A 57,413-nucleotide genomic window follows, 5' to 3' on the forward strand; every position below is an offset into this window, starting at 1 on the left:
GGTGAATTCCAGTGACACTGATGGAGTCCGTGATCGAGCCTGTAAAACAAGGCGTTTCATGACTGAGATCCGATTAATTTATGCAACTACCGGGTAAAGCCCGAACCACTCTCTGAGCAGCATACTCTTCGGTGAATGAGCACTTTCCCCAACCTTGACCAATAAGGACAATGAACAAGCAGGTAACTAAAATTACTCCCTCTACTACGTATTTCATTTTGTTCCCGGTTTAGCCATAACGCTTTGCACAGCGGAAATTTGTGGAGTGGGTTTTTGTGTTATAGAGTAGCGGCAACACAAAAAAGCCATGGAACAAATTTTCCGACAGGTGCAATTTGTTAAGCATTGCCCGACTCAATAGCAAAAATAGCCTTTTGAATCTCAGCAACCATGCTTTTTGCTTGCTCAACATCTAGCTCAATTTCTGAATTGCTGGATATCTCATGCTCCGGAACTTCGGCTAGCTCGCTAGCAGATTCGAAGTTGCTGCTATCTGGTTGTACAGTCCAGACTTCAAGGTTGACGAACCCATCGTGGACTCCAGAGCCTACCTCTACAAAGCCTTGACGATACTTTATTCCAGAACATTTTATTTTCATGGACCCCTTCCTAGAATTGCTTACGCCCGCATAACGAGAAAATTTTAGCTGGCAGCTTTTTTGCTGCGCAGCGCGAAAAAGGTGACAGCTAAAATTTGTCCGTTGCATGCGTTTGGTAAGCATTTTTATCCAGCTTGTCGGAGTATTCCAGGTATAACCATCCAGTTAATATGGCAATACCACCTGCGTAGCCATAACCAGCATAACTATTAAGAAGAACATTTAATAACCAGTTTGCGTTTATATAGCTAAATGCTGAAAGCGCTGTGGCTATAGTAATTATTGCAGATAATGCCATTGCTCTATTGCCAAGTGAAGTAGCTTTAAAACAGACAAAGGCGGCTATTAACAGGGCGATAAAGTTCGTGCCAAGAAAAATACGAATATCAGTAATTAACCCTGAAAATGTTTTATTGAAATAAGATTTTAAGCCCTGCTTCCAGGAAAATATTTTTTCGAACAAGGCTGCTTTCAATGGATTATTTATTTCAAACTCGGGGGGGATTATGACAACATTTTCTGCGTCAATAGTTAAAGACTCAACGTATTTGTATGGATTGGTTTTGAACGTATCAATTTCCTCGCGTATCACGTCTATTTGATAATCTTTGAGGTACATGTTTGCAGCCCTAGAGTTGAGAACTTCTTCAGCGAGGTCAACTTTAGAAGAAGTACCTTTGACCACCTTTTCTGTTACTAATAATCGAGACTCTTCTTCAATTTTATCGACCACAAAAAAACTGACTACAAATGCAATAAAGAAAACCACCATAAATATGGCTTGCGTCGATAGAAGTACTTTTCTCATAGTTTGATGCTTCCTTTACTTAACGTTGCCATAACCGGCAGCCGGAGCGCAGCGTAGGCTGTCCGGCGCCGATAGGCGCGAAGTTCATGGCCTTGTTAATGGTTTTCCACCAGTGCATCACGCCACCCCTCCTCAAGGTACTCTGCATTTTGATTGAAGCTGCACCAACCTAAAACTGGACTTTCACCTTCCTCCAGGAAAAGCAGCCACTCCTGCTCTTCTTTAAGTTGCGGATCGCAGGAGGTTAGCCCTTGCTCCACATTCTCTAAAGAATCTGGTTTGGCGCCCTTAATCAATTCAGTTATATCCCACTTGAAAGTAGCATGCCCAAATTGGTTAGTGCCAGCCGCAGATAGCTTAGCAAGAACTACTATTTCAGATTCACCGTATCTCTCCGAAAGAGTGGGGAATTCACTGCACGAACACGCAAACACATTATTCGCAAATATCAATGAAAGGATGAGCGCTGCTTTCTTCATATCTTTGATGACCATTAACAGTTTATTCAAAAGCCTGGGGCTTTATATGTCCTTGGCTACTATTTGCCGACCCTTTCAAAATCAGGATCTTAAATTCTCTTAGAATTCAAGGGCTTACCCAGTGTCGATCAAATTGTGGCCGGAATTATAGAGCCTCGGTTCAAGTCGCCTGATTATACCGCTGGCAATTGAATACAAGTAACCTTTCGGAAAATCAATAAGTTACGTAATACCGTCCGTAAATAGGAGCCTATGGCTCTTTAATTCAGTGGTTGGCGGGGCCTGTACTGACGTTCGCCCCCATCTGTTTACTTTCTTCGCTTCGGCAGGGGCGACAACTATCTTGAAAAACGCCGAAGGGGTCAGATGAATATTTTGGCATTTTATACGTCCAAATAAATTTCATGCCATAAAGTTGATCTGGCCTAATATATTTCTCTCGTCCTCTCTCACTCGCCGTGATCCTCTCAGTTGTCCGGTGTGTCCGGCTCAGATCATTGTCGCTAGCGAGTTTTTATAGCCAGCCGATAGATCCGGTTTCTGGCTTATCATCAAAAAGTAAATCGTAAACCAGTGTTCCAGCTGTCATTAACGCCAGCAATATAATTATGTCTTTATCTCGAAAGTAATTATTTTTCTCTTTTCGATTTCTCTCTTCTATCAGCATCCTCTCGCGAGGGGTATTGCCAATATCATGAATATCCGTGGTGTGGTGTCCATCTCCACTTATTTTCCAGCTATCCCCTTGGGTTGCGCAGCCTGATATGGCGAGTGAAAGAAATGCTGACAAAATTACAGTTCTATTCATAATTTTTCTGATCTTGGATGACATCTATAGCTTTGTTTGCTGTACCTGGCTTCTAAAGAAGCTGCGCCCCTCTCAAGAACTGGCTTATTCATTGCCAGGTGTATTTCCTATTTCACTGATTCTTGTGCTTTTGCCAGGAGCCTTTCGCCCAGCTTTTCTAGTGCTTCAAGCCGTGCCTCCTCTTTGCCTGTGGTCCAATCTGTATACATATATGGGCGAACAGTTTTATGCTCACCATAACCTTCAGCTACCGTATAAAGATAGCCGTTATCTATGTCGAATAGTGATGCCTCATAAACTGAATATGAGTCTCTATGATGCGCAGGCACAAACCACATGCCCACAATTGTAAGATTTAAGATGCTTGCTGGATTAACATACTGGTCGGTTACGGTGCTGTCATTTAGGAAGAGAATAGCATCTGCCCTCAGGCGCGCACCCGCCAATCTAGACTCTTGTAAATAGCAACCACTATCAGAACGGTAGTTGCAGTTTGATCTTAAAGACTGGGGGACTATTTCCATAGATTTGACGAAACCGGTTTCTTTTAATTTTTCACCCCATTTTTCAATAATTTTTCTTTCTTCAACGCTTACCGATTTCCACCTGTGGGGAGGAATAACTGCGACTTTAATGGGTGGTTTTGCCTGTGGCCTAAGTTTTCTAATCTCTTCAACGGTATTTGCGTCAGAAAATTGATGTGTGGGTATTCCATCCACTCCGCTCTGTAGCGCCTCTGACATGTCGGTCGATGAGGCGCAGGATGCTAAAAAGATAACAAAATTAATTAATGCTATTTTTTTCATGTTGTACCTTGTTGTATTGATTTGCGACGCGCCCCCAACATTTGGGTTGTAGCTGTCACAATCATTTTCCTGGGTAATACGTCAGTTTGAGTGCCTGCACCAAGACGGTTTTGGGTTTGAAATTTTAGGCCTTCGGGCCCCCGGGCACGCCCCGATGCCTCAACAATCTACCTATTCAACAACCCCTTAACCGCCTGCGGCAAATCCGCCGGCAAAATCACATTCTTGGCATTGTCAGACCGAGCCAGCTCCGACAGCGCGCTAATATAGCGCTCGCCCAGCAGATACATCACCGGCATCTCCTTGTCGCCGATGGCGGAGGACACCCGTTCGATGGCCTCGCGGCTGGCATCCGCCAGCACTACCTGCGCTTTGGCGTCGCGCTTGGACGCTTCCAGGCGGCCGTCCGCTTCGAGGATCGCTGCCTGTTTCTCGCCCTCGGCGCGGGTTACGGTGGCGCGGCGCTGGCGTTCTGCGGCGGCCTGCTCCTCCATCGCTTTCTGCATGGTGGCGGAGGGGTTGATGTCCTGGATCTCTACGGTCTTCAGGTTGATGCCCCAGTCGGCGATATCGTCGGAGATGCCCTCTTTCAGTTTCGCCTTGATCAGGTCGCGGGACGACAGCGCTGCGTCGAGGGACATTTCGCCGACGATGGAGCGCAGCGCGGTCTGCACCAGGTTCTGGATCGCTATCGTGTAGTCCTCGACACCGTACACCGCTTTCTCCGGCGACACGATATTGATGTAGGCCACGGCGTTGGCAATGATGGTGGCGTTGTCCTGGGTGATCACTTCCTGGGAGGGGATATCCAGCACGATGTCCTTGGTGGTCACTTTGTAGGGCACTTGGTCCACGTAGGGAATGATCACGTTCATGCCCGGCGCCAGCGTCTTGTGGAATTTGCCCAGGCGCTGGACGATATGTTTGGAGCCCTGCGGGACTATGCGCACGCCCATGGCGATGGTGACGATGATGAGTACCACCAGCGCCAGGATTACCGATAAACCTTCCACTGCTATTTTTCCTCTCCAGAAGTAAATATAAAGAGTGCTGTAACTTGTCTCCTCTCCCCCGCTTGCGGGGGGCCCCTCTCCCTAACCCTCTCCCCGAGGGGAGAGGGGACTGTTTTGTGCCACGATAGAGCCCCAGTGAGGTCGGTAGTTACAAAGTGCTTGTAATAAATCAAACGCGGGCCACGATCAACGTATTGCCAGAGATATCGGTCACCCGCACCCGGTCTCCAATGGCCACCTCGTCGGTGCAGATAAACTGCCACTCGTCCTCGCCGAGAATCGGCGCGGGGAATTTGAGCCGGCCGCGGCTGCGGCCCGTGTTGGATTCGATTGCCAGTCCCACCTGTCCGGCCAGCGCTTCCGCGGCCATGCCGGAGGTGGTGCGGTCTTTCCACTGTGGGCGAATGAACTTTAACCAGCCGATCAGCAGCGCGATGGAAGCGCCGGCCCACAGCAACAGTTGCAGGGCGATCGGCATATCCACGACGATCAGCAGTGCGCCCATCAGCAGCGCGGCGAGGCCGAACCAGAAGAGAATGAACCCGGAAACGAAGATTTCCGCGGTGACCAGCAGCAGGCCGAGAACCAGCCAGTGCCAGTAGGCGATATGTGCGTTGAGCCAGTCCAGCATATTGGCCACGTCTCCCTTTTGAGCACTATTTGGCATTGATTATGCCAAAACTTAGGCATCTGGCGCGGAAAATTTCAGCTTCTGCCGCTGGCGGCCATCCGCCAGTATTTCGCGGGCGACGATGAAATAAGTGAGGACTCACTTATTTCATCGTGAGGTAAATAGCGAGCGGCGGTGCCGCGGCGGCCCGGCCAATGTACAATGTCGCCCCTGAATTCGGCTCGGCAGGTACAGCATGAAGGATCGCAAAACCACCCACTTCGGCTATCGGGAAGTCCCGGTGGAAGAGAAGGCCAGCCGCGTGGCGGAGGTTTTCCACTCGGTCGCGTCGCGCTACGACCTGATGAACGACCTGATGTCCGGCGGCGTCCACCGGCTGTGGAAGCGCTTCACCATCGAGCTTTCCGGCGCCCGCCCGGGTCAGACGATCCTGGATATTGCCGGCGGCACCGGCGACCTCACCGCGCGCTTCTCGCGTATCGTCGGCGCCGAGGGCCAGGTGGTGCTGGCGGATATCAACGAGTCCATGCTCAAGGTGGGCCGCGACCGGCTACTGGACCGCGGCATCGCCGGCAATGTGGTGCCGGTGCAGGCGGACGCCCAGTACCTGCCCTTCCCCGACAACACCTTCGATTGCATCACCATCGCCTTCGGTCTGCGCAACGTCACCGACAAGGACCTGGCGCTGCGCTCCATGCTGCGGGTGCTCAAGCCCGGCGGCCGCCTGCTGGTGCTGGAATTTTCCAAGCCGCAGTCCAAACTGCTGGAGAAGGTCTACGACCAGTACTCCTTCCGCCTGCTGCCCACCATGGGCCGCCTGATCGCCGGTGATGCGGAGAGCTACCGCTACCTGGCGGAGAGCATCCGCATGCACCCGGACCAGGAGGCCTTGCTGGGCATGATGCGCGAGGCCGGTTTTGTGGACTGCGAGTATCACAATATGACCGGCGGCATAGTCGCACTGCACAAAGGTCTCAAGCCCTGATGGACCCGACCCTGCGCGCGGGCTTCGAAGCCGCGCTGGAAACCGCCGTCAACACCGCGCTGAAATACGATCCCGGCACCCGTGTCCGGCTGGCAGAACTGAGCGGCGAGGTGCTGGCCCTGGAGCTGTCCGCGCCGCGCCTGAATCTCTTCCTGTGTATCGAGGATGAGTGGGTCGCCGTGCGCCACCAGTGGGAGGGGCAGGTCACCACCGAGCTCCGCGGTTCCGCAACCGCCTTCCTGCGGCTGCTGCGCGATACCGGTGTCACCCCCGCCAGCCTGGGAGTGACGGTTATCGGTTCCAGCACCTTTCTCGCCGAACTGCAGGAGATACTGCACGACCTGGACATCGACTGGGAGGAACCCCTGGCGCAACTGATCGGCGACGTGCCGGCGCACACCCTGGGCGAGGCCCTGCGCTCCGCCGGCCACTGGCTGCGCGGCCAGCTGCAAGTCGCGCCCGGGGCCGCCGCCGAGGCGGTGAGCGAGGAGTGGCGCCTCACCCCGCCCAAGGCGCAGTTCGACGCCTTCGCCGAGGACCTGTCGGAACTGGCGATGGCCACCGAGCGGTTGGAGGCCCGGGTACAGCTGCTGCGGGAAAAGTTCGCGCATCGGGGGGCGGAATAGCGGTGCCGGTTGCACGCAGTCTCACCATCGCGCGGGTCTTCCTGCGCTACCGCCTCGACGAGCTGTTGCCGGCGTCCCGCCGCCCGCTGTGGCTGCGGGTCCTGTGGGCGCCGCTGAAGATAATGCCGCGGTCGAAAATGGCCCGCGGCGAGCGCCTGCGCCGGGCGCTGGAGGAACTGGGGCCGATTTTCGTGAAGTTCGGCCAACTGCTCTCCACCCGCCCGGACCTGTTGCCGCAGGATATCGTCGAGGAGCTGGACCAGCTGCAGGACAATGTGCCGCCCTTCCCCGAGGACCAGTGCATCGCCCTGATCGAAAAGGCCCTGGGCGCCCCGGTGGATGAGCTGTTCGCCAGCTTCGAGCGCAAACCCCTGGCCTCCGCCTCGGTGGCCCAGGTGCACGCCGCTGTGCTGCCAAGTGGCGAGTCCGTGGTGGTGAAAGTGCTGCGCCCGGGTATCGACAAAATCATCCAGCAGGACCTGCGCCTGCTCGGCCTGCTCGCCCGCGGCATGGCGCGGTTCCTGCCCGAGGGCCGGCGCCTGCGCCCGGTGGAGGTGGTGGACGACTACCGATTCACCATCGAAGGGGAATTGGACCTGGTGCGCGAGGGGGCCAACGCCACCCAGCTCCGGCGCAACTTCGCCAAATCCCCCCTCCTCTATATCCCCGAAGTCTACTGGGACTACACCCGGGTGAATGTGCTGGTGCTGGAGCGCATCGACGGCATCCCGGTCACCGACGTGGCGCAGCTGCATGCACAGAACACCGATATGCGCCTGCTCGCCGAGCGCGGCGTGGAGATATTCTTCAAGCAGGTGTTCGAGCACAACTTCTTCCACGCGGACATGCATCCGGGCAATATCTTCGTGTCCCGCGAGCATCCGCAGAGGCCACAATATATCGCCGTGGACACCGCCATCGTCGGCAGCCTGACGCGGGAGGACCAGTACTACCTGGCGCGCAACCTGCTGGCCATGTTCCGCCGCGACTACCGCATGGTGGCCGAACTGCACGTGCAGAGCGGCTGGGTGCGGCGGGACACGCCGGTCAACGACTTCGAGGCGTCCATCCGCGCGGTGTGCGAGCCCATCTTCGAGAAGCCGCTGGGGGAGATCTCCTTCGCCCGGGTGCTGATCAGCCTGTTCCAGACCGCGCGCCGCTTCGATATGGAGGTGCAGCCGCAGCTGGTGCTGCTGCAGAAGACCCTGCTCAATATTGAGGGCCTGGGGCGGCAGCTTTATCCGCAACTGGATCTGTGGAAGACTGCCCATCCATTCCTGGAGCGCTGGATGCGGGATCGCCTTCACCCCAGGACTATCGTCGGCGAGATCCGGCGCTACGGCCCCGAGTGGCTGGAGAAGTTGCCGCAGCTGCCGCACCTGGCCTTCTCCGCTCTGGAACATGCCCGCGAGCTGGCGCCGCAGATACGCGGGGTGGGCGAGCAACTGGAACAGAGCCGCCGCCGCGGCCGCCGGCGCTACGCCCGGCGGGTGGCGGGGGTCATATTGGCGGCGGGCGCCCTGCTGCTGGCCGCCCCGGGCCTGCTCGCCCAACTGCCCACAGCCAGCTGGCTCCTGGGCGCCGCAGCCCTCGCGCTGCTGCTCTGGCCCTGAACTCCCCTCTCCCGCTTGCGGGAGAGGGGCCGGGGGAGAGGGAATGGGCCGCAGGCCCGCCCAACCTACAATATATGAAGGTCTACAGGACATTGAGTAACAAAGAGAGCCCCTTGAACGAAGCCGACTTCACCCAACAGGTCGCCTGGAACAGCGACGGCCTGGTCCCCGCCATAGCGCAGGACTTCAAGACCGGCCGCATACTGATGATGGCCTGGATGAACCGCGAGGCGCTGCGCCTTACCGCCAGTGAAGGGCGCGCCGTCTACTGGTCCCGCTCCCGCGGCAAACTGTGGCGCAAGGGCGAAACCTCCGGCCACGAACAGCAGGTGCATGAAATCCGCCTGGATTGCGATGCCGATGCCGTATTATTGCTGGTGGAACAGAAAGGCGGCATTGCCTGTCATACCGGGCGCGCCAGCTGCTTCTACCGGGTACTGCAGGGCGGCGAATGGCAGGTGAGCCAGCCGGTGATCAAGAGCCCGGAAAGCATCTATGAGTGACCTGTTGAAACAGCTGGACGCAGTGCTGGAAAGCCGCAAGCGCGAGAGCGATGCGGAGAACTCCTATGTGGCCAGCCTGCACCGCAAGGGCCTGAACAAGATCCTGGAAAAAGTCGGCGAGGAAGCCACCGAGGTCATCCTCGCCGCCAAGGATGCCGAGCGCGGCGGCGATAAAAAGGCGATGATCGCCGAAACCGCCGACCTCTGGTTCCATTCCCTGGTGATGCTCTCGCACCTGGGGGCGGACTCGCAGGATGTGCTAAACGAACTCGCGCGCCGCTTCGGCCTCTCGGGACTGGAAGAAAAAGCCTCGCGCACGAAAGATTAACCCTGTAGGAGCCTGCTTGCAGGCGAAACAAAACCTGGAGAAAATCATGGGATTCGGTGGAATAAGCATCTGGCAGCTGCTGATCATTCTGGTAATCGTACTGTTGCTGTTCGGCACCAAGCGCCTGCGCAACCTGGGCGGCGACCTGGGCGGCGCCCTCAAGGGCTTCCGCAAGGCAATGAAAGACGAGGACAAGGAAGAAGAGGAGGAAGAAAAAAAAGAGCCCGGGCGCCTGGAGGGCAAGGAATCGGAAAAGCCGCAGCACAAAGAGCAGGCGGAAAAAGACAAACAGTCCCAGGACAAATAACGCGAGCGCCCCTCCGTGTTTGATATCGGTTTCTTCGAACTGCTGCTGATAGCGGTTGTCGCCCTGCTGGTGATCGGCCCCGAGCGCCTGCCCGACGCCGTGCGCACCACCGCGCGCTGGTGGTCCGGCCTCAAGCGCACCCTGCACAACGCCCGCGAGGAGCTGGAGCGGGAAGTGGGTGCCGACGATATCCGCCGCGAACTGCACAACGAGCGCGTGATGCGCGAGCTGGAAGAGAGCCGCCGGGAAATGGAGCAGGCCCTCAGCGGAGAGGACGAGAAAGACGAGCGGAAACCCCGCTGGCGGCGGGACAAAGAGGAGGACTACCTGCCGGAACAGGACGAGGAAAACGAAGAAAACCTGGAAGACCCGGAATATCCCGAACACCTGCACGACCACGGCGACCCGGAGCTGAACCCGGATCACCCCGACCACCAGAAAAAAGAACAGTCCCCGAAGGATAAAGACGAGCGTTCATGAGCGAGCAGCCCCAGCCCTTTATCGACCACCTGATCGAACTGCGCGACCGACTGCTGCGGGTACTGTTGGTCGTGGTGGCCATTTTCGCGGCCATGGTGCCCTTCGCTGCGGAAATTTACGATTTCGTCGCCGAGCCGCTGCAGGCCCGCCTCGCCGATGGCACGGGCATGATCGCCACCGAGGTCACCTCCCCCTTCCTTACCCCGTTCAAGACCACCTTCGTGCTGGCTTTTTTCATCGCCGTTCCCTACGTGCTCTACCAGGCCTGGGCCTTTATCGCCCCGGGCTTGTACAAAAGCGAAAAGCGCGTGGCTGTCCCCATCCTGGTGAGCAGCATAGTGCTCTTCTACGCGGGGATGGCGTTTGCCTACTACGTGGTCTTCCCGATCATCTTCGACTTTTTTGTCGGTTCGGCGCACTCCGATATCACGGTGATGCCCGATATCCGCAGCTACCTGGACCTGGTACTGAAGCTTTTCTTCGCTTTCGGTTTCGCCTTCGAAATCCCCATCGCCACCGTACTGCTGATCTGGAGCGGCGCCGTGGACGCCCAGTCCCTGGCCCGCAAGCGCCCCTACGTGATCGTGGGTTGTTTCGTGTTCGGCATGCTGCTCACTCCCCCGGATGTGATCTCCCAATCCCTGCTGGCAGTGCCCATGTGGCTGCTGTTCGAGGTGGGCATTCTCTTCGGGCGCTGGATAACATCGGACAGCAAAAAAGAAAGCACCTGACAAAAATAGCGCTGACTGTAGGAGCGGGCCATGCCCGCGATCGTTATCAGCTACGTAGTGGAAACCGATCGTGGGCATGGCCCGCTCCTACCAGGGGGTTCCGCTTAACTTAGTGTCATTCGGCTTACAGCTAATTTCTAAAAATAAACAGGGTCGACGCCCAATGAACAACGGAATTATCCAATCCCTCAAAGCGGCGCTCGACGCCTCCCCGGAAAACACCGCGTTACGCCTGGCATTGATCAAGGCCCTCGCCAGTGCGGAGGATTACCGGGAAGCGGAACAGTTTATCGACGGCCTGGCTCCCGGCGATATCGAGGATGAGGACAGGATGCTGCTCGCCGATATCTGCTACAAAAGCGAACGGCACGAGCGGGGTATCTCCTTCCTGGATATGGACAACCCCCGGGCCTGCCTGCTGAAGGCGAAAATCCTCGCGGATCAGGGAGAGAGCGACGAGGCAATTCGCCTGTACCAATCCGCCGTGGAGGAAAACCCGGCGCTGGAGGACCAGGCGCTGAAGGCCCGGCTGGCGGCAAGGACCGTCGGGCAGGAAGGCAAGCCGAAACTCCGGGTGATCGCCAATGACGACACCGACAGGGAGGAGGTCACACGCATCCTGCACCCGGAAAGTGAAGTGGTGAAGTTCAAGGACGTCGGCGGCCTCGCCTATGTCAAAAAGCAGATCCACAAGAAAATCATTCTCCCCTACCAGAAACCGTCCCTGTTCAGCCGCTTCAAGAAAAAAGTCGGTGGCGGCATCCTGCTGTACGGCCCGCCCGGTTGCGGCAAAACCCTGCTGGCCAGGGCCACCGCTGGCGAGTGCAATGCCCAGTTCTTCAATGTGGCCATCTCGGACATACTCGATATGTATATCGGCGAATCCGAGAGCAAGCTGCACGCGGTTTTCGAACAGGCGCGGGCGCAGAGCCCCGCGGTGATTTTCTTCGACGAGGTGGAGGCACTGGCGGCGAAGCGGCAGCACACCCGTGAGGCCACCTCATCGAAACTGGTCAGCCAGTTTCTCGCCGAACTGGACGGCTTCTCCCAGAACAACAGCGGCGTGCTGGTGCTGGCGGCCACCAACGTGCCCTGGGCGCTGGACCCGGCTTTCCGTCGCCCGGGGCGTTTCGACCGCATCATTTTCGTTCCCCCGCCGGACCGCGAGGCGCGGCAGGATATCCTCGCCGGCCTGGTCAGCGAGCGCCCCGGTGGTGAATCGGTGGACGTGGCCGGCCTGGCAAAAATAACCAGCGGCTACTCCGGCGCCGACCTGGTCAATCTGGTCGAAACCGCGGTGGACGAGGCGATCGACGAATCCATCGAATCCGGGAAGGAGATGCCCATTCGCAGCGAGCACCTGTTCGAATCGGTGAAAACGGTCCGCCCCACCACCCTGGAGTGGCTGTCCACCGCACGGAACTATGCCAAGTACGCCAACGATTCCGGCCAGTACACCGAGGTGCTGGATTTCCTGAAAAAACACGGAAAATAACCATGGCATCCGCTTACCAGATTATCGACGAGCCGAAGCCCGGCCGCCTGTCCCGTTTCACTGTCGATCCCATGTGGCCACTGTTCGCGTTTATGTTCGGCGGGCCCTTTATCAGCTGGGCCTGGTCGCTGTTCAACAGTTTTGCACTGGGCAGCCCCAGCCGGAACCGGGAAATCATCGCTGTCTGCCTGGGCCTGCTCGGCTACTTTGCCGTGCTGACGGCAATGATGACCAGCGAAACGCTGCGGGACCTGGGGCCGGTTTATGTTCGCCTGGCGCTGGTGGTGGTAAGCCTGTTTGCCTGTTACTACATTTACCTGAAACAGAGTGCGGCCTGCGAGATCTATCAGTACTTTGACGGTGTGCTGATGAATGGTATTCCGGGAGTGATACTCGCCTATTTTGTCGGCTCGAAACTCGAGCAGATGGTAAGGACACAGGTTCTGACGGGGCTGCAGCAATGGATATCCTAGACGGACAGATACAGCGGCTGGTCGAGCGCGCCGGCCAGCAGTACCGCTACGGGGATTTTCGCGGTGGTATGGAATCCCTGCGCGAAGCCCTGAGCATAGATCCGCAGCAGTATTTTCCGCACAGCTTTCTCGCCGTTGGCCTGCTCAGCATGAAAAGACTGGTCGCGGCGGAACACGAAGCGCGCATCGGTGTGCAACTGGAGCCGGAGGCACATTTCGCCCACTTCGCCCTGGGCGAAGTGCTGCAGGCGCAGTTGAAGTTCAAGCAGGCATTGAAGCATCGGGAGCAGGCCCTGGCTCTCTCCCCCACCGACGCGGACTATCATCGCGCGGTCGCCGAAACCCTCGCGCTGATGGGCCGGGACAAGGCCGCGAAAACCTACCTGGACAAGGCCCTGCAACTGGACCCGGAGAGTGCCGATACCCTGGCCCAGTTGGGCGAGTGGCACCTGGGCAGGAATCAAAAACAGGAAGCCGCGCGATTTTTTGACGAGGCCCTGAACCTGGAACCCCAACACCGGGCGGCGCTGACCGGCAAGGGCAGGCTGCTGCTGTATCGCGGTAAAACCGACGAGGCCTACGACCACGCCATCTGGGTGTTGCAACAGGACGCCGACAACCACGCCGCGCTGCAATTACTGGCCTCGATCAAAACCCGCAGAAACCCGGTTTTCGGCCTGTGGTTCCGCATGAATGCCTGGCTCACTGCCGGTGGCAATCTACGCACGATTCTGTTGCTGATCGGCGCCTATGTGCTGTTCCAGCTGGCTTCCCAACTGCTGCAGGACCGCGGCCTTGCGGAAGCGGCGACCCTGCTGCGCTACACCTGGCTGGGGGTGGTGATCTACTCCTGGGTGGGCCCGGCCTGGTTCCGCTCGAAGCTGGAGGAGGAATTGAAGTCGGTGCGTTTGAAACCGGGCTTCTGATTCCGCTGCCGGGAGGGTTGCTCCCGGCATTCCACCAGGCACACGGACAGGCGCTCCTCCTCCATCTTGCGCAGCGTCAGGCGTATAAAGAAGCCCGCCATCAGGCATACGAAAGCGATAACCGCAAGGCTGAGCAGGCCGGAAAAACTGGTAAACAGATCGATCAACGCGTCCATCTCTGGCTCCCTTTTTGTCGCTGATTATGTACAAGTAGTGTAGGAGCCCGCCCGGCCGGAGCTTTGATCTGAATCAAGTCCGGCTCTTATTTCTCCTCTGGTAACTACTCCCTGTAGGAGCGGGCCATGCCCGCGATCGGGCTCTGTTCGCGGGCATATCGGATGGCCGCCCCGCCGCTCCTACAGGATGAGCAGTTACCTCCTCTGCACTATTTCCCTCGGGAACGACACAAAGTGACGAAGGGGGGAATCTCAAAAAATTCCGGCTATGCTGATAAAAACCAGAGCCGTGGCAGCGGTCGCAAAGGGTTCGGCTTCCTCCTGCCAGCGAGGCAGCAGAACCAGCAGCCCCAGGGGCGGCAGGAAAAATGCCAGTAGACCTGTAACCGTTCCCTGGCGGAAGCAAGCGCACAGCAGGCTCAGCCAGCTGATTGCGGCGAAAGTCAGCGCAAACATGGTGAGTATGGCGGCCATGGGCGCCATGCCGGAACCCTCAACAATAATCGATGGAACAGGTAATAGAGTGTATAGCAGCTGTTATCGGCGATTGCCCCGGGTACTAATCATTTGCTCATTACTGACGGCCGTTCTGTTAAGCGGCTGTGAAACGGCGCGATATTATACCCAGGCGGTCACCGGGCAGTGGCGCATCCTGGCCGCGCGCAAGCCGATCGAGAAGGTGGCCGCTGCGCCCGGCACCGGCGAAGAACTGCAGGAGCGGCTGCGCCTGGTGCAGGATATCCGCGCCTATGCGGGCGCCGAGTTGCAACTGCCGGTGGGAGAGGCCTACGGCTCCTATGTGAAGTTGGCGGAGGACTTCCCCGTGTGGAATGTGCTGGCGGCGCCGGAGTTTTCCCTCTCCCCCAAGCGCTGGTGCTATCCCTTTATCGGTTGCGCCAGTTACCGCGGCTATTTCCGCAAGGCCGATGCCGAGGCCAAGGCGAAGGCGCTGTTGGCGGAGGGTTATGATATCTATTTGGGCCCGGTGCCCGCCTACAGCACCCTGGGCTGGTTCGATGATCCGGTGCTCTCCAGTTTCGTCAACTGGCCACCGGACCGGCTCGCCGGGCTGCTGTTCCACGAGTTGGCGCACCGCCGGGTGTATATCTCCGGCGACACCACGTTCAACGAGAGCTTCGCCACCGCCGTGTCGGAACTGGCCCTGCCGGACTGGCGCCGCCGCCAGGGATTGAACGGCAGGACGGCGGACCGCCGCGCCCAGTCGATGGCGATCCGGCAGCTGATGATGGCCGCGCGCAAGCAGCTGGAGCCGATCTACAAATCCCCTCTTGCCGACGAGGAAAAACGTGCCCGCAAAGCGGAAGTGCTGGGGCGGCTGCGTTACTGCTACGACCGGATGTCGGCGGACTGGCCCAACGCCGAGCGCTACCGCGCCTATATCGAGAAGACCAACAACGCCACCCTGGCACTGGCGTCCGAGTACCAGTCCCTGGTCCCGGCGTTCGCGCAACTGTACCGGGAGTCCGGGGAGACCTGGCCGGCGTTCTACCAGGCAGTGGAACAGCTGGGGAAAGAGGACAAGAAAACCCGCGACCGGCGCCTGAAAGCGCTGGCGGCGCGCCATCAGGATTCCAGCGATCACGTCTCAAGTAAAAAGGTAACCGGCCCGTCATTCGACAGCGAGACCTGCATGTCCGCGGCGAATATCCCGGTCTCCACTGGCGAGAACTGAGCGCGGGCGCGCCCGACGAAATAATCGTACAGTTCCTCCGCCTGCGCCGGCGAGGCACCGCGGCTGAAGCTGGGGCGCAGGCCCCGGGCGGTGTCGGCCACCAGGGTAAACTGGCTGACGATCAGCAGGCCGCCGCCGGCCTGCTGCACATTCAGGTTCATGCGCCCCTGCTCGTCGCCGAACACCCGGTAGTGCAGCACCTTGTGCAGCAGCTTGTCCGCGCTCTCGCGGTCATCCCGCGCCTCCACGCCCAGCAGCAGCAACAGGCCGCGATCAATGGAGCCGACAGACTCACCGTTCACGTCCACCCGCGCGTGGCTCACGCGCTGAATCAATCCCCTCACCGCAAACGTCCCCCTGTTTCTGGAACCGGTATGAAAAATGCCATAGATTAGCCAACTGTTCGATGACGAGAAACCAGAAACACACGGTATGAAGAAACAGCTTCTGATCCTGGCCGCCAGCGCGCTGGCCACCGCCGCCACCCTGGCCGCGGACTATCCCGTTACCCCCAAGTTGGAAAAGCGGGACAACTATTTCGGTACCCAGGTGGCCGATCCCTATCGTTGGCTGGAAGAGGGGACCTCCAGTGCAGTGAAAGCGTGGGTGGCCGCGCAGAATGATATTTCGCTGCCGCGCCTGAAGAAACTTCCCGGCTGGAACAAGCTGAACGAGCGCCTGGGGGAACTCTGGCAATACGAGCGCTACAAAGTGCCGTTCAAAAAGGCCGGCAAATACTACTACGAGTACAACGACGGCAGTTGGGATCAAAACGTCTTCTACCGCAGCGACAGCCTGAAAAAAGACGGTACGGTAATGCTGGACCCGCGCAAGCTGAGCGAGGATGGCACCGTCGCCGCCAAGCGCTACCGGGTCAGCCCGAAGGGCCGCTACCTGGCCTACGGCACCTCCGACGGCGGCACCGACTGGACCGACTACCACGTGCGCGACCTGAAGACCGGCCGGGACCTGAAAGACACTCTCACCGGTATCAAGTTCAGCGGTATCAGCTGGGCCGAGGACGAGTCCGGCTTCTACTACAGCCGCTATCCGTTCAACGAAGACGGCAGCGCCGACGACAGCAAGCAGGTCTCGGTCTATTTCCACAAACTGGGCCAGCCCAAGAGCCGCGACCGGCTGATCTATAAAATCACCGACCACCCCACCCGCAACCCGGATGCGGAACTGAGCCACGACGGCAACTACCTGGTGTTCAGCATCTTCGACGGCTATGACTCCAACGGCATCTACTACAAGGACCTGCGCAAGAAAGACGGCGAGGTGGTCAGGCTGCTGGACGACTGGGACGGCCTCTACACCTATCTCGGCAACAGCGGCGAGAATTTCTATTTCCAGACCACCGCCGGCGCGCCCCTGGGCCGGGTGATTGCCATCGACCTGGACAAACCCCAGCGCAAACACTGGCGCGACCTGGTGCCAGAGCGGGAAAATGCCCTGCAGGAGGCGTCGCTGATCGGCGGGCGCTTTGTGCTGCACTACCTGCAGGACGCCAAGTCGAAAGTGGTGGTCACCGATACCGACGGCAAACAGCAGTACGAACTGAAATTGCCGGGCCTGGGTTCGGTATCCGGCTTCTACGGCGAGCCGGACGAGACGGAGACCTTCTACTCCTTCAGCAGCTTTATCACCCCGCCGAGCATCTACCGGTTGAATGTGCAGACCGGGAAGAGCGAGCTGTTCAAGGCCCCGGAATATCCGGCGGATTTCGCCGACCTCACCGTCAGCCAGCACTTCTACAAAAGCAAAGACGGCACCAGGATTCCGCTGTTCCTGGTGCACAAAAAAGGCCTGAAAAAAGACGGCAAAAATCCCACCCTGCTGTACGGCTACGGCGGCTTCAACGCGGCCATAGTGCCCGCCTTTTACACCCGCTTTGCCGGCTGGCTGGATATGGGCGGCACCCTGGCGGTGGCCAACCTGCGCGGCGGCAGCGAGTACGGCGAGGCCTGGCACCAGGCGGGCACCAAGGGCCAAAAGCAGAATGTGTTCGACGATTTCATTAGCGCCGCCGAGTGGCTGATCGCGGAGAAAATCACCTCGTCGGAAAAACTCGCGATCAGCGGCCGTTCCAACGGCGGCCTGCTGGTGGGCGCCACCATCACCCAGCGCCCGGACCTCTTCGCCGCCGCGCTGCCCGCGGTGGGCGTATTGGATATGCTGCGCTATCACACCGCCTCCGCCAACGCACGCCAGTGGTCCAGCGATTACGGCCTGAGTGAAAACAAGGAGGAGTTCGAGGCTCTCTACGCCTACTCGCCGGTGCACAACACCGAAAAGGGCAAGTGCTACCCGCCCACCCTGATCACCACCGCGGACCGGGACGACCGCGTCGTCCCCTGGCACAGCTACAAATTTGCCGCCGTGCTGCAGCGCGACCAGGGCTGCGACAATCCCATCTGGCTGGCCGTGGAAACCCGCGCGGGCCACGGCGCCGGCAAGCCGGTATGGATGCAGGTGGAAGACATCACCAACCAGTGGAGCTTCCTGGCCTACCACCTGGGCATGGAGCTGGAATAACCCCGGGACTCGGATTCCTGGGACCGCGGAGCTGTCTATTGAGCGCTGAAGGCTCCAGCTCCGCAAGCGGGCCGCAGGCCCGCCTCCTTGTAGGAGCGGCCGTTGGCCGCGATCGGACTTGAACAATACTCACCATCGATCGCGGCCAACGGCCGCTCCTACAAAAACCCGATTCCAATAAAAATAACGGAAAAAACCATGCGCGCATTCGTCACCGGCGGCACCGGCTTCCTCGGTGCCAACCTGATCGAACAGCTGCTCGCCGACGGCTGGCAGGTAATCGCCATGCACCGCCACGGTTCCGACACGAAGCGGCTGCAACAACAGGGCGTGGAACTGGTGGAGGCCTCGCTCGCGGATGTCGATTCCCTGCGCAACGCCATGCCGGAAAACCTCGATGCGGTATTCCACCTGGCCGCCAATACCAATTTATGGCGCGGCGGCAATGCGCAGCAGTGGCGGGACAACGTGGAGGGATCGGCCAATATCGCCCGCGTGGCGCGGGAGAAAAATGCCGGCCGCCTGATCGCCACCAGCTCCATCGCCGTCTACGGCTACCAGAGCGGGCGCATCGACGAGCGGAGCCCCAAGTTGGCGGACGATCCGCGCCACGGTTACCTGTACACCAAGAAACGCGCCGAAGAAGCGGTGCGCGCGGAAATCGAACGGGGGCTGGACGCGGTATTCCTGAACCCCTGCGCCATCGTCGGCAAGTACGACACCACCAGTTGGGCGCAGACCTTTTTCCTGATGGAAAAAGACCAGCTGCCCGGTGTGCCCCCGGGTAAGGGCTCTTTCTGTTATGCGGGCTCGGTCGCGCGGGCGCATATCGACGCCTTCTACAAAGGCCGCTGCGGGGAAAACTATATCCTCGCCGGCCGGGACGCCAGCTTTTTGGAATTCTTCGGCAGGATCGCCGCGCTGCTGGGCAAGCCGGCACCGAAGCGGGCCATGCCGGCGTTCGTAATTCATACCCTGGGGTGGCTCTCCGACCTCTGGTCGATCGCCAGCGGGCGCGAACCGCTGATCACCCCGGAAAAGGCCGCGATGGTAACCAGGCGCGTTGTAGCCAGCAGTGATAAGGCGGTACGCGAACTGGGCTACCAAACCGACACCGACCTGGATACCATGCTGCGGGAGTGTTACGACTGGCTGGTGGAACAAAAACTGTTAAAGGCGTCGGCATGAATCGCGGAAATATCGTTTTTATCCTGGTAACGGTGCTGCTGGTACTGCAACTGATCCAGCACTACTTCCTCTCCGGCCCGCAGTAGCCTTTGTAGGAGCGGCGACCGCCAGGGATGGCGGAATGCCGCCCAGCGGAAATGCAGATTTTGCAGGAGCAAAAATCTGTCCATGGCCGCGATCAGACTTGCTTCGTAGCGTATACCTATCGCGGCCATGGGCCGCTCCTACAGGGAGTAAATAAAATTTATGACGGAAAAACGCTGCAGCTGGTGCCTCTCCACCCCACTCTACCAGCAATACCATGACGAGGAATGGGGACGCCCGGTCACCGACGACGGAACCCTGTTCGAATTCCTGCTTCTCGAGGGCGCCCAGGCCGGACTCGCCTGGATCACCGTGCTCAACAAGCGGGAAAATTACCGCAAGGCTTTCGATAATTTCGACCCGGAGAAAATCGCCCGCTACACGCCGAAGAAAATCGAGCGGCTGCTGCAGAACCCCGGCATTATCCGCAACCGTCTGAAGGTGGAAGCGGCGGTGAAAAATGCCCGCGCCACCCTGGCCCTGCGCGATGCCGGCAGCAGCCTGTCGGAATTCCTGTGGCAGTTTACCGATGGCCGGGTAAAGGTGAACCGTCGCCGCAGCATCAAACAGGTACCCGCCACCACTTCAGAGTCCGACGCTATGAGCAAGGGGCTGAAAAAGGCCGGCTTCAGTTTCGTCGGCTCCACTATCATGTACGCACATATGCAGGCCACTGGCATGGTCAACGATCACCTGGTGAGCTGCCCGGCACATCAGCTATGTGTAGACGAGGCCGCGGCAAAAAATCTGTTATAAACCTGCGAAATAGACGGGGGAACCGGAATGGATTGGAACGCACTGCTGGAGGAATACTGGCCTCTGGTCAGTATCATAGCGTTGAAAATCATATGGGCTCTGCTCGCCCTGGTGGCCACCGTACTGGCCGCCGGACTGGCGCGCCGAGCGGTGCGGCGGCTTTCCCGCCACCTGGACGCCACCTTGATCCCGGTGCTCAGCAATATCGCCGTGTGGGCGGTGTACATCGTCGGCCTGCTGGTGGTGTTGGATATCTTCGGGGCCAACACCACCAGCCTGATCGCCCTGCTCGGCGCCGCTGGCCTGGCGGTGGGCCTGGCCCTCAAGGACACCCTGCAGAATATCGCCGCCGGTTTTATCATTCTGGGCCTGCGCCCCTTCCGCGTGGGGGACACTATCCAGTTCGGGGGCACCCTGGGCACGGTGCGCGAAGTGGGCCTGTTCACCACCGAGCTGGACACGGTGGACGGCCTGTATGTCTCGGCTCCCAACAACGTTATCTGGGGCCAGACTCTTACCAACTTCAGCCGCAACTCCACCCGCCGTATGGAAATCGTGACGGGCATCGCCTACGGCGACAGTATCGAAACCGGCATCAATGTGCTGCGCCGGCTGGTGGAGGCGGAGCCGCGCATCCTCTCCGATCCGGAACCCACCTACGCGGTGAAGGCGCTGGCGGACAGCGCGGTCAACCTGCAGCTGCGCGCCTGGGCCTACACCGGCGACTATTGGGACGTCTACTGGTCTCTGATGGAAAAGCTCAAACCGGCGCTGGAGGCCGAGGGCCTGAGTATCCCCTTCCCCCAACGTGAACTGCGTATCATCGGCGGCTCCGGGCAACTCCAATAGCCGTCCATTTCCGTCGGCTCGGCGCAACCGCGCCGGGCCCCGGGCCCCGGGCAATCGACTCTCCTGCCGTTTCGTGTCAAAGTACCGCGGTTTTCACTGTGTGCAAAAAATAACCGAGGCAAGACGATGCGAATCACGCAAACCAGCCCCCTGATCCCCACACTGTTGGCCCTCGCCATCCTCGGCGGATGCCAGCGCGAGGAGAGCACCCAGGCCGATATCAGTGCCCAGTCGGCGCAGGACGCCGCTACGGAAACCACCGCCGCCATCGACCCCGCTGCGGAGACGGCGCGCCTGACCGAGTGGCTCGACGAGCGCTATGAGGAGCAGCTGCAGTTCAGCCCCACCCAGCTCAGCTACCTGGGCCGCAAGGAGCTGTACGACCAGATCGACGATATGAGCGAGGCCGCCGAGGCGCGCAAGCTGGCCTGGCAGGCGAAGTCCGTCAAAGAGCTGAAGAAGAACTTCGACTACGGGAAACTGAGCCCGGAGGGCAAAACCTCTTACGATATCTGGGTCTACCAGTACGAACAGGCCAAGGCCGCCGAGCCGTTCAAGCGCCACGGCTATATCTTCGAGCAGATGGGCGGCGCCCAGTCGCAACTGCCCAACTTCCTGCTCAACTTCCACAAGGTGGACAATGCCTCCGACATGGAAGCCTATATCGCCCGTATCGGCGGCATCTCCCGCGCCGTCGGCCAGTTGCTGGAGCGCGCCAAGTTGAGTGCCAAAGAGGGTATCCGCCCGCCCCGTTTCGCCTACGAGGGCGCCATCGACCAGTCCACCAAACTGATCGCCGGCGCGCCCTTCAATGACGGCGAAGACGCACCCCTGTGGGCCGGCGCCAAGGAGCAGATCGCCGCGCTACTGGAAGCCGGCGAGATAGACCAGAAGCAGGCCGACGCCTTGACCGCAGAAGCACGCAAGGCCCTGGAAACCCAATTCCTGCCCGCCTACCAGGAGCTGATCGGCTGGCTGGAGGCGGATATGCAGAAGGCTTCCGAGGAGCCCCAGGGCGCCAGCAGCCTGCCCGACGGCGAGGCCTACTACAACCAGATGCTGGCCAAGACCACCACCACCGAACTGACCGCCGACGAGATCCACCAGATCGGTCTGGAGGAAGTGGCGCGCATTCGCGGCGAGATGGAAACCATTAAAAAGCAGGTGGAGTTCGAGGGCAGCCTGCAGGACTTCTTTGCCTTCATCCGTGAAGACGACCAGTTCTACTACCCGAATACCGAAGAGGGCCGCCAGGGCTACCTGAAGGACTCCGAGGCCTTCCTCAACAACATCGGCAAGAAGCTGCCGGACTACTTCGGCCTGCTGCCCAAGGCGGACTTGATCGTCAAGCGCGTGGAAGCCTTCCGCGAGCAGCCCGGCGGTGCCCAGCACTACTACCCCGGCACCCCGGACGGCTCGCGCCCCGGTATTTACTACGCGCACCTGGCCGACATGAGCGCTTACTCCACCACCGATATGGAGACCGTCGCCTACCACGAGGGCAACCCCGGCCACCATATGCAGATCTCCATCGCCCAGGAACTGGAGGGCATTCCGCAATTCCGCACCCAGGCCCACTTCACCGTCTACGTGGAAGGCTGGGCGCTCTACGCGGAGAAACTCTCGAAGGAAATGGGTGCGTTCGAAAACCCCTACAACCTCTTCGGCCACCTGACCGCGGAAATGTGGCGGGCCATCCGCCTGGTAGTGGACACCGGCCTGCACGCCAAGGGCTGGACCGAGGAACAGGCGGTGCAATACTTCCTGGAAAACTCCGCCATCCCGGAAACCGCCGTGCGCTCCGAAGTGCGCCGCTACCTGGTATGGCCCAGCCAGGCCACCGCCTACAAGATCGGCATGCTGAAAATCATGGAACTGCGCAAGCAGGCCGAGGAACAGCTGGGCGATAAGTTCGATATCCGCGGTTTCCACGACACCGTTCTCGGCGGCGGCGCATTGCCGGTGCCGGTTCTGGAAAGCCGGGTAGCCCGTTGGGTGGACGAGGTCAAGCAGGCTTAACCAGCCACCTCTTTTGCTCCCCTCTCCCGCTTGCGGGAGAGGGGCCGGGGGAGAGGGAAACCACTTTTATCCACACCCATACCGCCCACGGTTTCCGCTGTGGTTCACTCCCTTCCACTATTATCTGCTGCCACAATAAACAGCGCTTAATTCGCACCTATCTCCTGCCGATAGAGTTTCTGTTCCTATGTGATATCGTACTCACTCTCGTCAAGTGGCGATGCAAATTCCCAACCAGCTGTTCAGCGCAGTCGTTGGTATCGCGTCGATCGCCCCCGCTGAGGGCCGCAGAAATCCCCAGCGGTAAGGTACGGTTATATTGAGTGAAGGAATTCGAAAATGCGCAAATGTACAAGCTGTAACAATGGCGTGCTGAAGCCTCATTTCCTGGATGAGCTGTTCCGTGCCCATACCTGCTCCGCCTGCGGCGGCAACTGGATTTTGATTGAGGATTATGTGGCCTGGAAGGAACACAACCCGGAGCACACCTTTCCCAGTGACCTGGATTTCGCGCAGGTGGATGCGACTGAGTCCAGGAAGGCGCTGCTTTGTCCGGTTTCCGGTGCAATCATGCAGAAGTTCCGCATCTCCTCCCGCAGCGACCGCCGCGTAGACTACAGCCCCGCCGTCGGAGGCCTGTGGCTGGACAAGGGTGAGTGGGAACTGCTGAAAAGCGAAGGCCTGGCCGGCTCCCTCAACGCCGTAGTCACGCACCAGTGGCAGCACAAGGTGCGGCAGGAGAGCGCCCGCGAGACCTTCTCGGAAATCTACCGGCAGAAGTTCGGAGAAGAGGTCTACGAAGAAATCAGGGACTTGCGTGCCTGGCTACAGGCACAGCCGCAAAAGGCCGACCTGCGCGCCTATCTACTGGCGGAAGACCCCTACTCCGCCGAAAAATAGCCCGGTTTCCGGGAAAGTCTTTCACGCACGATTCGTAGAGTTGCCATAAATTCCGGTGCTGTTATGGGCGAGATTAATATCAGGCAGGTTGTCAAATCCGATGTGCCGACAATCTGCTCAATCTACAACCACTATGTGCTGAACTCGATCATCACCTTCGAAGAATCGGAAGTCTCTGTCCCGGAAATGGAAGAGCGTATTTCTGAGATTGCGCATTCCGGCCTTCCCTGGCTGGTGGCAGAACATTCCGGGGAGCTTCTAGGTTACGCCTACGCCTCAAAGTGGAAGGGGCGGTGTGCCTACCGCTTCTCGGTGGAGAGTACGGTTTACCTTGCCCAGGGAGCCGGGGGGAAAGGCCTCGGAAGCCTGCTGTATCAAGCGCTGCTCGATGCACTGGCAGAAAAGGGATTACATTCTGTTATCGGTGGGGTCGCTCTGCCAAACCCGGCGAGCGTGGCCCTGCACGAGAAGCTCGGCATGGAGAAAATTGCCCACTTCAGGGAGGTTGGATACAAGTTCGGCCAGTGGATTGATGTGGGATATTGGCAGAAAATCCTGGACCATAGCTGACGATTTTTTGCAGGGCGAAATGACCACAGAGTTGCGGCCTATGTGATCTTATCGATAGTGGGAGCCATTGCCGGGTGGATTCCTGCGAGTGCCCCTGAATATGCAATTCTGGATTTTGTCGGCTTGATAACCTTCCCTGTGACGATCTGGATATTATATAAGGCGCAGACGGCAATAAATATTGCCTGTGATGATCCAGAGGGCGAAAGCAACGCACAATTGGCTACGGCCAACTACCTGTGGATAGCCATCGGTTTGGCGTTTTGGGCACTTGTCGGATTTGGCCTCTATGAAGCTTTTGTAGGAACCCCGTCATAGAGTTTTTTCCTATGGCCAGATCGGACAGTCTGATTCCAGCTCCCGAAGATATTGACCACTACCGTATCTTCGGCTTCCTGATAATCCGCAGCGCATTCGACCCGCGCCCGCTGGCGGAGGAAGTCGACCGGGTGATGGGCGATGGGCTGGTGCCGCCCCTGGATATCTCCGGCGGGGAGGGATTCCGCTATGTGCCGATGATGACCGCGGAGACGCCGGTGAGCCTGTCGCTGCTCGACCGCCTCGAGCCGTTGGCGGCGGAGCTGCTCGGCGGGGCGGTGCTGCCCACGCGGGCCAAGGGCGTACTCTACAGCGGCGACACGCCCTGGCACGGGGATTCCGATGTGCCGCTGGCGAGTCTCGGTATTGCGGCCTACCTGGAACCCGTTAAAGCGAACACCGGCGCCCTGCGGGTACTGCCCGGTTCCCACCGGCCGGAATTTGCCCGCGCCCTCGCGCCGATGAGCGGGGCGGCGGCGGAGTCTCTGCCGGGACATATTCTGGAGACGGAACCCGGCGACCTGATCCTGTTCGACGAACACCTCTTCCACGGCAGCTGCGGCGGCGATCTGCGCCGGCAGTGGCGGCTCGATTTCCTCCTCGATCCCGCCACTGCCGAGGCGGAGCGTCACACCCGCGCCTATTTCGCAGACATCTATCCCTCGGACTGGAACGGCGGCTACGACGTGGACCACTACCCCAGCTACGGCCCGGATTGGCGCCGCTCGGGACGCAGGGCCGCGCAGCGGTTGGAAGAACTGGGTGTCTACCGGCTGGCGGATGCGCAGGAGGCCTATAGCCGCTCCAGGCAGTGAGCCGGTTTTTGCCCGGGGCGCTTCCGCACAGGTAAACTGCACCCGATCTGCAAAATTCAAGGAGCCCGCCTGTGAACCGTTTGAAGTGGCTGATCGTCATCGCACTCTTCCAATTTTCCACGGCGGCCGCTATGGCCGAGCCGGTTGCCACCGATATTGTGGTGCGCGCCAAAGCCAGGGATGCCAAGTTTATCGGCTCCTCCATCGGCGGCGCGCTGGTGCGTATTCGCGACGCGGACAGCGGCGCCCTGCTTGCGGAGGGATTGACCGAAGGTAGCACCGGCAATACCGACAAAATCATGCGCCAGCCCCACAGTCGCTACGGGTCCATCGCGGAGGGCGCGGCCGCTTTCAAGGCCACCCTGGAGATCGACGAACCGGTATTTCTCACCGTGGAGGTGGTGGCGCCGGCGATCAAGCGGCAGGCGCGGGTGCTCTCGCAAACCCAGACCTGGCTGGTGCCGGGCAAGCCGATCGACGGCGATGGCCTGATCGTCGAGGTCCCCGGTATGGTGGTGGATCTGCTCAGCCCGCAGACCCATCAAGCGGTACCGGCTGCGGACAGTCCGTTTGAGATCAAGGCCAACGTGGTGATGATGTGCGGCTGCGCGCTGACCCCGGACGGCCTCTGGGATGGCAGCAAAATGGAGGTGGCGGCGATAGTGCGCAAGGACGGTGAGCTTTACAAAACGGTGCCGCTGAAGATACAGGACACCAGCACCTTCAGCGCGCCGCTGGAGGCGAAATCACCGGGTGTCTACCAGCTGCTGGTTTACGCCTACGATCCCAGGACCGGAAATACTGGCGTCGACCAGACCAGCTTTATCGTCCAATAAGTTGTTGCCATGAGCACATCGTCCGCAGTGCATTGCCCGGCAGTTTTCTGCACCGGCAAAAAATTCCCGGCTACCGCGGCGATGCGGACGACTACGAGATTTATTCTCCTGCGTGACTCTTCCCGGATCCGCTTGACTCGGCGGGTCGAAAGCGTTGGAATAATACGCCTGTAAATTGACTGACTCGATTTACATCTTTCATTGCGGCATCCGCCGCAAATTGTCTCCGGTGACTCGCTCACCGTTCAAAAAATTGGCCTCGACCGTCGAGGTTGCGGCCTTTCAAACGGCGGTAAACACAGTACTCGCGCCTCTGGCGTTCGCGAAGCTCACGCGGTGGGCCCTGTGCTGTCGTTTTAGTAATTAAAAATTTCCGTAACTACTCTCCCCTCTCCCTAACCGGGAGAGGGGACTGTCGGGGTGAGTAGTTACAAATTTTCAACAATTAGAGGAGGAATCATGCCTACACAAGATGATCTGTACCCTTCCCGGTTGGGCGGCAGGGAACAAATCATCCCCAGACAGGATCCGGTGGTCTACGGCGGCGAGCCGACGAAAAGCGGCGCGTCGCTGGAGCGGGCACAATTGGACCACTACGAAAAAAACGGCTACCTGGTTCTGCCCGGCTATATGCCGGAAATGGTGGAACCGCTGCTGGCGGAAATCGAACAGCTGCGCGGAGAATTGCGCGGATGCGAGGAGCTGGTGTGTGAGCCGGAGAGCGACGAACTGCGCACCATTTTCAATCCCTGCGGTTTCAGCGGGCACATCGAGCGATTTTTCCGACACCCGAAAATCCTGCCGCTGGTGCGCCAACTGCTGGGATCGGATGTGTACCTGATGCAATCCCGGGTCAACAACAAACCCGCCTTCACCGGCCGCTCCTTCGCCTGGCATTCGGACTTCGAGACCTGGCACGTGGAGGACGGCATGCCCAGGATGCGCGCCCTCACCGCCTGGATCATGCTCAGCGAGAGCCACCAGCACAACGGCCCGCTGTACGTGATCCCTGGCTCCCACAAGCTCTATGTTTCCTGCTGCGGCAGAACCGCCGAGGACAATTACAAATCCTCCCTGCGCCGGCAGGTGCTGGGCGTGCCCCGGCCGGAGACCATGCGCGAGGTCCTGCGGGACCGGGAGATACACGCGATTACCGGTATGCCGGGCACCCTGGTGATCCACGAGTGCAACCTGCTGCACGGTTCGCCGGACAATATTTCCAACGACCCGCGCAAGGTGCTGATGTGCGTGTACAACAGCGTGGAAAACAAACCGGTGACACCCTTCGGCGATCTCAAGCCGCGCCCGGATTTTCTCAGCAGCCGGGATTACAGCCCGGTGAGCCTGGCGGCCGCCTGAGCCACAGTGGTTGTAGGAGCGGCCGTTGGCCGCGATCGATAGTGGGCATGCACCTCGCCCGGCTAGCCTGATCGCGGCCAACGGCCGCTCCTACTTAATCTGCGACAACGGCCGCTTCTTTTTCTCTCTTTTCGATGTCTGCAGTCTCCGCGCCGACGACCTGGTCGATATGGTATTTGGGCCGCTGCTTCACTTCCTCAAAAAGCTTGGCGATGTACTCGCCGATCACTCCCAGGCACAGTAGCTGCACACTGCCGATAAACAGCAGCGGCAGCAGGATGGACGCCCAGCCGGGCACTGCGTTGTCCGTGAACAGACGCGTGATCAGCACCCAGGCGATCACTGCAAACGACAGCGCGCTGGAGACCAGCCCCAGCACCGTAATCGCCCGCAGCGGCGCGGTGGAAAAGGAGGTGATTCCCCGCCAGGCCAGGGATAGCATGCGCCGCAGCGGGTATTTGCTCTCTCCGGCGGTGCGCTCCCGCCGCCGGTATTCCACTTGGGAGGATTCGAAACCCAGTTCGCGCACCATGCCGCGCAGGAACAGGTTGGCCTCCGGGTATTCCAGCAGCGCGTCCAGCGCGCGGCGGGAGAGCAGGCGGAAGTCGGCGTGGTTGAACACCAGGTCGACCCCCAGCTTATGCATCACCCGGTAGTAGCCCTCGGCGGTAAAGCGTTTGAAAAAGGTATCCGTGTGGCGCTCGCTGCGCACACCGTAGACCACCTCGCTGCCCTGCAGGTAGTGGTCCACCATGGGTTCGATATTTTCCGCACCGTCTTGCAGGTCGGCGTCGATGCTTACCACCGCCTCTTCCACCGTCTGGCTCAGGCCCGCGTGCAGTGCGTTCTGGTGGCCCTTGTTGCGCGACAGTCTGACCGATACCACCTGGCTTTCCCGCCGGGCGATCTTCTGCATCAGCGGCCAGGTGTCGTCTCTGCTGCCGTCGTCCACCAGGTAGATTTTCGATCCGCGCGCCACCTTGCCGGAGTGCTCCAGGCGATTCAGTTGCTGCAGCAGTTCCGCGCAGCTCTCGGCGAGTATCTCCTCCTCGTTGTAGCAGGGCACGACGATGGCGAGGGTGGGGGCAGGTCTTGAGGAGTCAGTGCTCACTATTCTCTCCGGTAGATCCAGTACTGATGCAGGGTGAAATTGCACAACAGGGTGATGCCGGTGGCGACTACCTGCGCGGCCAGGTAGTGCAGCGCAGTCAGCAGCGCGGCGAAGCTGGCGGTGTTGACGCCCAGCCCGAGCAGGGCCACCAGGACAAACCTGGGCAGCGTCTGCGCGTGACTCTTCCGGCTGGAAAAGGTGAAGTGGTAATTCAGCCAGTAGTTGAATCCCGCCGACAGCGCAAAGGAGGCTGCGGAGGCGGCCACTTCGCCGGTATGCAGCAGTTCGACGAACAGCGCCAGCAGCAGAAACTGCAATAGGGTGGCGGTGCCGCCCACCAAGGCGAAGCGCAACAGGCGGTCAATCATTTTTCCGCAGCTCTGCCAGCGCGGTTTCGGGAGGTTTGGCCAGGAAGCGGGCCATGGCCCAGTCGGCGTGGTCGTGGCGGTTGCTGCCCAGCGGGTCCACCACCAGGGTTATCCGGGAGGCGCCCTCCAGCGGCAGCAGAATTTCCCCCGTCTCCCGCCGGTTGTTATAGGGGCCGCTGCTGAAAACCTCCTCCCCGTCCAGCAACACCTTGAATTCCACCAGGCCGCGGTGACCGGCGACGTCCAGGCCGAAATAGCTGTGAAAATATTTCGCCCCGGCCGGAATCCGGTAACGGGTCTCGCTGCGCGCGTGCACGCCCAGCCCCTTCGCGTAATGGTGTCCGCCAATGCGGATCGGCTGCTGTTCCACACTGCGGTCGCGGCCCATGTGGCCCCACTCCTGCCGGTGGTAGTCCGCGCTCAACTGGCTCAGGTAAAGCTCCCCCTGCCGCGCCATCTGTTCCGCCAGGGCGTAGTGCCGCCAGGCGGAGGTGGCGCCGAAGCACAGCAGCAGGCCGGAGGCGGTCAGCGCGGCCACGGTGGGCATATGCGCGGAATTCCTTTCGCCTTTCTCCGCCCCGCTTTCCTCCTCCCTTCTGCGCCGCGCGGCCAGCAGCAGGGCCGCCTGGGCGAACAGCAAGCCCTCGCCGGGTTTGCGGTAGCGCCCCTCGTTGACCGCGATGGGCAGCAGGCCCTGCACCACTATCCAGGTCAACAGCAGCGACGGCAGCAGGCGCTCGCCCTTCAGCCGGCGCCAGTAAAAGGCGGTGCCCGCGAGCAACAGCAGGGTCAGCGGTGCCCACAGCCAGCGGGCGTGAATATTCAGCTGGTCCAGCTGGCGGTCGCGGTTCTGGTCCGGCCAGGAGCGGCCGAAAAACAGGAACAGCAGGTTTTCTTTCGCGATCCACAGGGCGTTGGAAAACGTCAGCGGGTATTTCGCCAGTGCCCCTTGCCAGTCCTCAGAGCCTTTATCGATATCGATGGTGACGTCGGCGGTGCCGCTGCGCGCGGTCTGCCAGTCGGAGAGCGGCTCCAGGGGCTTTTCGCCGGTGGAGGGGGAGGCGAACCAGTAGTTCCAGCGGGCGCCTTCGCGGCGGTAGTGCATGTTGATCTGCTTGTTGCCGGAGCGGGTGTAGATCGCCACCAGCTGGCCGACGCCGTGGGGGGCGAAAATATGCATCTTCTGGTAGGCACGGTAGGCCAGCGGGCCGAGGATTAGGGCGAGCAGCAGCAGCGAGTAGACCGCCTTGCGCAGCTTGTCGTCCTGCAGCAGCCACAGCCAGGTGCAGGTCACCGCGGCCAGCGGTATCGCAATGCCGCGGGTCAGCCCCGCCAGCGCCCACACCAGCGCCATCAGCAGGAAACTCCGCAGGTTCTGTTTGCGCTTGCAGCGCCAACTGCTCCAGAGCGCGGCGCCGAGCAGGGGCAGCAGCAGCGTCTCCTGCATGAAATAGCCGTAGATGGCGATCCACGACGGCAGCAGCGACAGTGCCGCCCAGCCGCCGAGCGCGATGGCTCTGCTCGGCTGCAGTTCGCGCAGGAATCGGTACCAGAACCAGGGGGTGAGCAGGGACAGCAGCGCAGTGTAGAAGGCCACCAGCAGCGGCTCGCCCAGGGTGAGTTTGCCCAGGGCGCCGATATACAGCTGGTAGAGGACCGGGTCGGTCATCGCCATGGGGTCGTCGCGCAGGGCCTCGATGCCCTGTTCCCAGTGGCGCTGGGGGTCGCTCCAGATATGGTCCAGGGGATTGAACTGCAGGATGTAGTCCACCCGCAGCCAGGCGCCGAGAAAGATCAATGCATAGAGCAACGCATAGAGGCAGTTGCGGCGGGTCAACTGCAGTTGGAAATGCGGCAGGCGGCCGGCGAGGAAGCCAGTCCAGCGGTTTGGTGTGGCGGCGATCTCCGCCGGGTGGCTGTGCATGGACGCGGCCCGTAGTTCTTCAGATTGGCGTTTATTTAACCATATGAACTTGGTGGTGGTACAGAATTGAGCGCAACCGTAAGTACTGTGACAGTACTGGCTGCCTTGGGGCTTATCGGGGGCTCCCCGAGTCCCGAATCAAACCGCCACCACCCGGTTGCGCCCGCGATCCTTGGCCCGGTACATGCGCGCGTCCGCCTCCGCCAGCAGTTGGCCGTGAGTGGCGCTGGACGGGTCGCCCTCGGCGACGCCGAAACTGATGGAGATCTTGACCGGCGGATCGTATTTCTGACTGAGCGCCTCCACCCGGTCGCGCAATTTTTCAGCCAATATGCCGCCGCCGTCGAGATCGGTATTGGGCAGCAGAATCAGGAATTCCTCGCCACCCCAGCGGGCCACTATGTCGTCGGTGCGGGTGTTCTTCCGCAGCACTTCCGCCACGTCCTGCAGCACCCTGTCGCCGAAGGCGTGGCCATAGTTGTCGTTGAGGGTCTTGAAGTTGTCCAGGTCGCCGATCAGCACCGTGTAGCGGCCCGACAGATGGCGATTGCGGCGCTCCAGCTCGTGCATGGCGCGGTAGGCCTCGCGCCGGTTGGCCAGCCCGGTGAGGGCGTCGGTGCTGGCGCTGTTCTCCAGCTCCTGGGTCAGGGTGTGCAGCATCTGTTGGGTCTGGTGGCGGCTGCTGTCGAGAATCGCGGTGAGCGCGGTGAGGGCTCCGAACACGGCGATAAAGCGCGCGCGGTAGGCGGTGTCGTATTCCGCGGTCATGCCGGGAAAGTCCGGGTAAAACAGCACCAGTGCGGTGGCGCCGCCGATGGCCACCAGGGTCGCGGTGCCCGCCTTGTAGCCGTACAAATTGATAAAGCCGGGTACCAGCATCACCGCCCACATCAGCCCGGTGTTGTTCACCCCGCCGGAGAGCAGCAGGTAGAAATACAGTACCAACAGCAGGGTGCCCACCAGCAGCGGCGTCTTGCTACTCGGGCCCACCAGGTTGACGGTGATATAGGCCCCGAGGATCAGCGTTGCCACGCCGAACAGGGTGGAGGCCTGGAGGAGATCGCCATTGGTGAGGGCGATCACGCCCATGGCACCGGTGATCGCCAGGGAGAAAATCAGCATATAGCCGGAGGCCTGCACGCGCCGGCGCAGCTCCAACTGGAGCGCTTCGCGAACCGGGTCCCGGTAGTTATTGTTATGTGCGGTGTTCATGGGTTCCTATTGTTGTGCGGGCCTGTTCCCATCCGGCTGTCACCAGCCCGGCACTGCTGCGGCACTTTGAGTGCTTTTGTTAACCCTTCGATGTTTCCCGGCCGCCGATGGCAAAGAGCTTGTCGCGGCCATCCCCAAGACACATAACAAGGTGGCCCCGCGATCGGGGGCGCCCAGTATATTGCGATTCGCCTTTGCGCCAAAGAGCGGGACTATAGTATCAGCAGGATAAATAAGAACGGTGTGGCAGATTGTGACGAACTTGCAGTTGACTTGTGGCGATATCCTGACCATGAGTGCAGACGCACTGGTGTGCCCGGCGCACAAGCACCTGATCCCCGGGCGCGGCCTCTCGGCGCAGATCTACGATCGCGGTGGCGAGGCGCTGGCGGCGGCCTGCGCTCAGCAGCCGGAATGCGCCGTGGGCGAGGCGCGCCTGACCCGCGCCTACGGCTTGCCGGCAAAGTATCTTTTGCATACCGTGACACCCCAATGGAGCAGCGGCGACCAGTGGGGCGTGCAGGCGCTGGTACAGTTGCGCCGCTGTTACCAGAGCGTGCTGGCCCTGGCGCGGCAGAAAGGTCTCGGCAGCCTGTTGTTCCCCGCCCTGGGAGCAGGTACCAACCGCTTTCCCCACTCCATTGCCGCGCACCAGGCGCTTACTGTATTAACCGCTGAGGCGGGGGATTTTGAGCGGGTGACCGTGTGCCTGCACACACCTGCGGCGCTTGGGGAATGGCGGCGGGTTCAGCGGCGATTTTTCGGTGAAGAATAAGAATAGCGTTAGGTTAGAAATCAACCAAAGCTGTAATGACGTGTGATCGACCTGTTATCGGGCGGCGTGTTATAAGTCTTCTCTCTTGTTTTTTGAAAAAACAATAAATTGACGTTATTTGCGAGTTGAGAAGGGAGTTTGCCATGCGAGTTTTGGGGGTGGGGTCTACGTTTTGGGGAAAGGCTGCCTTATTGCTGTGTGTTTATTGCGGCATGGCCATTCCGGCGCTGGCCGCAGCTACCCTATCTATCAGCGATGGCTCTCGAAGTGTTGATGGAAACTACACCATTAAGGTCACAACTTCACAGTTATGTGATGGCTATAACTATGATTATCAAGATTATTATTATTGTGAATTCCATATTTACGAGAGAAAAAATGGTGGTGAATGGAAAGGGTTAGTCGGGGGTGTGCCAAGTCAGAGTAGCTATTCTCTGACCGTAAACAGGGGTTCGGCTGGTTATGAATATTATGCAACTCTTTTTTACCGTTACTACGGGACCTATCCCTACGATAGCCCGACAATGAGGAGCGAAAAATCAGCGGTAAAAAGCATTGCCGTTACCCTAAAACCCAACCCCACCGGCACCGTAACCCCATATGTAGAAAGTGGCACCACCGACACCAACGGCCAATTCACCGTCAAATGGGGCGCCGCCAGCGAGCCGCCCAAGAAAACCGGCTACCAGGTCCAGCAGAATTTCCGCCTGGAGGGTGGCGTTTGGCAGGGATGGAAGCCGTCGCCTTCCTTCGAAACCACCAACCTCAGCGTCGCCGCGGAGAACCTGCACGAAGAAAGCCGGCTGCCGGACGGCGACTACCGGCACCGGGTGCGCAGCTATGTCACCGTGGGAAGCTATTCCAACTGGAGCGACTGGAAATATTCGAGCATTGCTACGGTGCGCAACAAACCGGACCAAGTAAAAAACCTCCACTCCACTGTGGCCGCACCCAAAAGTACCTTCTATATGAAATGGGACGCGGTTTCCTATTCCGGCGACGGCGATTACGAGGATCTGGTCTACCAGCTCCAGTGCAAGGAGCCGGACGACACCAACTATGGATTCGACACCTGCGGCTCCAACAACCTGAGCGGCACCTCCAAGCAGGTCGATCTGCCCGAGGGCAGCAAGGGGACCTACCTGTTCCGGGCCCGCGCCTGCAACGGCCCCATACCCGCGGGCTGCCCCGCGTGGAGCGGCGCGCAAACCGTGTCTGTACCCGTGGATATCCCGGTTCCCGTGCCGTTGACACCCAAGTGGGTCACCGCACCGCTGGATCGCAATTACGGCCAGATCGCCATGAGCTGGGAGCAGCCGGACGACTCCTGGCCGGTGGCGGACTACAAGCTGGAGCAACGATGCCGTGCCGGTAAGGATGGCTGTGGCATCGACGGCTGGGACGATATCACTCCGGACGCGGAAAATCCGGATAGCGGCAGCTACAGTGCCCAGGTAGAGCTGAACGATCAATATCAGTACCGGGTGACTGCTTGCAACGAGGTTGGGGAATGCTCCGGTTGGCGGACCTCCGGTTGGGTCAAGATTCACAATCCGGAGGGTATCGTCGACGTGCTGGCTACCTCCACGAATACCGTACCCGGCAGCACGCCCTACAGCACCGATGTCACCAGCACCGGCGATGCAATGATCCGCATTCCCGTAAAAGCTGCCCCCGGGGTCAACGGCCTGGTGCCGAATATTTCCTTGAACTACTCCGGCCTGCGCTACCACGAGCGGGAAAGAGAGCAGTTGCCCGAAGATATCCTCGGTTACGGCTGGCGCCTGACCGGCTTTTCCCAGATTCGCCGCTGCATCACCGGCCAGGATGGCAGTGCAGTGGAAATCGGACTGAACGACAGCGACTCCCTCTGCCTGAACGGCGAACCACTGGTACTGGTGGACGGGACGCACTGGCAGGCGGGCGCCGTGTACCGCACCCTGCGCGACAGCGCCAGGCTGATCGAACTCAAGAAAACCGCCGAGGGCAAGCCCTGGTTCCAGGTAAAGGCCGCGGATGGTCGCATCCTGGAATTCGGCAGCACCCCGGAGAGCCGCCTCAAGGTGGGACAATCGCCCTACTTCGCCTGGAGCATCAGCAAGGTCACCGACGCTTTCGGCAACAATATGGAGTACCGCTACCACCGCGACCTGTCCGAGGGCATCAACTACCCGCTGGAAATTGTCTACGGCAACGGTGGCGACGCGAGTATCCAGTTCGAATACGGCCTGCGCACCGACGCCCCGCCCCAGCCGCTCTCGGAGGCCATCGACCAGGGGCAACTGGTGCTGCTCTACCGTATCCTGGTTCGGATCAACAACAACGACCTGCGCGAATACCGCCTGATCTCCGAAGACGAAGGGCAGATCGATGGCTACCGTCGCCTCAAGGAAGTGCAACTGTGCGGCTTCACCGAAATTGGTGTAGCGGATCACTGTCTGGAACCGCTGAAGTTCAACTGGGAGGAACGCGAGCCCGGCCAGTTCGAATACAACATCGACTTCCAGACCGGTGTCAAAGACATCACCGACAGCCTCGGTGCCGTTACCGGATTCCATTACCGGGTGCTGGCCAAGAACGAGACCGAGGGCTTTATCGTCAGCAGCCCCTTCGGTTCGGAGAGCGGCATTTCCGTGCCCGGTGCCTATCCTCTGCCACCCAGCTACCCCGATCCCCAACTGCCGGACAGGGGCATCTATCGACTGGTGGTAAGCAAGGTCAAGCGTTCCAACGGCCTCACCGGCGGCGTACACGAAACCCAGTACCGCTACCAGGGCACCGGCCTGATGAGCAGCAACAACTGGGGCTTCCTCGGCTTCCACGCGCAGAAGATCCACGACCTGGAGAGCGGCATCATCACCTACCGCCAGTTCCGCCAGGACTTCCCCCACTTCGGCGCCACCGCCCGCCTGCTGCAGTGCGACGGCGACTGCGCCTCCGGAGAAGTGCTTACCAGCCAGCGCTTTCACTACGATTCCGTCGAGCTGGCTGCCGGCGGCAATACTTTGCAAGCGCCCTATCTCAAGCAGTCCCTCCAGACCCAACTCGAAGGCAAGCAGTTGCTGGGCTATCGCGAGCGAACAGCCTCTCTGGGGACGGAAACCCCGGATGCCAGCCTCGGCGCACTGGTCAAGCGCCGCACCACCACCGAGCGCATCGTCAAATCCGCTACTGTGGATGACAGCGACCCGGCTTTCTGGGGCGAGGTCAAGCCGGCGCAGATCGACGGTGCCGACGTGCTGCGCTCGAGTAAAACTTCCACAGACTTCTTCAATCGCACCAGCCCCTGGCTGATCGGTTTCACCGAGTTCGAAACAGTGCGCCATTACCGTGGAGACACCAGCGGAGACCTGGATCGGGAGAAACGCGTGATCGCGACCCCTTGGCCCGGCACCAACAGGCCTGCAAGCATTGTGCAATATCCCGGAGACTCGGAGTACGAACTCGAGGTCGATTACACCTACGACGGCAACGGCAACCTCGAGAGCGAGGGGGTCTTCGGCGTCGATATTGCGACCCACACCACCCGGGTACTGGAATTCCTCGACAACCGCTATCCCACCAAAATCGAAAACCCGCTTGCACAGCAGATTACCGTGGGTTACGACGAGCGGTTCGGCAGCGTAAGCTCGGTCACCGATGCCAACACCCGCACGACCACGATCACCTACGACGCCTTCGGCCGCGAGGAGACGCGCGATAATCCCGATCTGGTGCACTTTACTAGCACCTACGAAGCCTGCAGTGGCTGCGAATCCGTCAAGGGTGTCAATCCCCGGTATAAGCTCACCACCGACTCCCCCATCACGCCGGAGGTCATCCGCTACTACGACACCCTCGGCCGCCTGTTGCGCGAGGATATCGAGGGCTTCGACGGCAGTACCTCCCGGCGGGATTTCGGCTACGACGCCCAGGGCCGCCTCGATTACCAGACGGAACCCTACCCTTCTACCGAAAGCCTGCCGCCCTTTACCGCAGTCGAACTGTTCGACAACCGCGGCCGGGTGCGCACACTGAAGAAGCCGGATAGCGCGCGGGTCACCACCAGCTACTCGGTAGACAACGGCCGCGTCAAGGTGGAGGTCAAAGAACAAGTGCTGGACGCGGATGGAAATCTCGAAGAAACCCAGGTCAAGGAAAGCTACTATCTGGTCACCGGCGACCTGGATAAAACCATCGACGCGGCAGGTACTGCCGATCAGGTCACTACCAGCTACACCTACTACGGCAGCGGATTTCCGGAAACAGTCACGGTAACCGGCGACAACGGCAACTTCGTCTCCAGCTTCGACTACGATCTGGCCGGCTATCGCACCGAACTGACAGATCCCAACCTGGGCACTGTGAAGAGCACCTACAACGCACTGGGCCAGCTGGACGATCAAACCGACAACAAGGGCCAGCTCATCAGCTACACCTATGACAAACTTGGCCGCCTCCTCACCCAGACGGATGCGGACGGCGCCGCTCGATGGACCTACGACCCGGCCAACGGCGTGGGTGCACTCGGCAGCCGCAGCTATACCCAGGGCGGTGTCACCATCTTCTCGGAAAGCTATAGCTACATCGACGCCAAGCTGCAGTCTGTCAGCACAGTCCTTAAGGCCGGTAGTCTAAGCCGTACCTATACCCACCAATATGACTATGACGATCAAGGGCGCCTCAAGAAGGTTGTCTATCCCAGCTACGACGACGGGCACCAGCAATCGGTCAATGGTGCGAGCGCGACCTACGACTACGGCACCGACGGGCGGGGATACCTGCACGAAATCCGCGACCAGGACGACAATCCTCTCAAAACCTTCAACCAGCTCAACGCCCGCGGCCAGGTGGAGCAGGAGGTTTACGGCAACGGTCTGGTCACCACCCGGACCTACGATCCCGTTACCGGCCGCCTGTCCACCATCAAGACCGGCGGAGGCAGCATTCAGAACAACGAATACAACTGGCGCAGCAACGGCACCCTGGAAAGCCGCCTGACCCGCACTGCCGGAGGCACCATCGACAAAGACGAGAGCTTCACCTACGACGACCTCAATCGCCTGTTCGACACCACCGTCACCGCCGGTGGCGGCGTCAGGACTCTAAGCACCCGTTACAACAAGTTGGGCAATATCACCAGCAAGACCAGCAGCCACCCGGGCGATACCCAGGTTACCGGCTACCAGTACGAGCAGACCCAGAACGCCGGCCCCAACGCCGTCAGCAAGGTCGATATCGACGGGGTGGCCCACATACTGCACTACGATTTGAACGGTGCCATCACCCACTACGACGCCGCCAGTGGCGACGACAAGTGGGTCACCTGGAATGCCCGGCAACTGCCCACCGAGATCGTTCTCGGCGACAGCAAAACCACCACAACACCCACCGCCAGGGACCGGTTCCAATACGGCCCCAACGGCAACCGCTTCTACCGGGAAACCAGCTGGTGGGATACCACCGCGGAGCAACTGCGCACGGAAAAGGCCTTTATCCTCGGCAACTTCGAGGAACAGCTTCCCGCCAACGATCCGGACTACCAGCGCATCGAGAAAACCACGCTGGATGCTAACGTGGTGCATATTGCCGCCTACCGCCACGACGGCGTGCAGGAGATATTCCGGGAATACCTGCACCGGGACCACCTAGGCTCCGTCGAAAAGGTCACCGATGAAACCGGCTTGGTTATCCTGGACACCGCTTTCGAACCCTTTGGGGCGAGAAGGGGCGCGGACTGGCAGAGCGAGCTAAGCGAAGAGGAAATCCAGGACCTGCTCGCTGCCCAGGGCATCACTACCAGGAGAGGCTTCACCGGGCACGAGCATCTGGACAGGACCGGGTTGATTCATATGAACGGACGTGTCTATGATCCCACACTGGGTCGCTTCCTGAGCCCGGACCCGATTGTGCAGGCGCCCGGTTACAGCCAGAGTTGGAATCGGTATAGTTATGTGATGAATGATCCGCTGAGTTTGATTGATCCCAGTGGTTATGAGTGGGTGCCATGTGATGACAGTGACACTTGGACCGGAACCGGTGACAACGTAATAGTTAATCATTGTGATGATAACTCGGACTGGAATCTCTTTCCGTATGAGCCGAGATGCAACTATTGGGGCTGTGAGACTAGTGCACCTTCCACTCCGGCAGACTCCACGCCAGATGACGATGGGGCTACCGAACAGAAGAAAAAGGATACGGAGAAGGCGAAGGAGAATGCACAAGAGGGGCAGGATCATCGTTACACTTTAGGGCCAACTCGACTCTGCAAAGTATCAGCAAGTTGCACTATGAACGGAGCTCTAGATGTTGTTAACGAGGAGTCTGTTCCAATTGTCGGAATTTTTGCCGGGCAGCCAAAAGATGGAAGGATGGTCCTGCTCGGTAACAACCCAATAACACATGTGATTGATCGAGAGAATTTTACTGTTTGGAATATTACGCAGGAGGGGCATGATTTTCATCCGGGTACAGTCAGGCATCAACTAAGCATCGAAAATGGATATATTGTGCTATTCACGGAAGGGCTTGGTACGGGTAATTATCCGGATCTAAATAACTTCATTGGAGACAGGCTTTTTTCGCATACACATGTAAATTCCCAGCGACGGCTGAGCCCGGTGTATAGGCCGATAGGTTATTGATATGACAGTAAAGAAAAGTGTGCTGGCGGTATTAGTAGTCATGTTGGCAATTTTATGTGCTCTTGGAGCGATGGCGTTGAGAAGTGTAGATGTGAAGGACCCAGAATGGGTAGAAGATATTAAGTTAGACAAGGAGAGCAAAGACCAAGTTGTCGAGCTTATTGATCAAATTGCTAATAGTCATTCCTTGCGCAAAGAAATTTTACAGGAGCCTAGCGAGCTAGAGCGTCGGCCTGTTCACTTCTATGAATATAAGCATGGCGAGATTATTGTGTTTACTGTCCATGATTTAAAAGGAGGTGGGGATACGCTAACTATCTATTATTACGGATTGGCCGACAGCAAAGTTAGCGAGACCATTTCCTCAGAAATTAAGACCCTGCTTGGTGAAATTGCAGTGCGCTGAGCGAGGGCGCCGGTGTCAGGCCTTATAATTTACACCAAGAGGACCAAAAAGGGACAGATCTATTTTTGACATCTCCTTAAACAGAACCCCGGCAGGGTAACCTGCCGGGGCTTTTGCTTTTATCGGCTCCCCGCCGGCTTCAAATCATCTGCAAAGGCGCGCCGGGCGTTGTGCTTGAGAATCAGGCTTTCCAGCAATGCCTTGGCGATCTTCCGTTCCTCCTCGTCAAACTGGCTCAGAGCCTCGAACTGCAAGCGCAGGTCGTCGCTGGGGCTGCGGTGATCCTCGCCGAACACCAAATCATCCAGGGTGGTGTGCAGCTCCTTGGCGAGCCTGACCAAGGTCTCCAGGGTAGGCTGGGCTGTCCCTGCTTCGTACCGCTTAATCTGGTTGACGTGTAAGTCGATGGCGTTGGCCAGGGCTTGCTGGGTTAGGCCGCGCTCTTTGCGCAGAGTAGTCAGGCGTTTGACAAATTCCATGGGGAGCAACCAAAAGACCGTGGTGCCCATACTGTACCCCCTGGGTAGCTTCTGCTGTTGACACATGGACACTATAGTGTGTCAAAATAAACAGATCAAGATACTTGACGGGGTTTTGCTATGGCGCGCATCGCGGACGAGGTCATCGAGCGGATCAAGGCGGAGGTGTCCCTGGAGCGGCTGGTGGAGACCTTCGGCGTGGAGCTGAAGAAGCACGGCAAGGACAGGGTGGGTCGCTGCCCCTTCCACGACGACCGCACCCCGTCGCTGGTGGTCAGTCCGCAATCCAACCTGTGGCACTGCCTGGGGGCCTGCAACACTGGCGGCAGCGTGATCGACTGGATAATGAAAACCCAGGGCATTAGCTTCCGCCACGCGGTGGAGATACTGCGGGACGATATCCCGGCGCTGGCCGCCCCGGCTGGCAGGCCGGTCAAGCACAGCACCGCGCAAAAAATGGAAGTGCTGCTGTCGGAGGACGACGAAGCCCAGCAGTTGCTGAACCAGGTGGCGGACTTCTACCACGAGACCCTGTTGCAGAGCCCCGAGGCGCTGGACTATCTGCAAAGCCGGGGCCTCGGCGACCGGGAACTGATCGAGCGCTTCAAGCTGGGCTTTGCCAACCGTACCCTGGGCTACCGATTGCCGGCCAAGAGCCGCAAGGCGGGTGCCGAGGTGCGCAGCAAGCTGCAACAGACCGGCATACTGCGGGACAGCGGCCACGAGCACTTCAATGGCTCGATTGTGGTGCCGGTCTTCGACGCTGCCGGCCAGGTGGTGGAGGCCTACGGCCGCAAGATCCGCGACGACTTGCGCAAGGGCACGCCGAAACACCTGTACCTGCCGGGTTCGCACGCTGGCGTGTGGAATGCGGATAGTCTTGTCGGCCAAAAGGAAGTCATCCTGTGCGAAGCCTTGATCGACGCCCTGAGCTTCTGGGCGGCGGGATACCGGAACGTCACCGCCAGCTACGGCACCGCTGGCTTCACTTCCGATCACTTGGCCTTGTTCAAAGAAGCCGGTATCCAGCGGGTACTGATCGCCTACGACCGCGACCAGGCCGGCGACAACGCCGCCGCCAAGCTGGCGGAACAGTTGCGGGCGGAAGGCTTCGACTGCTTCCGGCTGCTGTTCCCCAAGGGCATGGACGCTAACCAGTACGCGCGGGAAGTGACCCCGGCCAGCAAGAGCCTGGGCGTGGTGATCCGCTCGGCGGAATGGATGGGACAGGGCAAGCCGCCGGAGCGCCAGTTGGAGCTGGAGCAGCAGGCACCTTCCGCTTTAGCCGCCGATCCCGCCCGGGAGCGCTTCGAGCAGCAGGCCAAAAGCCTGGCCGGGCAGATAGATACCCTCAATCAGAACGCCCGGGAGCCGGCGCCGATCCCCAGGCCCGCGCCGCCGCAACCAGAACCTGAGCCCGACCCCCTGCCGCCGGCCGCCGCAGTGCCGGAGGCACCTGCCGACCCGGTACCGGATGCCGAAGTCTCGGAGCGGGAAGTGCACTTCACCTTCGGCGACCGGAAGTACCGGGTGCGCGGCCTGGAAAAAAACAAAAACTACGAAGTGCTCAAGATCAACCTGCTGGCCAGTTGCGGGGACAATCTGCACGTGGACAGCTTCGACTTCTACGCCGCCAAGGCGCGGGCTGGCTTTATCAAGCTAGCGGCGCTGGAGCTGGCCCAAGAGGAGAGAACGCTTAAAACCGACCTGGGCAAAATCCTGCTCAAGCTGGAAGACCTTCAAGAGCGGATGATCCAGGGCAACCTGCAAAAGCAGCCGGAGAACCTGGCCCCGGAGCTGAGCGAGAGGGAACAGCGCGAAACCCTGGAACTCTTGCAATCCCCCGACCTGCTCGACCGCATCCTCACCGACTTCGACCGCTGCGGCGTGGTGGGCGAGGAGAGCAACAAACTGGTGGGCTATCTGGCCTGCGCCTCTCGAAAGCTGGAGCGGCCGCTGGCGGTGATTATCCAGTCCACCAGCGCCGCCGGCAAAAGCTCGCTGATGGATGCGGTCTTGAACCTGATGCCGGAAGAAGAGCGGGTGCACTACTCGGCCATGACCGGGCAATCGTTGTTCTACATGGGCGAAACCAATCTCAAACATAAGATACTGGCCATCGCCGAAGAGGAAGGCGCGAGCAACGCCAGCTACGCTCTAAAGCTCCTGCAATCGGAAGGCGAGATCACCATCGCCAGCACCGGCAAAGACGAAACCACCGGCGAGCTGGTAACGCGGGAATACCGCGTGGAAGGCCCGGTGATGCTGTTCCTGACCACCACCGCCATCGACATCGATGAAGAACTGTTGAATCGCTGTCTGGTGCTCACAGTGAATGAATCCAGGGAACAGACCCAAGCGATACACCAGGCGCAAAGAAAGCGCCGAACGCTCGACGGCCTCACCGCCAAGCTGGAGAAAACCCAGCTCACCCAGTTGCACCGCAACGCCCAGCGTCTACTCAGGCCGCTGCCCGTGATCAACCCCTACGCCGACCGTCTCACCTTCCTGGACGACAAAACCCGCACCCGCCGCGACCATGAAAAGTACCTCACCCTGATCGACAGCATCGCCCTGCTGCATCAGCACCAGCGCGAGATAAAAACCGTGCACCACGCGGGCCGACAGATCGAGTACATCGAGGTCACCCTGTCGGACATTGAAACCGCCAACAAACTTGCCCACGAAGTGCTGGGCCGCACCCTGGACGAGTTGCCGGCGCAGACTCGTAAGCTGTTGCGCCTGATCCAGCAGATGGTGACGGAGGAATGCCGGCGCCAGCAGGTCGAGCAAAAGGACTACCGCTTTAGCCGCCGCCAGGTGCGCGAGTGTACCGGCTGGGGCAACACCCAGCTCAAGGTGCACTTGCACCGCCTGGAGGAAATGGAATACCTGCTGGTGCACCGCGGCGGCCGTGGCCAGAGCTACGAATACGAACTGCTGTTCGACGGCCAAGACGAAGAAGAATGCCGCCTGATGGGGCTGATCGATCCGCAAAAACTCAGCTACGACAAAAAGAAGTCGGGGCTAAAAGCCGAGAAGTCGGCCCCTGGTCGGGGCCAAGTCGGGGGGATGTCGGAGCCACAAAAACCACCGCAGCCCAGTAGCGGCACGGCTTCCACAGAAACCAGTCAGGAAAAGCCAAAAAGCACTTCTACAACAAAAAACACCGACGGCCGTACCGTCGTTGAAGCCCTCGCACACTGACCGCCGCCCACACTCACCACCGACCACTTCCGACACCGCCATGGACAATCAGAGCCTCACCTACCTTAGCCGCCTCTACCTCGACTACCTGCAAAGCCTGAATTACTCCCCGCGCACCATGGGCCACCGGAAAACCACGCTCAGGCAGTTCGACGACTGGTGCCAGGAGCGCGGTATCGTCAAGGCCAGCAGCGTCACCAAACCAATCCTGGAGCGCTACAGAAGACACCTGCACCACAGCCGCGACAAACGCGGCAACCCCATCAGCGCCCACAACCAACTGGCCCGGCTAATCCCCCTGCGCGGCTTCTTCAAATGGGCCACGCAACAGAACTACTTGCTGTACAACCCGGCGAGTGAACTGCAACTGCCCCGGGTGGAAAAGCGATTGCCCAAAGCCACCCTCAGCCCCGAGGAAGCCGAGCTGATCCTCTCGCTGCCGGACACCGACACCGGCGAAGGCATCCGCGACCGCGCCATGCTGGAAATACTCTACTCGACGGGCATCCGGCGCATGGAAGTGGTCAACCTCACCAAGGTGGATCTGCACATGGACAGGGGCGTGCTGGCGGTTCGGCAGGGCAAAGGCAAAAAGGACCGCTTCGTACCCATAGCCGCAAGGGCCGTGGAATGGATACAGCACTATCTCCACGACGTGCGCCTGTTCTGGGCCGTGGAACCGGACCCCGAGAACCTGTTCCTGGAACCCAATGGCCAACCGATTACCGACGACCGGCTCAGCCGCATCGTGGCCAAATACATCAAGCAGGCCGACATCGGCAAGACCGGCGCCTGCCACCTGTTCCGGCACACAGTGGCCACTCTAATGCTGGAGAACGGCGCCGACATCCGCTACATCCAGCAACTGCTCGGCCACGCCAGCATCGGCACCACGGAGATTTACACCCAGGTGTCGATAGTGAAGCTCAAGCAGGTGCACGAGTTGACACACCCGAGTCTCCACCGGCGACAAAAACAAACTGCCGGGGCAGAACCGGAGGCGACCGAGGAAGCATTGCTGGCCCAGTTGGACGCGGAAAGCGCGGAGGAGCAGGACGGGACCGGCTGAGCCCTTATCCGCCTGTCACATGGCTTGCAAAAAACAGCGCAAGCCAAGGTGCCAGGCTCGCCCCGTGCCGGCGGATAATCCCTACCGTTCGTTCCAACCGCCGCAAACGACGCGGCGGGCCGCGCTACGCACGGCACAGGCAAAAAGGTGGCTGCAAAAGCGGGCTGGGGTCTGTCACGGCCCTTGCAGAAAAAGCGCAAGGCCCGCGCCAGCCCCCATCCCACTTTAGCGGCCGCTTCCCAGCCATGCCTCCCCCGGCCTCGCAAAAAGCGCTCGTCCTCCCCGCCCGAACAACGCCTGCCCGCCGTGTAGAGCAACCCCTGTGGTGCCCGTAGTCTCCTGCCGCCACTGAACGCCGTGCCCGCGTAAAGTCTTTAAGCGGGCAGGCCGGGCTGGTCGCATGGCTGGTTTTTTACCCCCCTAGCCCCCCAAGGGGGAACACAAAAAGCCTGCCGCAAAAAGCGCGGCAGAAAGCGTTTATCTCTCCCCCCTAAATCCCCCCGCTGGGGGGACTTCAAGGCCGCGGCAAGCCGCGAAAGCTTTTTACCTTGGGGTCCGTGCCACCTGGAAACCCCGTGTCTGCTGTGTGTCCCCTCAGCATAACCCCGTGCTCAACCAGTCAAGGCCAAGCCCTTCGGGTGCTCCGCTGAACAGCGCTCCGCAGCCTTGACAGGCCTGCGCGCGAGGTTCTGCCAAGTGGCCACACAACAGCCACTAAGGAGGCAAAGCATGGCCATACCAAAGCCAATCCAAGATGAAATAAACCAGCTGCCGTATCCGCTGGACAAAATCCTCAACACCGCGAACAGCCTGCGCCAAACCGGCACCACCGGCGCCAGCACCGGCGAGCTAATCGCCGCCGCCTTCGCCCTGGAGCGCATCGAGTACCTGCCGCAAGGCTGGGGCGTCATCGAGGCCTGGGAACGCCTGGACGGCGAATGGCAGATGTACGTCAAGCACCTGCGGCAGGAGTGCCGGCACCTGATCGAAGCCATCGAAGAAGCCGCGCCACCGTTCTAGCGGCCGGCCGGGAGGGGCAAACGCCCCTCCGCTTTAGCCGCTTCTTTAGCCGCTTGCAGCGGCCGAACCGGCCGCCTGTCGGCGGCCCTTCGGGCGCTGCCGCGCCCGGAGGGCGGCTAAGCGGAAAAGCGCATTGCCACCGTTCGCGCATCCCGCTAAGGTAAAACCCGCGTCGGGGCCAAAAAGTGGTAAGGGGCCGGCGGCGCCGGGGAACGCGGGCGGTAAGCCGTTGATTGCACTGGAGAAAACCGGAAGCTAAGGTAGGACCGGCCTCGGGGTGATGTCTCTGCACAAGAGGGGCAGGATCATCGTTACACTTTAGGGCCAACTCGACTCTGCAAAGTATCAGCAAGTTGCACTATGAACGGAGCTCTAGATGTTGTTAACGAGGAGTCTGTTCCAATTGTCGGAATTTTTGCCGGGCAGCCAAAAGATGGAAGGATGGTCCTGCTCGGTAACAACCCAATAACACATGTGATTGATCGAGAGAATTTTACTGTTTGGAATATTACGCAGGAGGGGCATGATTTTCATCCGGGTACAGTCAGGCATCAACTAAGCATCGAAAATGGATATATTGTGCTATTCACGGAAGGGCTTGGTACGGGTAATTATCCGGATCTAAATAACTTCATTGGAGACAGGCTTTTTTCGCATACACATGTAAATTCCCAGCGACGGCTGAGCCCGGTGTATAGGCCGATAGGTTATTGATATGACAGTAAAGAAAAGTGTGCTGGCGGTATTAGTAGTCATGTTGGCAATTTTATGTGCTCTTGGAGCGATGGCGTTGAGAAGTGTAGATGTGAAGGACCCAGAATGGGTAGAAGATATTAAGTTAGACAAGGAGAGCAAAGACCAAGTTGTCGAGCTTATTGATCAAATTGCTAATAGTCATTCCTTGCGCAAAGAAATTTTACAGGAGCCTAGCGAGCTAGAGCGTCGGCCTGTTCACTTCTATGAATATAAGCATGGCGAGATTATTGTGTTTACTGTCCATGATTTAAAAGGAGGTGGGGATACGCTAACTATCTATTATTACGGATTGGCCGACAGCAAAGTTAGCGAGACCATTTCCTCAGAAATTAAGACCCTGCTTGGTGAAATTGCAGTGCGCTGAGCGAGGGCGCCGGTGTCAGGCCTTATAATTTACACCAAGAGGACCAAAAAGGGACAGATCTATTTTTGACATCTCCTTAAACAGAACCCCGGCAGGGTAACCTGCCGGGGCTTTTGCTTTTATCGGCTCCCCGCCGGCTTCAAATCATCTGCAAAGGCGCGCCGGGCGTTGTGCTTGAGAATCAGGCTTTCCAGCAATGCCTTGGCGATCTTCCGTTCCTCCTCGTCAAACTGGCTCAGAGCCTCGAACTGCAAGCGCAGGTCGTCGCTGGGGCTGCGGTGATCCTCGCCGAACACCAAATCATCCAGGGTGGTGTGCAGCTCCTTGGCGAGCCTGACCAAGGTCTCCAGGGTAGGCTGGGCTGTCCCTGCTTCGTACCGCTTAATCTGGTTGACGTGTAAGTCGATGGCGTTGGCCAGGGCTTGCTGGGTTAGGCCGCGCTCTTTGCGCAGAGTAGTCAGGCGTTTGACAAATTCCATGGGGAGCAACCAAAAGACCGTGGTGCCCATACTGTACCCCCTGGGTAGCTTCTGCTGTTGACACATGGACACTATAGTGTGTCAAAATAAACAGATCAAGATACTTGACGGGGTTTTGCTATGGCGCGCATCGCGGACGAGGTCATCGAGCGGATCAAGGCGGAGGTGTCCCTGGAGCGGCTGGTGGAGACCTTCGGCGTGGAGCTGAAGAAGCACGGCAAGGACAGGGTGGGTCGCTGCCCCTTCCACGACGACCGCACCCCGTCGCTGGTGGTCAGTCCGCAATCCAACCTGTGGCACTGCCTGGGGGCCTGCAACACTGGCGGCAGCGTGATCGACTGGATAATGAAAACCCAGGGCATTAGCTTCCGCCACGCGGTGGAGATACTGCGGGACGATATCCCGGCGCTGGCCGCCCCGGCTGGCAGGCCGGTCAAGCACAGCACCGCGCAAAAAATGGAAGTGCTGCTGTCGGAGGACGACGAAGCCCAGCAGTTGCTGAACCAGGTGGCGGACTTCTACCACGAGACCCTGTTGCAGAGCCCCGAGGCGCTGGACTATCTGCAAAGCCGGGGCCTCGGCGACCGGGAACTGATCGAGCGCTTCAAGCTGGGCTTTGCCAACCGTACCCTGGGCTACCGATTGCCGGCCAAGAGCCGCAAGGCGGGTGCCGAGGTGCGCAGCAAGCTGCAACAGACCGGCATACTGCGGGACAGCGGCCACGAGCACTTCAATGGCTCGATTGTGGTGCCGGTCTTCGACGCTGCCGGCCAGGTGGTGGAGGCCTACGGCCGCAAGATCCGCGACGACTTGCGCAAGGGCACGCCGAAACACCTGTACCTGCCGGGTTCGCACGCTGGCGTGTGGAATGCGGATAGTCTTGTCGGCCAAAAGGAAGTCATCCTGTGCGAAGCCTTGATCGACGCCCTGAGCTTCTGGGCGGCGGGATACCGGAACGTCACCGCCAGCTACGGCACCGCTGGCTTCACTTCCGATCACTTGGCCTTGTTCAAAGAAGCCGGTATCCAGCGGGTACTGATCGCCTACGACCGCGACCAGGCCGGCGACAACGCCGCCGCCAAGCTGGCGGAACAGTTGCGGGCGGAAGGCTTCGACTGCTTCCGGCTGCTGTTCCCCAAGGGCATGGACGCTAACCAGTACGCGCGGGAAGTGACCCCGGCCAGCAAGAGCCTGGGCGTGGTGATCCGCTCGGCGGAATGGATGGGACAGGGCAAGCCGCCGGAGCGCCAGTTGGAGCTGGAGCAGCAGGCACCTTCCGCTTTAGCCGCCGATCCCGCCCGGGAGCGCTTCGAGCAGCAGGCCAAAAGCCTGGCCGGGCAGATAGATACCCTCAATCAGAACGCCCGGGAGCCGGCGCCGATCCCCAGGCCCGCGCCGCCGCAACCAGAACCTGAGCCCGACCCCCTGCCGCCGGCCGCCGCAGTGCCGGAGGCACCTGCCGACCCGGTACCGGATGCCGAAGTCTCGGAGCGGGAAGTGCACTTCACCTTCGGCGACCGGAAGTACCGGGTGCGCGGCCTGGAAAAAAACAAAAACTACGAAGTGCTCAAGATCAACCTGCTGGCCAGTTGCGGGGACAATCTGCACGTGGACAGCTTCGACTTCTACGCCGCCAAGGCGCGGGCTGGCTTTATCAAGCTAGCGGCGCTGGAGCTGGCCCAAGAGGAGAGAACGCTTAAAACCGACCTGGGCAAAATCCTGCTCAAGCTGGAAGACCTTCAAGAGCGGATGATCCAGGGCAACCTGCAAAAGCAGCCGGAGAACCTGGCCCCGGAGCTGAGCGAGAGGGAACAGCGCGAAACCCTGGAACTCTTGCAATCCCCCGACCTGCTCGACCGCATCCTCACCGACTTCGACCGCTGCGGCGTGGTGGGCGAGGAGAGCAACAAACTGGTGGGCTATCTGGCCTGCGCCTCTCGAAAGCTGGAGCGGCCGCTGGCGGTGATTATCCAGTCCACCAGCGCCGCCGGCAAAAGCTCGCTGATGGATGCGGTCTTGAACCTGATGCCGGAAGAAGAGCGGGTGCACTACTCGGCCATGACCGGGCAATCGTTGTTCTACATGGGCGAAACCAATCTCAAACATAAGATACTGGCCATCGCCGAAGAGGAAGGCGCGAGCAACGCCAGCTACGCTCTAAAGCTCCTGCAATCGGAAGGCGAGATCACCATCGCCAGCACCGGCAAAGACGAAACCACCGGCGAGCTGGTAACGCGGGAATACCGCGTGGAAGGCCCGGTGATGCTGTTCCTGACCACCACCGCCATCGACATCGATGAAGAACTGTTGAATCGCTGTCTGGTGCTCACAGTGAATGAATCCAGGGAACAGACCCAAGCGATACACCAGGCGCAAAGAAAGCGCCGAACGCTCGACGGCCTCACCGCCAAGCTGGAGAAAACCCAGCTCACCCAGTTGCACCGCAACGCCCAGCGTCTACTCAGGCCGCTGCCCGTGATCAACCCCTACGCCGACCGTCTCACCTTCCTGGACGACAAAACCCGCACCCGCCGCGACCATGAAAAGTACCTCACCCTGATCGACAGCATCGCCCTGCTGCATCAGCACCAGCGCGAGATAAAAACCGTGCACCACGCGGGCCGACAGATCGAGTACATCGAGGTCACCCTGTCGGACATTGAAACCGCCAACAAACTTGCCCACGAAGTGCTGGGCCGCACCCTGGACGAGTTGCCGGCGCAGACTCGTAAGCTGTTGCGCCTGATCCAGCAGATGGTGACGGAGGAATGCCGGCGCCAGCAGGTCGAGCAAAAGGACTACCGCTTTAGCCGCCGCCAGGTGCGCGAGTGTACCGGCTGGGGCAACACCCAGCTCAAGGTGCACTTGCACCGCCTGGAGGAAATGGAATACCTGCTGGTGCACCGCGGCGGCCGTGGCCAGAGCTACGAATACGAACTGCTGTTCGACGGCCAAGACGAAGAAGAATGCCGCCTGATGGGGCTGATCGATCCGCAAAAACTCAGCTACGACAAAAAGAAGTCGGGGCTAAAAGCCGAGAAGTCGGCCCCTGGTCGGGGCCAAGTCGGGGGGATGTCGGAGCCACAAAAACCACCGCAGCCCAGTAGCGGCACGGCTTCCACAGAAACCAGTCAGGAAAAGCCAAAAAGCACTTCTACAACAAAAAACACCGACGGCCGTACCGTCGTTGAAGCCCTCGCACACTGACCGCCGCCCACACTCACCACCGACCACTTCCGACACCGCCATGGACAATCAGAGCCTCACCTACCTTAGCCGCCTCTACCTCGACTACCTGCAAAGCCTGAATTACTCCCCGCGCACCATGGGCCACCGGAAAACCACGCTCAGGCAGTTCGACGACTGGTGCCAGGAGCGCGGTATCGTCAAGGCCAGCAGCGTCACCAAACCAATCCTGGAGCGCTACAGAAGACACCTGCACCACAGCCGCGACAAACGCGGCAACCCCATCAGCGCCCACAACCAACTGGCCCGGCTAATCCCCCTGCGCGGCTTCTTCAAATGGGCCACGCAACAGAACTACTTGCTGTACAACCCGGCGAGTGAACTGCAACTGCCCCGGGTGGAAAAGCGATTGCCCAAAGCCACCCTCAGCCCCGAGGAAGCCGAGCTGATCCTCTCGCTGCCGGACACCGACACCGGCGAAGGCATCCGCGACCGCGCCATGCTGGAAATACTCTACTCGACGGGCATCCGGCGCATGGAAGTGGTCAACCTCACCAAGGTGGATCTGCACATGGACAGGGGCGTGCTGGCGGTTCGGCAGGGCAAAGGCAAAAAGGACCGCTTCGTACCCATAGCCGCAAGGGCCGTGGAATGGATACAGCACTATCTCCACGACGTGCGCCTGTTCTGGGCCGTGGAACCGGACCCCGAGAACCTGTTCCTGGAACCCAATGGCCAACCGATTACCGACGACCGGCTCAGCCGCATCGTGGCCAAATACATCAAGCAGGCCGACATCGGCAAGACCGGCGCCTGCCACCTGTTCCGGCACACAGTGGCCACTCTAATGCTGGAGAACGGCGCCGACATCCGCTACATCCAGCAACTGCTCGGCCACGCCAGCATCGGCACCACGGAGATTTACACCCAGGTGTCGATAGTGAAGCTCAAGCAGGTGCACGAGTTGACACACCCGAGTCTCCACCGGCGACAAAAACAAACTGCCGGGGCAGAACCGGAGGCGACCGAGGAAGCATTGCTGGCCCAGTTGGACGCGGAAAGCGCGGAGGAGCAGGACGGGACCGGCTGAGCCCTTATCCGCCTGTCACATGGCTTGCAAAAAACAGCGCAAGCCAAGGTGCCAGGCTCGCCCCGTGCCGGCGGATAATCCCTACCGTTCGTTCCAACCGCCGCAAACGACGCGGCGGGCCGCGCTACGCACGGCACAGGCAAAAAGGTGGCTGCAAAAGCGGGCTGGGGTCTGTCACGGCCCTTGCAGAAAAAGCGCAAGGCCCGCGCCAGCCCCCATCCCACTTTAGCGGCCGCTTCCCAGCCATGCCTCCCCCGGCCTCGCAAAAAGCGCTCGTCCTCCCCGCCCGAACAACGCCTGCCCGCCGTGTAGAGCAACCCCTGTGGTGCCCGTAGTCTCCTGCCGCCACTGAACGCCGTGCCCGCGTAAAGTCTTTAAGCGGGCAGGCCGGGCTGGTCGCATGGCTGGTTTTTTACCCCCCTAGCCCCCCAAGGGGGAACACAAAAAGCCTGCCGCAAAAAGCGCGGCAGAAAGCGTTTATCTCTCCCCCCTAAATCCCCCCGCTGGGGGGACTTCAAGGCCGCGGCAAGCCGCGAAAGCTTTTTACCTTGGGGTCCGTGCCACCTGGAAACCCCGTGTCTGCTGTGTGTCCCCTCAGCATAACCCCGTGCTCAACCAGTCAAGGCCAAGCCCTTCGGGTGCTCCGCTGAACAGCGCTCCGCAGCCTTGACAGGCCTGCGCGCGAGGTTCTGCCAAGTGGCCACACAACAGCCACTAAGGAGGCAAAGCATGGCCATACCAAAGCCAATCCAAGATGAAATAAACCAGCTGCCGTATCCGCTGGACAAAATCCTCAACACCGCGAACAGCCTGCGCCAAACCGGCACCACCGGCGCCAGCACCGGCGAGCTAATCGCCGCCGCCTTCGCCCTGGAGCGCATCGAGTACCTGCCGCAAGGCTGGGGCGTCATCGAGGCCTGGGAACGCCTGGACGGCGAATGGCAGATGTACGTCAAGCACCTGCGGCAGGAGTGCCGGCACCTGATCGAAGCCATCGAAGAAGCCGCGCCACCGTTCTAGCGGCCGGCCGGGAGGGGCAAACGCCCCTCCGCTTTAGCCGCTTCTTTAGCCGCTTGCAGCGGCCGAACCGGCCGCCTGTCGGCGGCCCTTCGGGCGCTGCCGCGCCCGGAGGGCGGCTAAGCGGAAAAGCGCATTGCCACCGTTCGCGCATCCCGCTAAGGTAAAACCCGCGTCGGGGCCAAAAAGTGGTAAGGGGCCGGCGGCGCCGGGGAACGCGGGCGGTAAGCCGTTGATTGCACTGGAGAAAACCGGAAGCTAAGGTAGGACCGGCCTCGGGGTGATGTCTCTGCACAAGAGGGGGGATGTCGTGCGCCAATGGCATGCGCTGGGGTTTATATGGAGTCAGTAAATGACTATTTTGGTCCTGTAGATCAATTAACGGGTGGTGCTGCCTATCTTTGGGCTGGTTATTTAAAGCACTCTTTACGAAATGTAAATGGTAGGGTTGATATACAAAATGGCAGATGGACCCCGTTCCCTATTACAAATGCAATGTCAAATTCTAAATTAATGAAATCATTAAACGTGGCGTCGAAGCCCTTTTTTGTGGTGGGCACTACATTAAGTGTTGGTAAGGGAATTAATGCTGGCATCAATGGCGATATTCCTGGTGTAGGGAAAGCTTCTACTGATGCGGCAATGGGTACGATATCATTTTTTGGTGGTCCCCCGGGATGGGTTGCCGGTGCTAGTTATTTTATTTTTGACGCTACTGTTGGTGTCGAGTCTTTAAGCGGGCCTTTAGCTGATAAGATGTGTGCAGTGTCTGGCAATTGTTAGGTTTTTTATGCTTAGTATTAAAAAAAGTTATATAGGCTTATTTTTGGCTTGCTACACTTGGATTTCTCAGCGAAATCCAAGTGATGAGTATAATAAAGTAAATGCTGTTTACCTTATGTCATTTTTAATGAGCTTAAACCTTGCGTGTTTCCCAGCTCTTGCATCTCTGTTATTTGAGATAGATGTAATTCATATATATTCGAATTGGACTGCACCTGCAATCGTAATTGCACTTTCTTCAATGCTGCTCAATTTTATATGCATATATTTTTTGTGTGGTGATGATATTCAGAAGTATATGGAATCAAATGCAATAGGTATGGGCAATGAAAAAAGAATGTTTGTCGGCTATGTGATTTCCTCAGTACTTTTACCTACAGTTTTGGCGTTGTATTTTTTGCTTTAAAATGCAGGCCAATGGGGCAGGCTCACCCCCCCCTAGCTTCTTGACGGAACAATCAATGTTGGGAGAATTCACGGTGTACCGTAAACCGACTAGGGATGAGCAGCGCTTAATTAAACATTTAGTATCAGAGGCTAAAGACTTTACTCTTCCGGATGACTGGGCGGAGAAACTTGCCGTAGAGGACATGGATGACGGCGGGATGGGAAGTTTGAAATTAGTTGTTCAAGGGTTAGCTGAATATGATCGAGAGTTTGGTCGGCAAGTAAGTGAATGTCAGTTTGCGGACGCTGATGACATTAATGTTATTGCCTCACTCTATGTAGACCAAAAAGGGAATTTATTTGAGCTTGATATTTGGAAAACCAATTTCGATAAGCTGATAAAAATACCTGCTTGTTTTTTACCTGTCCAAGTAGAGCAAAGTCAGGCGAAGTGATTTTTGGGTATCCCACCAATGCCCCGGCAGGGCCCCCATAGTAGGGCCTCGTGTTCTGGATGCCGCGATAAAAATAGGGCCGCAACCATCAATTTCTCCTCCAGGTCGGTATGACGATCTTCACCGAGCCATCGAATATATGTATTCAGATTGATTTTTTGTTCTTGATGGCTTGGGGTGTTGAAAAATGAAAAATAAGGGCTCTGTTATTAGCTACCCATTTTTGTTTTATAGTTTGTATCGCTTTAGCTCAACAAAGTGGGGGGGGAATAGAGGTGCTCCGCATGTTTGGGCCGTTTCTATACTTTGTGTGCTAGTTTCTTTTGCGTTTATGACGGTGGAAATTGCTCTCAGGAAAAATGGCATCTCTACGTTGTCTGAGATTAATCTATTTCCTTTTTTGCCTGAATCCATCAGTTCATTTTGGCCATTTGTAGCCATAGTGATTTTCAATTTCTTTTTTTTTCTTTAAATCAAGCAGGTGGTCGAATTACGTTGCACGATATGACTGTATGGAAAAGTCGGATAAAAATAAGGGATATGTGTTTGCGGCCTGTTTAGTATTTGTTCTGTTTGCTACCCATATCATTCAGATTTTGAATTTTAGTTAGGATGCGTCAAACAAGTGGACGCCCACAAAAGCCCCGGCAGGTTGTCCTACCGGGGCTTTGTCGTTGTAGAGCTGGTGTGACGATTACCGCTCCAGCGGCGGGGAAGAAAGAAGAATAGGAAAGAAGAATAGGACACCCACTAATTGAAAGATGAAACAGGCGTGACTTCAAATCGGTTACAAGGCTCAATGAACTCAGCCGGTAGATGATATTTCTCGGCAGGCGGTGAATGGCGTGCCAAGCGGCGTTTTGGAAATGTAGAAAACCCTCGCAAAGCCTGCGATGGTGCTCTTTAAGAGAAAAACAAGTGGTCAGGAAGCAGCGGGTGGCGAGAAATAGCGCTCGCAGTCGCGGATGCCCTGCGCCCAGCGCTTGCCGAGCCGCTCGCAGGCACTGCGCATCGAATGCGCGGCGCCCACCAGGGATTTGAAGCGGCTCTCGAAGTTCCGGTTGAGATAGAAAGAAGAATAGAGAAGAATAGGACACCCACTAATTGAAAGATGAAACAGGCGTGACTTCAAATCGGTTACAAGGCTCAATGAACTCAGCCGGTAGATGATATTTCTCGGCAGGCGGTGAATGGCGTGCCAAGCGGCGTTTTGGAAATGTAGAAAACCCTCGCAAAGCCTGCGATGGTGCTCTTTAAGAGACAAACAAGTGGTCAGGAGGCAGCGGGTGGAGAGAAATAGCGCTCGCAGTCTCGGATGCCCTGCGCCCAGCGCTTGCCGAGCCGCTCGCAAGCACTGCGCATCGAGTGCGCGGCGCCCACCAGGGATTTGAAGCGGCTCTCGAAGTTCCGGTTGAGGTAGAGCCAGTGCTGTGGATCAATCTGCAATCTGTCGAGAATCGGTGGCAGTTTTTCGTCGATGGCGCCGCGCTTGCCCTCACGCAGAATGCGTCCGCTCCAGTCCACCAGTTCCAGATAGCCGTCCAGGGACAGGGGAATGCCTTCAGGCATGGATTCGCGGGGGTTACCGGCAAAGGGGAACAGGTTTCGCGGCTGCCTGGCTTCCCGGGCAGCCTCGATACGCCGCTTGATGGAAGTATGGTCCGATGCCTCCGGCGTCTGCGCCATCTTCGCGCGGATCGGATTTAATTTATACTGACCCCGGAACCGCACTCAACTGGTGACCGAAACAAGGCCTATTTATTGCAGCGCTTTCAATTGTAAATGAGGAGATAAAGAATGTTCAGCCATATAATGATCGGCGCCAATGACGTCGAGGAATCCAAAATATTCTACGACGCCATTCTGGGAGCCCTGGGCCACGAGCCGGGCGTTATGGATGAGAAGGGCCGCTGCTTCTACTTCACCAAAAACGGCGCCTTTGCAATCACCAAACCCATCAATAACGAACCGGCATGCCACGGCAACGGTAGCACCATTGGCTTCGCGGCAGGGAGTCCCGAGATGGCCGATGGCTGGCACGCAGCGGGGCTGGCCAATGGCGGTACCGAGTGCGAAGATCCCCCGGGTGCGCGCGAAGCCGTTATGGGCAAGCTTTACCTGGCTTACCTGCGCGACCCGTCCGGCAACAAGATTTGTGCTCTCCACCGGATGGGCTGACGATTAAACGATCGCTGAAGGCGCACCGTTAAAGCCATATTTTTCGAGCGCTCTCAGCGATTACTTTGTGTTCGGGATTGACAACGAAGTAAGGTCTTTAAATTCGTATCTATTAAAAACCAACAAAGCCCCGGCAGAGTGATCTGCCGGGGCTTTTTCATCGAACGCCGCCATCCAGTAACCCGTCGCTATTACAAGTTAACCGGATTGGCGAACAGCAACAGTCAAGGCGTCGCCAAAGTGCCAATCTCACTGGCGGACAAGGCACCGCTATAGATTCTGAAATCGTCAATCTTGCCGGCCAGGAAGGCATCGGCAGAATATTGCGAGCGGCCCAGCCAATTTTGGTTGGTGCTGTTCAGCCGGAAGGGCGCCAGTGCCATTGTCTCGTGGCGGGCGGCTTCCGCCCCGTTCACATACAAAATCCCAACGCCGTTTTTAAGCGTTACCGCCAGGTGCACCCAGCTTCCGGTTTCCAGGGGATCATTTGCGGTGATGACTTCATCCGCATGGTAACTGACTTTGGTGATTGCGAATCGGGCAACGCCGTCAGCAGTGGCTGGAAGCAGAGTCATATAGCGCTGGTCGCTGACACCGAAATCAAACAGGCGCGCATTGGTTTTGGCTTCGTCCAGGTGGAGCCAGGCAGCCACAGTGAAGTCAGACAGCTCCTCAACCACCCCTTCATCGAGCTGCACAAAATCGTCCACGCCATCCAGCGATACAGCCTGGCCAGTGACTCCCGGTACCAGTTCGGCGCCGTTCATCAGGGTGCCGATGTCGCTGTCATTCACGCTGTTCTTCAGTGT

The 57,413-nt window shown here is 59.0% G+C and carries 57 protein-coding genes (1 of these 57 running past the window's edge); 38 read left to right on the forward strand and 19 right to left on the reverse strand.

Annotated elements, in window-relative coordinates:
• Positions 1-338: 338 nt before the first annotated feature.
• From FHS09_RS06135 to FHS09_RS06165, 7 genes are all read right to left on the reverse strand, one after another.
• Positions 339-599, reverse strand: a complete 261-nt coding sequence (locus FHS09_RS06135; RefSeq protein WP_183457838.1) for a hypothetical protein — start codon at positions 597-599, stop codon at positions 339-341.
• A gap of 88 nt (positions 600-687) precedes the next feature.
• Positions 688-1,407 (reverse strand): hypothetical protein, encoded by a 720-nt coding sequence (locus FHS09_RS06140; RefSeq protein ID WP_183457840.1) that lies wholly within the window; start codon positions 1,405-1,407, stop codon positions 688-690.
• Between the two features lie 95 nt (positions 1,408-1,502).
• On the reverse strand, positions 1,503-1,916 hold the full coding sequence (locus FHS09_RS06145) for a hypothetical protein (protein ID WP_221191832.1): 414 nt from the start codon (positions 1,914-1,916) through the stop codon (positions 1,503-1,505).
• A gap of 484 nt (positions 1,917-2,400) precedes the next feature.
• Entirely contained in the window at positions 2,401-2,694 is a 294-nt protein-coding gene (locus FHS09_RS06150) for a hypothetical protein (protein ID WP_183457843.1), read from the reverse strand.
• A 107-nt stretch (positions 2,695-2,801) separates the two neighbouring features.
• Positions 2,802-3,500 (reverse strand): hypothetical protein, encoded by a 699-nt coding sequence (locus FHS09_RS06155; RefSeq protein WP_183457845.1) that lies wholly within the window; start codon positions 3,498-3,500, stop codon positions 2,802-2,804.
• Positions 3,501-3,667: 167 nt separating this feature from the next.
• Positions 3,668-4,513: an SPFH domain-containing protein gene (locus FHS09_RS06160; protein WP_343057417.1), complete on the reverse strand. Its 846-nt coding sequence runs from the start codon at positions 4,511-4,513 to the stop codon at positions 3,668-3,670.
• Between the two features lie 169 nt (positions 4,514-4,682).
• Positions 4,683-5,180, reverse strand: a complete 498-nt coding sequence (locus FHS09_RS06165) for an NfeD family protein (RefSeq protein WP_246394621.1) — start codon at positions 5,178-5,180, stop codon at positions 4,683-4,685.
• A 199-nt stretch (positions 5,181-5,379) separates the two neighbouring features.
• On the opposite strand from FHS09_RS06165, the gene ubiE reads away from it, so the two are divergent.
• The 11 genes from ubiE (at position 5,380) to FHS09_RS06220 (ending at position 13,611) form a co-directional block, all read left to right on the forward strand.
• Positions 5,380-6,129 carry a bifunctional demethylmenaquinone methyltransferase/2-methoxy-6-polyprenyl-1,4-benzoquinol methylase UbiE gene (gene ubiE, locus FHS09_RS06170; RefSeq protein WP_183457847.1) on the forward strand — a complete coding sequence of 250 codons (750 nt, stop codon included), beginning with the start codon at positions 5,380-5,382 and terminating at the stop codon, positions 6,127-6,129.
• Positions 6,129-6,755, forward strand: a complete 627-nt coding sequence (locus FHS09_RS06175) for a ubiquinone biosynthesis accessory factor UbiJ (RefSeq protein ID WP_246394623.1) — start codon at positions 6,129-6,131, stop codon at positions 6,753-6,755. Before ubiE ends, FHS09_RS06175 begins: the two co-directional genes overlap by 1 nt.
• 2 nt (positions 6,756-6,757) lie before the next feature.
• Positions 6,758-8,368 (forward strand): ubiquinone biosynthesis regulatory protein kinase UbiB, encoded by a 1,611-nt coding sequence (ubiB, locus tag FHS09_RS06180; RefSeq protein WP_183457849.1) that lies wholly within the window; start codon positions 6,758-6,760, stop codon positions 8,366-8,368.
• Between the two features lie 113 nt (positions 8,369-8,481).
• Entirely contained in the window at positions 8,482-8,871 is a 390-nt protein-coding gene (gene hisI, locus FHS09_RS06185) for a phosphoribosyl-AMP cyclohydrolase (protein WP_246394630.1), read from the forward strand.
• Positions 8,864-9,199, forward strand: a complete 336-nt coding sequence (locus FHS09_RS06190) for a phosphoribosyl-ATP diphosphatase (RefSeq protein ID WP_183457853.1) — start codon at positions 8,864-8,866, stop codon at positions 9,197-9,199. The genes hisI and FHS09_RS06190 overlap by 8 nt, the downstream gene beginning before the upstream one ends.
• 46 nt (positions 9,200-9,245) lie before the next feature.
• Positions 9,246-9,506: a Sec-independent protein translocase subunit TatA gene (gene tatA / locus FHS09_RS06195; protein WP_183458276.1), complete on the forward strand. Its 261-nt coding sequence runs from the start codon at positions 9,246-9,248 to the stop codon at positions 9,504-9,506.
• 15 nt (positions 9,507-9,521) lie between these two features.
• On the forward strand, positions 9,522-9,986 hold the full coding sequence (tatB, locus tag FHS09_RS06200; protein WP_183457855.1) for a Sec-independent protein translocase protein TatB: 465 nt from the start codon (positions 9,522-9,524) through the stop codon (positions 9,984-9,986).
• Positions 9,983-10,717 (forward strand): twin-arginine translocase subunit TatC, encoded by a 735-nt coding sequence (gene tatC, locus FHS09_RS06205; RefSeq protein WP_183457857.1) that lies wholly within the window; start codon positions 9,983-9,985, stop codon positions 10,715-10,717. The genes tatB and tatC overlap by 4 nt, the downstream gene beginning before the upstream one ends.
• A 163-nt stretch (positions 10,718-10,880) precedes the next feature.
• On the forward strand, positions 10,881-12,212 hold the full coding sequence (locus FHS09_RS06210; protein WP_183457859.1) for an AAA family ATPase: 1,332 nt from the start codon (positions 10,881-10,883) through the stop codon (positions 12,210-12,212).
• A gap of 2 nt (positions 12,213-12,214) precedes the next feature.
• Complete coding sequence (locus tag FHS09_RS06215) at positions 12,215-12,685, forward strand: hypothetical protein (RefSeq protein ID WP_183457861.1); 471 nt, start codon at positions 12,215-12,217, stop codon at positions 12,683-12,685.
• Positions 12,673-13,611 (forward strand): tetratricopeptide repeat protein, encoded by a 939-nt coding sequence (locus FHS09_RS06220; protein ID WP_183457863.1) that lies wholly within the window; start codon positions 12,673-12,675, stop codon positions 13,609-13,611. Before FHS09_RS06215 ends, FHS09_RS06220 begins: the two co-directional genes overlap by 13 nt.
• Here the strand turns inward: FHS09_RS06220 and FHS09_RS06225 are convergent.
• Together FHS09_RS06225 and FHS09_RS06230 are read right to left on the reverse strand one after the other, a co-directional pair.
• Positions 13,530-13,787 (reverse strand): DUF3149 domain-containing protein, encoded by a 258-nt coding sequence (locus FHS09_RS06225; protein ID WP_183457865.1) that lies wholly within the window; start codon positions 13,785-13,787, stop codon positions 13,530-13,532. The two genes, FHS09_RS06220 and FHS09_RS06225, sit on opposite strands and share 82 nt — an antisense overlap.
• Before the next feature lie 252 nt (positions 13,788-14,039).
• Entirely contained in the window at positions 14,040-14,270 is a 231-nt protein-coding gene (locus tag FHS09_RS06230; protein ID WP_183457867.1) for a hypothetical protein, read from the reverse strand.
• A 40-nt stretch (positions 14,271-14,310) separates the two neighbouring features.
• Between FHS09_RS06230 and FHS09_RS06235 the strand changes: the two genes are divergently transcribed.
• Complete coding sequence (locus FHS09_RS06235; protein WP_343057418.1) at positions 14,311-15,480, forward strand: aminopeptidase; 1,170 nt, start codon at positions 14,311-14,313, stop codon at positions 15,478-15,480.
• On the opposite strand, the gene dtd is transcribed toward FHS09_RS06235, so the two are convergent.
• Positions 15,387-15,824 (reverse strand): D-aminoacyl-tRNA deacylase, encoded by a 438-nt coding sequence (gene dtd, locus FHS09_RS06240; RefSeq protein WP_183457871.1) that lies wholly within the window; start codon positions 15,822-15,824, stop codon positions 15,387-15,389. The genes FHS09_RS06235 and dtd overlap by 94 nt on opposite strands.
• Positions 15,825-15,912: 88 nt before the next feature.
• On the opposite strand from dtd, the gene FHS09_RS06245 reads away from it, so the two are divergent.
• The 11 genes from FHS09_RS06245 to FHS09_RS06295 all read left to right on the forward strand — a co-directional run bounded on the left by FHS09_RS06245 (position 15,913) and on the right by FHS09_RS06295 (position 27,712).
• The gene (locus FHS09_RS06245; RefSeq protein WP_183457873.1) at positions 15,913-18,018 is read left to right on the forward strand and encodes a prolyl oligopeptidase family serine peptidase; all 2,106 of its coding nucleotides are present in this window, start codon (positions 15,913-15,915) and stop codon (positions 18,016-18,018) included.
• A gap of 198 nt (positions 18,019-18,216) precedes the next feature.
• Positions 18,217-19,206, forward strand: coding sequence for an SDR family oxidoreductase (locus FHS09_RS06250; RefSeq protein ID WP_183457875.1), 990 nt, complete (start codon positions 18,217-18,219; stop codon positions 19,204-19,206).
• Positions 19,207-19,452: 246 nt separating this feature from the next.
• Positions 19,453-20,046 (forward strand): DNA-3-methyladenine glycosylase I, encoded by a 594-nt coding sequence (locus tag FHS09_RS06255; RefSeq protein WP_183457877.1) that lies wholly within the window; start codon positions 19,453-19,455, stop codon positions 20,044-20,046.
• 27 nt (positions 20,047-20,073) lie between these two features.
• Positions 20,074-20,895 carry a mechanosensitive ion channel family protein gene (locus FHS09_RS06260; RefSeq protein ID WP_183457879.1) on the forward strand — a complete coding sequence of 274 codons (822 nt, stop codon included), beginning with the start codon at positions 20,074-20,076 and terminating at the stop codon, positions 20,893-20,895.
• A 126-nt stretch (positions 20,896-21,021) separates the two neighbouring features.
• Positions 21,022-22,914, forward strand: a complete 1,893-nt coding sequence (locus FHS09_RS06265; protein ID WP_183457881.1) for a DUF885 domain-containing protein — start codon at positions 21,022-21,024, stop codon at positions 22,912-22,914.
• A gap of 339 nt (positions 22,915-23,253) precedes the next feature.
• Entirely contained in the window at positions 23,254-23,814 is a 561-nt protein-coding gene (locus tag FHS09_RS06270) for a zf-TFIIB domain-containing protein (RefSeq protein ID WP_183457883.1), read from the forward strand.
• A 63-nt stretch (positions 23,815-23,877) separates the two neighbouring features.
• Positions 23,878-24,384 (forward strand): arsinothricin resistance N-acetyltransferase ArsN1 family B, encoded by a 507-nt coding sequence (locus FHS09_RS06275; RefSeq protein WP_183457885.1) that lies wholly within the window; start codon positions 23,878-23,880, stop codon positions 24,382-24,384.
• Positions 24,385-24,426: 42 nt separating this feature from the next.
• Complete coding sequence (locus FHS09_RS06280) at positions 24,427-24,702, forward strand: hypothetical protein (protein ID WP_183457887.1); 276 nt, start codon at positions 24,427-24,429, stop codon at positions 24,700-24,702.
• 11 nt (positions 24,703-24,713) lie between these two features.
• The gene (locus tag FHS09_RS06285) at positions 24,714-25,517 is read left to right on the forward strand and encodes a phytanoyl-CoA dioxygenase family protein (RefSeq protein WP_183457889.1); all 804 of its coding nucleotides are present in this window, start codon (positions 24,714-24,716) and stop codon (positions 25,515-25,517) included.
• A gap of 71 nt (positions 25,518-25,588) precedes the next feature.
• Positions 25,589-26,353, forward strand: coding sequence for a hypothetical protein (locus FHS09_RS06290; RefSeq protein ID WP_343057419.1), 765 nt, complete (start codon positions 25,589-25,591; stop codon positions 26,351-26,353).
• Between the two features lie 459 nt (positions 26,354-26,812).
• A complete protein-coding gene (locus tag FHS09_RS06295; protein ID WP_183457891.1) occupies positions 26,813-27,712 on the forward strand; it encodes a phytanoyl-CoA dioxygenase family protein in 900 nt (299 codons plus the stop codon).
• Between the two features lie 94 nt (positions 27,713-27,806).
• On the opposite strand, the gene FHS09_RS06300 is transcribed toward FHS09_RS06295, so the two are convergent.
• The 4 genes from FHS09_RS06300 to FHS09_RS06315 form a co-directional block, all read right to left on the reverse strand.
• Entirely contained in the window at positions 27,807-28,823 is a 1,017-nt protein-coding gene (locus tag FHS09_RS06300) for a glycosyltransferase (RefSeq protein WP_183457893.1), read from the reverse strand.
• Positions 28,823-29,191 (reverse strand): GtrA family protein, encoded by a 369-nt coding sequence (locus tag FHS09_RS06305; protein ID WP_183457895.1) that lies wholly within the window; start codon positions 29,189-29,191, stop codon positions 28,823-28,825. The genes FHS09_RS06300 and FHS09_RS06305 overlap by 1 nt, the downstream gene beginning before the upstream one ends.
• Complete coding sequence (locus FHS09_RS06310) at positions 29,184-31,115, reverse strand: NPCBM/NEW2 domain-containing protein (protein WP_183457897.1); 1,932 nt, start codon at positions 31,113-31,115, stop codon at positions 29,184-29,186. The genes FHS09_RS06305 and FHS09_RS06310 overlap by 8 nt, the downstream gene beginning before the upstream one ends.
• A gap of 138 nt (positions 31,116-31,253) precedes the next feature.
• Positions 31,254-32,327, reverse strand: coding sequence for a GGDEF domain-containing protein (locus tag FHS09_RS06315; RefSeq protein WP_183457899.1), 1,074 nt, complete (start codon positions 32,325-32,327; stop codon positions 31,254-31,256).
• A gap of 253 nt (positions 32,328-32,580) precedes the next feature.
• Here FHS09_RS06315 and FHS09_RS06320 point away from each other — a divergent pair, with 253 nt between their 5' ends.
• The 3 genes from FHS09_RS06320 to FHS09_RS06330 all read left to right on the forward strand — a co-directional run bounded on the left by FHS09_RS06320 (position 32,581) and on the right by FHS09_RS06330 (position 40,134).
• Positions 32,581-33,102: a macro domain-containing protein gene (locus tag FHS09_RS06320; RefSeq protein ID WP_183457901.1), complete on the forward strand. Its 522-nt coding sequence runs from the start codon at positions 32,581-32,583 to the stop codon at positions 33,100-33,102.
• A gap of 524 nt (positions 33,103-33,626) precedes the next feature.
• The gene (locus FHS09_RS06325; RefSeq protein WP_183457903.1) at positions 33,627-39,728 is read left to right on the forward strand and encodes an RHS repeat-associated core domain-containing protein; all 6,102 of its coding nucleotides are present in this window, start codon (positions 33,627-33,629) and stop codon (positions 39,726-39,728) included.
• Between the two features lies 1 nt (position 39,729).
• A complete protein-coding gene (locus FHS09_RS06330) occupies positions 39,730-40,134 on the forward strand; it encodes a hypothetical protein (protein WP_183457905.1) in 405 nt (134 codons plus the stop codon).
• A gap of 119 nt (positions 40,135-40,253) precedes the next feature.
• Here FHS09_RS06330 and FHS09_RS06335 read toward each other — a convergent pair whose 3' ends face one another.
• Entirely contained in the window at positions 40,254-40,613 is a 360-nt protein-coding gene (locus tag FHS09_RS06335) for a helix-turn-helix domain-containing protein (protein WP_221191834.1), read from the reverse strand.
• A gap of 120 nt (positions 40,614-40,733) precedes the next feature.
• On the opposite strand from FHS09_RS06335, the gene FHS09_RS06340 reads away from it, so the two are divergent.
• From FHS09_RS06340 to FHS09_RS06360, 5 genes are all read left to right on the forward strand, one after another.
• The gene (locus tag FHS09_RS06340) at positions 40,734-43,820 is read left to right on the forward strand and encodes a CHC2 zinc finger domain-containing protein (protein ID WP_183457909.1); all 3,087 of its coding nucleotides are present in this window, start codon (positions 40,734-40,736) and stop codon (positions 43,818-43,820) included.
• A 40-nt stretch (positions 43,821-43,860) separates the two neighbouring features.
• The gene (xerC, locus tag FHS09_RS06345) at positions 43,861-44,889 is read left to right on the forward strand and encodes a site-specific tyrosine recombinase XerC (RefSeq protein WP_183457911.1); all 1,029 of its coding nucleotides are present in this window, start codon (positions 43,861-43,863) and stop codon (positions 44,887-44,889) included.
• Positions 44,890-45,618: 729 nt separating this feature from the next.
• A complete protein-coding gene (locus FHS09_RS06350) occupies positions 45,619-45,909 on the forward strand; it encodes a hypothetical protein (protein WP_183457913.1) in 291 nt (96 codons plus the stop codon).
• Positions 45,910-46,269: 360 nt separating this feature from the next.
• On the forward strand, positions 46,270-46,623 hold the full coding sequence (locus tag FHS09_RS06355) for a hypothetical protein (RefSeq protein WP_183457915.1): 354 nt from the start codon (positions 46,270-46,272) through the stop codon (positions 46,621-46,623).
• Between the two features lies 1 nt (position 46,624).
• Positions 46,625-47,029, forward strand: coding sequence for a hypothetical protein (locus FHS09_RS06360; RefSeq protein WP_183457905.1), 405 nt, complete (start codon positions 46,625-46,627; stop codon positions 47,027-47,029).
• Positions 47,030-47,148: 119 nt separating this feature from the next.
• Here FHS09_RS06360 and FHS09_RS06365 read toward each other — a convergent pair whose 3' ends face one another.
• Entirely contained in the window at positions 47,149-47,508 is a 360-nt protein-coding gene (locus tag FHS09_RS06365; protein WP_221191834.1) for a helix-turn-helix domain-containing protein, read from the reverse strand.
• 120 nt (positions 47,509-47,628) lie between these two features.
• Here FHS09_RS06365 and FHS09_RS06370 point away from each other — a divergent pair, with 120 nt between their 5' ends.
• From FHS09_RS06370 to FHS09_RS06395, 6 genes are all read left to right on the forward strand, one after another.
• Entirely contained in the window at positions 47,629-50,715 is a 3,087-nt protein-coding gene (locus FHS09_RS06370) for a CHC2 zinc finger domain-containing protein (protein WP_183457909.1), read from the forward strand.
• 40 nt (positions 50,716-50,755) lie between these two features.
• On the forward strand, positions 50,756-51,784 hold the full coding sequence (gene xerC, locus FHS09_RS06375; RefSeq protein WP_183457911.1) for a site-specific tyrosine recombinase XerC: 1,029 nt from the start codon (positions 50,756-50,758) through the stop codon (positions 51,782-51,784).
• A 729-nt stretch (positions 51,785-52,513) separates the two neighbouring features.
• Entirely contained in the window at positions 52,514-52,804 is a 291-nt protein-coding gene (locus FHS09_RS06380) for a hypothetical protein (protein WP_183457913.1), read from the forward strand.
• Positions 52,805-53,140: 336 nt separating this feature from the next.
• A complete protein-coding gene (locus FHS09_RS06385) occupies positions 53,141-53,584 on the forward strand; it encodes a hypothetical protein (protein ID WP_183457917.1) in 444 nt (147 codons plus the stop codon).
• A gap of 7 nt (positions 53,585-53,591) precedes the next feature.
• Entirely contained in the window at positions 53,592-53,990 is a 399-nt protein-coding gene (locus FHS09_RS06390) for a hypothetical protein (protein WP_183457919.1), read from the forward strand.
• A gap of 55 nt (positions 53,991-54,045) precedes the next feature.
• Positions 54,046-54,426, forward strand: a complete 381-nt coding sequence (locus tag FHS09_RS06395; RefSeq protein WP_183457921.1) for a DUF6984 family protein — start codon at positions 54,046-54,048, stop codon at positions 54,424-54,426.
• A 922-nt stretch (positions 54,427-55,348) separates the two neighbouring features.
• Here the strand turns inward: FHS09_RS06395 and FHS09_RS06400 are convergent.
• Positions 55,349-55,690: a hypothetical protein gene (locus FHS09_RS06400; RefSeq protein ID WP_183457923.1), complete on the reverse strand. Its 342-nt coding sequence runs from the start codon at positions 55,688-55,690 to the stop codon at positions 55,349-55,351.
• An 8-nt stretch (positions 55,691-55,698) separates the two neighbouring features.
• Positions 55,699-56,112 carry a hypothetical protein gene (locus FHS09_RS06405; RefSeq protein ID WP_183457925.1) on the reverse strand — a complete coding sequence of 138 codons (414 nt, stop codon included), beginning with the start codon at positions 56,110-56,112 and terminating at the stop codon, positions 55,699-55,701.
• Positions 56,113-56,223: 111 nt separating this feature from the next.
• Between FHS09_RS06405 and FHS09_RS06410 the strand changes: the two genes are divergently transcribed.
• Positions 56,224-56,604, forward strand: a complete 381-nt coding sequence (locus FHS09_RS06410; RefSeq protein WP_183457927.1) for a VOC family protein — start codon at positions 56,224-56,226, stop codon at positions 56,602-56,604.
• Between the two features lie 224 nt (positions 56,605-56,828).
• On the opposite strand, the gene FHS09_RS06415 is transcribed toward FHS09_RS06410, so the two are convergent.
• A protein-coding gene (locus tag FHS09_RS06415; protein WP_183457929.1) for a LamG-like jellyroll fold domain-containing protein crosses the window boundary here: on the reverse strand, positions 56,829-57,413 show its 3' end. Its footprint extends 1,599 nt past the window's final position; the window shows 585 of its 2,184 coding nt (coding positions 1,600-2,184); its start codon lies beyond the right edge, outside the window — the gene reads right to left on this strand; it ends in the stop codon at positions 56,829-56,831.

Origin of the sequence: Microbulbifer rhizosphaerae (assembly GCF_014191725.1) — a bacterium.
Lineage (GTDB): Bacteria > Pseudomonadota > Gammaproteobacteria > Pseudomonadales > Cellvibrionaceae > Microbulbifer > Microbulbifer rhizosphaerae.

Bases quoted from the DNA above. Each gene is read 5' to 3' on its own strand.
- FHS09_RS06295 (WP_183457891.1), top strand. From the start codon at position 26,813: ATGCCTACACAAGATGATCTGTACCCTTCCCGGTTGGGCGGCAGGGAA.
- FHS09_RS06395 (WP_183457921.1), top strand. From the start codon at position 54,046: ATGTTGGGAGAATTCACGGTGTACCGTAAACCGACTAGGGATGAGCAG.
- FHS09_RS06340 (WP_183457909.1), top strand. From the start codon at position 40,734: ATGGCGCGCATCGCGGACGAGGTCATCGAGCGGATCAAGGCGGAGGTG.
- FHS09_RS06175 (WP_246394623.1), top strand. From the start codon at position 6,129: ATGGACCCGACCCTGCGCGCGGGCTTCGAAGCCGCGCTGGAAACCGCC.
- tatC (WP_183457857.1), top strand. From the start codon at position 9,983: ATGAGCGAGCAGCCCCAGCCCTTTATCGACCACCTGATCGAACTGCGC.
- FHS09_RS06215 (WP_183457861.1), top strand. From the start codon at position 12,215: ATGGCATCCGCTTACCAGATTATCGACGAGCCGAAGCCCGGCCGCCTG.
- FHS09_RS06315 (WP_183457899.1), bottom strand. From the start codon at position 32,327: ATGAACACCGCACATAACAATAACTACCGGGACCCGGTTCGCGAAGCG.
- FHS09_RS06250 (WP_183457875.1), top strand. From the start codon at position 18,217: ATGCGCGCATTCGTCACCGGCGGCACCGGCTTCCTCGGTGCCAACCTG.
- FHS09_RS06140 (WP_183457840.1), bottom strand. From the start codon at position 1,407: ATGAGAAAAGTACTTCTATCGACGCAAGCCATATTTATGGTGGTTTTC.
- tatA (WP_183458276.1), top strand. From the start codon at position 9,246: ATGGGATTCGGTGGAATAAGCATCTGGCAGCTGCTGATCATTCTGGTA.
- xerC (WP_183457911.1), top strand. From the start codon at position 43,861: ATGGACAATCAGAGCCTCACCTACCTTAGCCGCCTCTACCTCGACTAC.
- FHS09_RS06310 (WP_183457897.1), bottom strand. From the start codon at position 31,115: ATGCACAGCCACCCGGCGGAGATCGCCGCCACACCAAACCGCTGGACT.
- FHS09_RS06285 (WP_183457889.1), top strand. From the start codon at position 24,714: ATGGCCAGATCGGACAGTCTGATTCCAGCTCCCGAAGATATTGACCAC.
- FHS09_RS06275 (WP_183457885.1), top strand. From the start codon at position 23,878: ATGGGCGAGATTAATATCAGGCAGGTTGTCAAATCCGATGTGCCGACA.
- FHS09_RS06230 (WP_183457867.1), bottom strand. From the start codon at position 14,270: ATGGCGCCCATGGCCGCCATACTCACCATGTTTGCGCTGACTTTCGCC.
- FHS09_RS06255 (WP_183457877.1), top strand. From the start codon at position 19,453: ATGACGGAAAAACGCTGCAGCTGGTGCCTCTCCACCCCACTCTACCAG.
- FHS09_RS06150 (WP_183457843.1), bottom strand. From the start codon at position 2,694: ATGAATAGAACTGTAATTTTGTCAGCATTTCTTTCACTCGCCATATCA.
- FHS09_RS06220 (WP_183457863.1), top strand. From the start codon at position 12,673: ATGGATATCCTAGACGGACAGATACAGCGGCTGGTCGAGCGCGCCGGC.
- FHS09_RS06335 (WP_221191834.1), bottom strand. From the start codon at position 40,613: ATGGAATTTGTCAAACGCCTGACTACTCTGCGCAAAGAGCGCGGCCTA.
- FHS09_RS06155 (WP_183457845.1), bottom strand. From the start codon at position 3,500: ATGAAAAAAATAGCATTAATTAATTTTGTTATCTTTTTAGCATCCTGC.
- FHS09_RS06260 (WP_183457879.1), top strand. From the start codon at position 20,074: ATGGATTGGAACGCACTGCTGGAGGAATACTGGCCTCTGGTCAGTATC.
- FHS09_RS06135 (WP_183457838.1), bottom strand. From the start codon at position 599: ATGAAAATAAAATGTTCTGGAATAAAGTATCGTCAAGGCTTTGTAGAG.
- FHS09_RS06165 (WP_246394621.1), bottom strand. From the start codon at position 5,180: ATGCCAAATAGTGCTCAAAAGGGAGACGTGGCCAATATGCTGGACTGG.
- FHS09_RS06330 (WP_183457905.1), top strand. From the start codon at position 39,730: ATGACAGTAAAGAAAAGTGTGCTGGCGGTATTAGTAGTCATGTTGGCA.
- FHS09_RS06410 (WP_183457927.1), top strand. From the start codon at position 56,224: ATGTTCAGCCATATAATGATCGGCGCCAATGACGTCGAGGAATCCAAA.
- FHS09_RS06390 (WP_183457919.1), top strand. From the start codon at position 53,592: ATGCTTAGTATTAAAAAAAGTTATATAGGCTTATTTTTGGCTTGCTAC.
- FHS09_RS06405 (WP_183457925.1), bottom strand. From the start codon at position 56,112: ATGGCGCAGACGCCGGAGGCATCGGACCATACTTCCATCAAGCGGCGT.
- FHS09_RS06385 (WP_183457917.1), top strand. From the start codon at position 53,141: ATGGAGTCAGTAAATGACTATTTTGGTCCTGTAGATCAATTAACGGGT.
- FHS09_RS06265 (WP_183457881.1), top strand. From the start codon at position 21,022: ATGCGAATCACGCAAACCAGCCCCCTGATCCCCACACTGTTGGCCCTC.
- FHS09_RS06210 (WP_183457859.1), top strand. From the start codon at position 10,881: ATGAACAACGGAATTATCCAATCCCTCAAAGCGGCGCTCGACGCCTCC.
- FHS09_RS06350 (WP_183457913.1), top strand. From the start codon at position 45,619: ATGGCCATACCAAAGCCAATCCAAGATGAAATAAACCAGCTGCCGTAT.
- FHS09_RS06355 (WP_183457915.1), top strand. From the start codon at position 46,270: ATGAACGGAGCTCTAGATGTTGTTAACGAGGAGTCTGTTCCAATTGTC.
- FHS09_RS06380 (WP_183457913.1), top strand. From the start codon at position 52,514: ATGGCCATACCAAAGCCAATCCAAGATGAAATAAACCAGCTGCCGTAT.
- FHS09_RS06360 (WP_183457905.1), top strand. From the start codon at position 46,625: ATGACAGTAAAGAAAAGTGTGCTGGCGGTATTAGTAGTCATGTTGGCA.
- FHS09_RS06370 (WP_183457909.1), top strand. From the start codon at position 47,629: ATGGCGCGCATCGCGGACGAGGTCATCGAGCGGATCAAGGCGGAGGTG.
- xerC (WP_183457911.1), top strand. From the start codon at position 50,756: ATGGACAATCAGAGCCTCACCTACCTTAGCCGCCTCTACCTCGACTAC.
- FHS09_RS06325 (WP_183457903.1), top strand. From the start codon at position 33,627: ATGAGGAGCGAAAAATCAGCGGTAAAAAGCATTGCCGTTACCCTAAAA.
- FHS09_RS06305 (WP_183457895.1), bottom strand. From the start codon at position 29,191: ATGATTGACCGCCTGTTGCGCTTCGCCTTGGTGGGCGGCACCGCCACC.
- ubiE (WP_183457847.1), top strand. From the start codon at position 5,380: ATGAAGGATCGCAAAACCACCCACTTCGGCTATCGGGAAGTCCCGGTG.
- FHS09_RS06245 (WP_183457873.1), top strand. From the start codon at position 15,913: ATGAAGAAACAGCTTCTGATCCTGGCCGCCAGCGCGCTGGCCACCGCC.
- FHS09_RS06225 (WP_183457865.1), bottom strand. From the start codon at position 13,787: ATGGACGCGTTGATCGATCTGTTTACCAGTTTTTCCGGCCTGCTCAGC.
- FHS09_RS06190 (WP_183457853.1), top strand. From the start codon at position 8,864: ATGAGTGACCTGTTGAAACAGCTGGACGCAGTGCTGGAAAGCCGCAAG.
- FHS09_RS06270 (WP_183457883.1), top strand. From the start codon at position 23,254: ATGCGCAAATGTACAAGCTGTAACAATGGCGTGCTGAAGCCTCATTTC.
- FHS09_RS06365 (WP_221191834.1), bottom strand. From the start codon at position 47,508: ATGGAATTTGTCAAACGCCTGACTACTCTGCGCAAAGAGCGCGGCCTA.